Here is a 55,126-nt window from a genome sequence, read left to right as displayed (position 1 = left end):
GCAGCTGCGCCAGCCTGGCGCAGCTGGCCGGTGTCGAGGAGGGGGCGGTGCTGCCGTTCTCCACCGGGGTGATCGGCGAACCCCTGCCGGTGGAGAAGATCGAAGGCGCCTTGCAGGCGGCTTTGGACGATCTGGACGCGGACCACTGGGCCGAGGCGGCCAGCGGCATCATGACCACCGACACCCTGCCCAAGGGCGCCAGCCGCCAGTTCGTGCATGACGGTGTGACGGTCACCGTCACCGGCATCAGCAAGGGTGCCGGGATGATCAAGCCGAACATGGCGACCATGCTCGGTTATATCGCGACCGACGCCAAGGTCAGCCAAGGTGTGCTGCAGGACTTGCTGCGCGATGCGGCGAACAAGTCGTTCAACCGCATCACCATCGATGGTGACACCTCGACCAACGATTGCTGCATGTTGATCGCCACTGGCCAGGCGCCGCTGGAGGAGATTACCCAGGCCAGCGGCGCATTGTTCGCCGCACTCAAACAGGCGGTGTTCGATGTGTGCATGGAGGTGGCCCAGGCCATCGTGCGTGACGGCGAAGGCGCGACCAAGTTCGTCACCGTGCAGGTCAATGGCGGGGCGACTTATCAGGAGTGTCTGGACGTCGGTTATGCCGTGGCCCATTCCCCGCTGATCAAGACCGCGCTGTTCGCCTCCGACCCGAACTGGGGGCGCATCCTCGCCGCAGTCGGCCGTGCCGGTGTGGCGCAGTTGGATGTCAACCTGATCGACGTGTTCCTCGGCGAGGTGTGCATTGCCAGCCATGGTTGCCGTGCGGCCAGCTACACCGAAGAGCAGGGCGCGGCGGTGATGGCCCAAGCGGAAATCACCATTCGCATCGAACTGGGGCGTGGTACTTGCAGCGAGACGATCTGGACCACCGACCTGTCCCACGAGTACGTGAAGATCAACGCCGAATATCGCACTTGAGCGCAGCCTACCGCCGTTTGGGCGCAGGGTAGGCGCGAGCGGCGTCGAGTATTCCCATTGTTCATGGGGGCATGAACAATGGGAATTTGCTATTGAGCGGCGCTGCGTCCTAATGTCCATTGACCCTTCAGCAACCGCATCACGCAAGGAGTGCCCCCATGTCCCTGGTTCTGATCATCGGCAACAAAACCTATTCGTCCTGGTCGCTACGCGCCGCCTTGGCCATGGAACTGGCCGAGGCGCCGTATAGCGAAGTGCTGATCCCACTCGATCGTCCGGACACCCGTGCGCGCATCCTTGTGCATTCGCCGACCGGCAAGGTGCCGCTGCTGCAGACCGAAGAGGGGCCGGTGTGGGACTCCTTGGCGATTGGCGAATACCTCGCCGAAAGCTTCCCCGAGGCCCACCTGTGGCCGCGCGGCGAATATGCCCGCGCGGTGGCGCGCAGTGTCTGTGCCGAGATGCACAGCGGTTTTGCGGCGCTGCGCACGCATCTGCCGATGGATCTCAAGCGCGATCAGGCCTTGGCCGAGATGCCGGCTGATGCCGAAGCCGATATCCGCCGTATCTGTGCGCTCTGGGCCGAGTGCCGTGGCAACTTCGGCGAGGGCGGCCCCTTCCTGTTCGGTCACGCCAGCCTGGCGGATGCTTTCTTCGCGCCTGTCGCGGCTCGGCTGCACAGTTATCGGGTGGCGTTGCCCGAGGTGGCGGCGGCGTATGTGGCCACGGTCTATCAGTGGCCGGCATTCCAGCGCTGGTATCAGGCGGCTCAGGCGGAACAGTTGGAGTGAAACGCATTCATGTAGCCGCCGCGGTGATCCGTGCGACGGATGGCCGTATCCTGATTGCCAAGCGCCCGGACGACAGGCACCAAGGCGGGCTGTGGGAGTTTCCTGGCGGCAAGGTCGAGCCCGGCGAAGCGGTGGAGGCCGCTCTGGCTCGCGAGCTGGAGGAGGAGTTGGGGGTTCGCCCGACTGAGGCGCGGCCATTGATTCAGGTGCATCACGATTACCCGGACAAGCAGGTGTTGCTGGATGTCTGGGAGGTGTCGGCTTTCGCCGGCGAACCCCACGGTGCCGAAGGTCAGCCGCTGGCCTGGGTCGGTTCGCGGCAGTTGGCCGAGTATCAGTTTCCGGCGGCGAACCAGCCGATCATTGCCGCTGCCCGTTTGCCCGACCGCTACCTGATCACGCCAGAGGGGCTGACTCCGCAGGCGTTGTTACTAGGGGTGCGCGCGGCGCTGGCCGCCGGCATTCGGCTGGTCCAACTGCGTGCGCCGGGTATGTTCGATGCCCAGTACCGTGACTTGGCCCTGGATATCCAGGGGCTCTGCGCGGGCAAGGCGCAGCTGATGCTCAAGGGACCGTTGGAGTGGCTGGGGGATTTTCCCGCGGCGGGCTGGCACCTGACCGCCGAGCAGCTGCGCCGATATGCCGGCAAGGGCCGACCATTGGCTCAGGGGCGTTGGTTGGCGGCGTCCTGTCATTCGGCGCAAGAGCTGGCGCTGGCAACACAGATGGGCGTGGATTTTGTCACCCTGTCGCCGCTGCAAGCCACCTCGACCCACCCTGATGCACCGGCGCTGGGTTGGGACCTGGTCGGCGAACTGCTGCGCGGTTTCAATCAGCCGACCTACCTGCTTGGCGGTGTCGGCCCGCAGGATTTAGCGCACGCATGGCAAGCGGGTGCTCAGGGTGTCGCCGGCATTCGCGCATTCTGGCCGGAGCAGGCTGGCTGAGCACGCGGATAGGCTGAGCTGCCCTGATGCGAGCACATTGCGATTAGACGCGTAGACCTGCTGCCCTTAGTCTGCGCGATCACTTTGCTCGTAGGTGGTCCGCTTCATGGCTTCGGTGTTCAACGTTATTCTGCCTATCTTTGCTCTGATCCTGGCCGGCTACTTGTGCCGCCGCACGGGCGTTCTTGGGCCGAGCGCCGCCTCGGAAATCAATCGCCTGGTGGTCTGGCTATGCCTGCCAGCGTTGCTGTTCGAGGCCACAGCCACGGCGGTCTGGACGCAGATCTGGCAGCCGCAGTTCATCCTCGCCTATAGCCTGGGCACCTTGCTGGTGTTCCTGCTGACGCTGTGCTGGCGCCTGCGGCGGGTCGCTAATTTGGCCGATGCCAGCATCCAGGGACTTAGCGCGTCTTACGCCAATACCGGCTATATGGGCATTCCGTTGTGTCTGCTGGTTTTCGGTGACGAGGGGCTGCAGCCAGCGCTGATCGCCAGCCTGATCGTGATCTGTGTGCTGTTTGCCCTGGCGGTGGTGTGTATCGAGGTCGCCCTGCAGGATGAAAAGAGCCTGCGGCGTGCGACGGCCAAGGTGCTGTTGGCATTGATCAAGAATCCGCTGGTCGTTGCGCCGTTGCTTGGCGGTCTGTGGGCGCTGGGCGGCCAAGCGCTGCCAGCGCCGCTGCATCGTTTTATCGACTTGCTGGCCAGTGCCACCGCGCCCTGTGCGCTGATTTCCCTCGGCCTGTTTTTGGCCCACAAGCAGGTTGGGCGCAGCGAGGGTAGCGTCGCCCTGGTGCTGATCAAGCTGATCGCTCACCCATTGATTACCTGGGTACTGGCTTTCCATGTACTGCAATTGCCGCCCCTGTGGGCCGCTGCGGCCTTGCTGCTGAGCGCGCTGCCGACGGGTACTGGGCCTTATATGCTGGCCGAGTTCTATCGCCGCGAGGCGGCAGTGGTCTCCAGCACTATCTTGCTCTCGACCCTTGGTTCGCTGCTCAGTCTGTCGCTGTGCCTGTATTGGCTCGAACTCTGAGACTGAGGGCTGAAGTGAGGGGCGGCCGGTATAGCACCAGGCGGTAGCAACCCAGGCTGATCAGCCAGTCGAACAGCGCGGTCCACAGGTTGTGCGAGAAGAAGTGCGCGCCCTGCAGCATGCGCCCGACCGAGAAGGTAATGCCCAAGATCAGGGCCACGGCGAGCGCTGCCCTGGCCAGACCTGGGCGCCGGTCGCGCAGGACGAAGAACAGCGCGAGCAGCGCGAAACCCGCGCCAGCGTGGCCACCGGGCCAGCAGCGCCCAGGGTGCTCGGTTGCTGCGCGGCTGCTGAGCAGTGGTGTGTAAGTTTCCTCGCCACCAAATTCGCTGAGGCTCCAGGGGCAATGTACGCCGGTCAGGGCTTTCAACGGCGTCACATAGCTGGTCGACAACCCCATCGCCAACACCAGGTAACCCAGCGGGCGGCGCCATGCCCGCCAGCGCCCGACTAGCAGGCTGAGCACGAAACCGACAATGGCCAGTACGCCGATGGCGATCACCACCTGCTTGGCGCGGTCATGCAGGATGTCTTCGAGAAACCAACTATGCCGACCAATAAAGCCCGCCTGTGGATCGTAGGCCCAGTGGGCGATGACGAAGTCCAGCGCAGTTGGATCTGCCAGCAACAACAACAGCATCAGCGCGAGGGGCAGGCCGAAGCCCAGGTGGAAGTTGAACGGCCTGGATGCGGTCGGGAGGAGTTCAAAGCGCATGGTCACGATCCTTGGTCTGGGCCGGAGCGACGGCGAGTCGCTCGGTGCCGGTTGCGCGAGTCTGCTGCCAGCCAAGCAGGTGATGGCTGAAGTCGTAACTGGCGCTCTGGTAGTAGCTGATATTGCGTTTGATCAGCGGGTCGTCGGCCGTGGCACTCGCTTCGTGGCTGAGACCCAGGGCGTCAGCGTGGCGACGCATGCGCTTGCGTGGGCTGAGAATCGCCAGGTCGTGCCCATCGAATAGGCCGAGGTGTTGGTAATTGCCAAGCAGGGCGCGGCCTGGCGCTGCATCCGCGCGCAGTACATTGCGGCCAAAGAAGGTCGAGGTGTAGTCGACATTGAGCAGGCCCAACAAGGTCGGGGCCAGGTCGATCTGGCTGGTCAGGCCTGGATGTTCGCGTGGTTGGACAAAGGCCGGGGCGTAGATGAACAGCGGGATATGGTAGTTAGCCACCGGCAGGTCTTCGGTGCCGGCGCTACCGGCGGTGTGATCGGCAATGAAGACGAACAGGGTGTTGGCAAACCAGGGTTTGTGCCGCGCCTGTTCGAGAAACAGGCCGATGGCATGGTCGGTGTACTTGACGGCGCCTTCGCGGCCATAGCCCGATGGGATATCGATACGTCCGCTCGGGTAGGTGTACGGTCGGTGGTTGGAGGTGGTCATCAGTTGCAGGTAGAACGGCTTGCCGGCGGCATGGTCGGCGTCGGCCAGCTTCAAGGTCTCCGTGTAGAGGTCTTCGTCAGACATGCCCCAGGCATTTTTGAAGTGGATATCGTGCTCATTAACGCTGCTTTGATCGACCACGCGGTAACCATTGCCGCTGAAAAACGCGTTCATGTTGTCGAAATAACCGCGCCCGCCATAGACGAAGGCGCTGTCGTAGCCGAGGGCCTGGAATTGTTGGCCAAGACTGGCGAAACCGCTTTCACGGCCGATGCGTTTGACGATAGAGCGCCCTGGCGTCGGCGGCATCGACAGGCTGATGGCCTCGAGTCCGCGGTCGGTGCGGGTGCCGGTGGCGTAGAAGTTGGGGAAGAACAGGCTCTGCTGGCGTAGTCGGTCGAGGTTGGGGGTCAGACCGCGAGTGTCGCCGAAGCTGCCCAGGTATTTGGCGCTGAGGCTCTCTATGGTCACCAGTACCACGTTGCGCCGCTGTACCAGGCCGGGATTATCGATCAGCCGGCGAATATCCATAGGTTCGCTGCCGATAAAGCGTGCGTTGGGCTCGCTTAGCTCGGCGCGCAACTGCTTAGCGATTTCGTCCTGGTTAAGGCTGGCGTAGAACTGTGGGTAATCCAACTCATTGTTGCGAAAGGCCGCGAAGAATTGGTAGGGGCCATTGCTCGCCAGTTCGCGTTGGTACGGATTGCCGTCTGTGCCGCGGGGGAAGTCCTGGTCGAGCAGCAGGCTGCTGACGCAGGCCGCCAGGACAAACCCTACTACTGCCCATGGCGTATCACGCCAGCTCAGTAGCGGTGCGTTGAGGGCGACGTCTGTGGCGCTGCGCAAGAGCATGGCGGCAACCGCCGCAATGACGGCAAGAGCCGCCAGCAGCGGGTAGATCGGATAAGACTCGAGGATGTTGTTGAGTACCTCGTCGGAGTAAACCAGGTAATCCACGGCGATAAAGTTGAAGCGCACGCCGAACTCGTCCCAGAACAGCCACTCCGCCACGGCGGTAAACAGCATGGCGAACAGGCTGACAGCCACTACGCCATGTAGCAGGCCGCGGTGCCAGCGCTGCTGCCAGGTGCGCCGTGGGCAGAGCAGCAGGTAAAGGGCCAGCGGCAGTGCCGCGTAAAAACCAAAGCCCAGGTCATAGCCCAGACCTGTGGCGTATAAACGGGCGAGTTCGCTCAAGCCGAGATCCGCTTCGCCGAGGTGACTGAGTAGCAAGGCACTGCGGGTCAGGGTAAAAACTGTCAGCCAAGCCAGTAGAATCAGCGTCAGGTAACGCAGTTGAGCAAACTTCAAGGCTGGCATCGTATGATCCGGCAGCGGAAAGATGCCGTGCACTCTGCACATCAGCATGTGAGATCAATGTAGAAACCGCGTGAAAAAAACATCAAATCGTGGCGACACGCTTGAGGATTGAACGGACATGCGCATTCTTGTGGTGGAAGACAACCGGGATATTCTGGCCAATATCCTCGATTACCTGACCCTGAAGGGTTACAGCGTCGACTGCGCGCAGGATGGCCTGAGTGGGTTGCATCTTGCGGCCACCGAGCACTACGACTTGATCGTGTTGGATATCATGCTGCCGGGCATCGATGGTTATCAGTTGTGCAAACGCCTGCGTGAGGATGCCCGGCGTGATACGCCGATCATCATGCTGACCGCGCGCGATGCCCTCGACGACCGCCTGCATGGCTTGAGTGCGGGGGCCGACGATTACCTGCTCAAGCCGTTCGCCCTGTCCGAATTGGTGGCGCGCATCGAAGCGATCCTGCGCCGCAGTCAGGGTAATCGTAAGCGTCAGCTGCAAGTCGGCGAGCTGGTCTATGACCTCGATACCCTGCATGTCAGTCGCGCCGGTCAGCCGTTGAAACTCAACCCGCTAGGCCTGAAACTGCTGGCCGTGTTGATGCAGCGCAGCCCGGCGGTGGTGCGTCGCGAGGCCCTCGAAGAGGCCCTGTGGGGCGACAATTGCCCGGACAGCGACAGCCTGCGCAGCCATATCCATCAGCTGCGCCAAGTGCTCGATAAACCCTTCGCCACACCCTTGCTGCACACTATTCACGGTATCGGTTATCGCCTGGCGGAGTCCGCCAATGGTGTCTAAACAGCCGTTGCTGAGGCGCATCGTGATCGCTTTCGTGCTGATGACGCTGGTGGTCAGTGGCGTATTTTCGTTGAGCATCGTGGCGATTGTGCACTTCGTCGAAGAGCACCTGGTGTCCCAGGAACTTGATCGTGAGCTGAGCATCGTCCTCGATGAGGATATACGGCGTGGCGAGAGGCCACGGCTGGATTCCAGCACACGTTTTTTCGCCTCGCATCTACCGGATTACCAGGTGCCGCCGCAGTTCGCCGAGGCGGGCGACGGGTTTTCCGAGGTGATCGAGGGCGACCAGGCGTTTTATCTGTTCAAACGCAGCAAAAACGATCGGACTTTCATGTTGGTGCAGGAGCAACACGAGTTCGAGGCACGCGAACAGGTGCTGTTCAATGTGGTACTGGCCGGCTTTCTGCTCAGCCTGCTGGTCGCCTGGAGCCTTGGCTGGCTGTTGGCACGACGGGTGATGGCGCCGGTGATCCGCCTGGCCAACCAGGTGCGTCATCGTGATCAGCTGCTCGAGTTGGCCCCGGCCCTGGCGCCGGAATACCCGGACGATGAAGTCGGTCACCTGGCGGCGGCCTTCGACAGTACGCTCGGCCAGTTGCGTCATTCTCTGGAGCGTGAGCGACTGTTCACCAGTGATGTCAGCCATGAGCTGCGTACGCCATTGATGATCATCGCCAGCTCCTGTGAATTGCTTGCAGAGGCACCCAATCAGGATGCGCGCCAGCTTGAACAGGTACAGCGCATCGGTCGCGCGAGCGAGGAAATGCGTGACTTGGTGCAGACCTTTCTGATCCTCGCACGGGCCAGGCCTCAGGAGTCGAGCCAGGGTGGCAGCGCGACCCTGGCCGACGTTGCCGATGAGCAGAGCAAGCGCTGGGCGCCACTGATGCACGAGAAGGGCCTGCAGTTCCAGTTGATCACCCAGGGTCAGGATGAGGCGCAGTACAACCTGACGTTCCTGCGCACGGTGATCTCCAATCTGCTGCGCAATGCCTTGCATTACACCGAGCAGGGCACGGTGCGCTTGATCCTCGAGAACGGCAGCTTTCGCGTGGAGGACAGCGGCGTTGGCATCCCCCTGGATCAGCAAGAACAGATGTTCCAACCTTTTGTGCGCGGCGCTCAGGCGCGTGGCGAAGGCCTGGGTCTGGGCTTGTCCTTGGTCAGGCGGATCTGCACGCACCAGGGCTGGACGGCGCAGGTGCGTGACCTGCCTCCACAGGGCAGTGTGTTCGAGGTTAGCTTGCGCCGCTGATGGCACTGCCGCGCGGCGTGCTGCCGCCGATTCACGTTTTTTTCACACCCTTTTGACGGCTACATGATGCGCTAGTAGTTAATTTGGCAACCGTGGATTCCTCAGAGGAGCAGGTTGTTATGTCTAGCGCTAAACCCGTCGAGTTGGACTTCTCGCGCAAGTACGACCGCGAGCATGCCCGCCAGTACTTGGCAAAGCATCAGGATGGCCTGTCCCGCCGATTGTCCCATTGGCGCGACGAGCAACTGGCCCGACATGCCCTGAAGTTGGCGGGCGAGCCGAATCTGCTGCTCGACTTACCGTGCGGCGCCGGTCGATTTTGGCCGCTATTGGCCGAGCGGCCGAACCGGGTGATTCTCGCGGCTGACAACTCAGCGGACATGCTGGCGATTGCCATGGCCGGGCAATCGGCAGATATCGTGGCAAGGGTAAAGCCCTTTCAGACCTCGGCCTTCGCCATCGATCTAGGTGATAACGCGGTCGACAGTATTTTCTGCATGCGCCTGCTGCATCACATCGCAGACCCCGAACATCGCCTGGCCATGCTGCGCGAGATGCGCCGGGTGACCCGCGACACCCTGATCGTCTCGCTGTGGGTCGACGGCAACTACAAGTCCTGGAAACGTCGGCGCCTGGAGGCTCGACGGGCAGTAAAGGGCGGGGCAACGAATAACCAGAACCGCTTCGTCATCGCCAGGTCGACCATCGAGGCGGAGTTCAAACAGGTCGGTTTCGATATCCTTGGGCACCAGGATTTTCTCCCGGGCTATGCCATGTGGCGGGTCTATGTGCTGCGCAAGGGCAACTGAGATGAGTAGCCTGATTGCGCTAGCCAAGACCGAGCCGCTGTCCAGCACCTTCGAGCGTTGGTGGCAGGCTCGGGGTGAGTGGGTCGAGGCGCCTAATCAGCGCCGTGGCGGTGAAAGTGGCGTGCAGCGGTTACATAGCAAAACAGGGCCGTTATTTTACCTGAAACGCCAGACCGGACACCTGTATCGCTCCTGGCTACACCCCTTGGGCCGGCCCACGGTGTTGCGTGAATTGCATGTGATGCGGGCGCTTGCTGCGCTGGGCATCCGCGTGCCGACGCTGGTCTATGGTGCGGCGCAGCAACAGGCCGGCCAGTGGCGCGCGCTGTTGGTGACCGAGGCGCTGGATGGCTTCGTCAGCCTGGAGCAGTGGTATGCCAGCGCAGCGCAGCAGGACGACACGCAACTCAATCGGTGCATGCTGCAACAACTGGCAGCGATGCTCAGTCGCCTGCACCGGGCCGGCTGGCAGCATGGCTGCCTGTATCCCAAGCACATCTTCATCAAGTCTCACGCTACCGTCGACGGCGGTGGGGTCGAAGTGGCGCTGCTCGACCTGGAGAAAAGTCGTCGCCGGTTGTTCAGTCGCTCGGCTTCGCGGCGCGACATGGGGCAACTTTTTCGCCATCGTGACGGTATGCCGACTGCCGATTGGCACGTGTTGCTCGAGGCCTACAATCGTTCAATGGCTACCGTGGGGGCTGTTTCCCATGAGCTCTGAAGTCGCTGTCACTGTGCTCGATGGCAGTGCACTGAAGGGGCAAACCGGCTGGCGGCGTATCGTGCATGCCTTCGGCTATTCCCGGGCAGGCCTGTTGGCCGCGTTCAGGGGCGAGGCGGCGTTCCGTCAGTTGCTGCTGCTCAATGCCGTGCTGTTACCCCTGGCGTTCTACCTGGATGTTGGCAAGGTCGAGCGTGCGCTGTTGCTCAGCGTATGTTTACTGGCGCTGATCGTCGAGCTGCTCAACTCGGCGATCGAGGCCACGGTGGACCGTATCTCCCTGGAGTTGCACCCCCTGTCGAAACAGGCCAAGGACCTGGGCAGCGCCGCGCAATTGGTTACCATGACCCTGATCGCTCTGGTCTGGGCGGTGATACTGCTGTAACCGCCCTGGCCTTTGACGCCAGGCGAGTGGCTGCGGCCTAATGGCGCTGGTTACCTTTGCCGCTGTCCGCCGAGCCCCGTCATATGCCCGTATCCGCCCGTTCCCCCTCCAACATGCGTCCCAGCACCCTGCATCTGCCCCAAGGCAACTGGCCGACGGTGCTCGACTGCCTGTGTGCGCATTTCCCGGCGATCAGCCGCGAGGTATGGCTGCAGCGCATGGCGCGTGGGCGGGTGCTGGATGCCGAGGGGGCGCCGATCGGCCCGGCGCATGTATATCGAGTTGGTCTGCGCGTGCATTACTTTCGCGAGGTGGTGGCGGAGACGCCGATTCCCTTCGTCGAGACCGTGCTGTATGTCGACGAGCACCTGCTGGTGGCCGACAAGCCGCATTTCCTCCCGGTGATGCCGGCCGGCGAGTATGTCGAGCAGACGTTGCAGGCGCGCCTGGCCAAGCGTTTGGGCAATGCCGATCTGGTGCCGCTGCACCGCATCGATCGGCATACTGCCGGGCTGGTGCTGTTTTCCTGCAACCGCCAGAGTCGCGGCCAGTATCAGGCGTTGTTCCGTGAGCGGCAGATCGACAAGCGCTACGAAGCCCTGGCGCCGGCGCTGCCGGAGTTGGATTTTCCCCTGCAGCGGGCCACGCGACTGGCCGCCGGTGAGCCGTTTTTCCGCATGCAGGAAGTCGCCGGCATGGCGAATACCGAGACCCGCATCGAAGTGGCGCAGCAGTTGGGCGAGCACTGGCTCTACGGGCTCTATCCGGTGACGGGGAAAAAGCACCAGCTGCGGGTGCATATGGCCGCCTTGGGTGCGCCCATCGTCAACGATCCCTTCTACCCCGAGATCAGCGAAGGGCCCGATGCGCCTGACGACTACAGCCGGCCGCTCAAACTGCTGGCCCAGGGGCTGGCCTTCATCGACCCACTGAGCGGCGAGCAACGCCGCTTCGAGAGCCGGCTGAGTCTGCTCTGAGCGAGATGCAGGGCGGATGACGCCTCGTTCATCCACCATCGCGATGGGTGGATGGATAAAGCCTCATCCACTCTGCGAATTGTGGAGTGCTCGATATCACAGGGGGGGCCGGGCGGCGTTCCGTCTGAGCGTCGCGTCAGCCCGCCGAGCGAGCCCAGGTGCACTGCCTGCAGCGAGTGGTACCTTAGGCTGCAGACTGTGCTCATGCACAGATGATCACGCCGGTTGCTTCGGCGCCGCCTGCCAGAGCACTTCATCGATGCGCTGGCGCTTGGCGATCAGGCGAGCGGCGACGAACAGCAGGTCGGAGAGGCGGTTGACATAAGCCAGGCCGATGCCGCGCAACGGCTCCAGCGCATTCAGCTGTTGGCAGCGGCGTTCGGCGCCACGCGCCAGGCTGCGGCAGACGTGCGCCTGAGCGACCAGGCGCGAACCGCCCGGCAGGATGAAGTTCTCCAGCGGGCCGAGCTCTTCGTTCCAGCGATCGATGGCGGCTTCCAGACGTTCCACTTCGACTTGTTGCAGGGCCTGGTACTCGGGCATCGCCAGTTCACCGCCGAGGTCGAACAGGCGGTGCTGGCAGGGCGCGAGCACCGCGCTGACTTCGCTCAAACCCGGCCAGGTGGCCTGGTGTTCGGCGAGGTCGGCCAATAGCAGACCGAGCTGGCTGTTGAGCGTATCCACCTCGCCCATGGCCTCTACCCGCGGGTGATCCTTGGCCACCCGGCGGCCGTCGGCCAGCCCGGTTTCGCCGGCATCGCCGGTGCGTGTGTAAATCTTCGACAGTCGATAACCCATGTTCAATGACCTGTGTGGGGGATGGCGGCAACCAGGGGCAGGCGCAGAGTGAAGCAGGTGCCCTGGTCTGCCTTGGATTGCACTTCCATCTGTCCTTTGTGGTTGTTGGTGATGATGAAGTAGGACACCGACAGGCCCAGTCCGGTGCCTTGGCCGACTTCCTTGGTGGTGAAGAAGGGCTCGAAGATGCGCTTGCGCACCATTTCAGGCATGCCGAGGCCGTTGTCTTCCACCTGGATCTCTGCCCAGGGCGGTGCCAGCCGGGTACGCAAGGTGATCTGTCCGGGCGTGCTGCAGTCTTCGCGCTGGTGTATTGCCTGGGCGGCGTTTTTCAGCAGGTTGAGCAGCACCTGTTCCAGTTCGTTGGTGGTGCCGGGCACCGGACCCAGTGCCGGATCGAACTCGCGGCGAATGAGCAGGCTTTTGAAGTCGAAGCTTTCGGTCAGGTCGAAGTCGTTGCCGGCGATGTCCAGTGCCTGGTCGATCACGGCGGGCAGCTGGCAGGGTGCCAGTTGGCGGTTGCTGCGACGACTGAAACTGAGCATGTGGCTGACGATTTTCGCCGCGCGCATGCCGGCCTTCTGGATGTCATCGAGCAGACGCGGGATTTCCCGAGCCTGCAGGTAGCCGTCGATGTTTTGCAGGCTGATGCCGATGCGCTCGGCCTGCTCGCGGTTCTTTTCCAGCTCCGGCGACAGGCGCCGGCGAATATTCTGCACGTTATGCAGGATGGCGCCGAGCGGGTTGTTGATCTCGTGGGCCATGCCGGCAGCCAGGCCGCCGACCGAGAGCATTTTCTCCGACTGCACCATCATCTCTTCCATGCTCAGGCGCTGGCTGATGTCGTCGACTCGGATCACCACGCCGCGGCCACTGCCGCCCATCAGCGGGTAAAAGGTCAGGGCGTAGTGATGCGGTTCTTCGTCTTTGCTCCAGGTCACGCGCTCGATTTTCTCTACCTTGTGTTGCTCGACGGTGCGTTTGAGCAGCGGCAGAAAGGGTTTCAGCGGAGGGAAGGCGAGGAACACCGGCTGGTTCAGCGCTTCTGCCAGGCGCGTGCCGGAGAGGGCGCTGGCTTCCTGATTCCATTGGGTGACGTAGAGTTGCTCGTCGAGGGCGATCAAGGCCGAGGGCATGGAGTCGATGATGCTGTTGAGGTAATTCTGGAAGCCGGTGAGCTTCTTCTCGATCTTGCTGCGGACCTGCACTTCCAGCTCCAGTTTGCGGTTGGAATGGCGGGTTTCTTCGGCCAGCTTATGCGCCTGATCGAATGCGGCCTGAGCGTCGTCGCGGGCGCGCTCGAGTTCCCGTTCGCGCGCCTCGATGCGCACCAACATGGTGTTGAAGGCGTCGGCCAGGCTGCCGATTTCGTCCTGATTGCCGCGCCTGGCCCGCAGGGAATAGTTCTCCTCGCGGGTGACCTGGCGCGACAGTTCTTCCAGTCGGCGGATCGGCTTGGTCACCAGGCGGCGGATCTGCCGCGCCACGGTAAACCACAGCAGGATGCTGACGAACAGGATTGCCCCGCTGGCGGTCAGGGTGCCGGTATAGAAAGCGCCAGGCAGTTCGCTGGACGCGACTAACAGCAAGTAGCCGTGGCGGGCGCCAAGCTGCGGCAGTTCGACCAGCAGGTTGGTGCGAAATTCGCTGTGACGCCAGCTGTCCAGTTGTTCGACGCGCTGTGGCAAGTCCAGGGACTCTCCACGGTGCAGTTGCGCCAGGCTTTCGCCATTGCTGTCGTAGATCACCGCGGCGCGCAGTGGCGGGTAGTCATCCAGGCGTTGCAGCAGAGCTTGGGCCGCGCTCGCCGAGCGCAGCGCCTCCTGACCTAGGGTGGGACTGGCGATTAGTTGGCCGAGGGTGTGCAAGGCCTGCGGTGCGACGCTCTGCTGGGAAATCCAGTAGGCCGCGCTGATGAACGCCAGGTTGGCCATCAGCAACACGGCGGCCAGCAATACCAGGAGCGCGGCGAGCAGTTTGCGGCCGACGGGCAGATTTTCGAGGCGCTGGCGCAATAGCATGGGCGGGCAAGTCGCAGTGGCGAGGAAGTGTAAGCAGGGTAACGCGCGGCTTAATGGCTGGGCAATCCGTGTGCGTCGAGGTACTGCAACAGACGCTCATGCAGCGCCGCGAGGTGCGGCAAGACCAGGTGCTGGCGCTGCGCCGTGGCACAGGCATGGCCAAGCAGGTAGGCAATTTCGGTGCGTCGGCCCTGGGCGACATCCTGGTGCATCGAGGAGTAGTTCGCCGCGGTAGCCTGGATCACCCGCTGCACGTCGGCATGCAGGTCCAGCGCAGCAGCGGGCTGGCCACAGGTTTGCAGCAGTAGACCGAGCTCCGCGCAGAGCGTGGCGACCTCAGCCCGGTGTTCACTCAGGCCGCCGTTACGGCAAGCGTAGAGCACGGTCAGCGGGTTGATGGCGCAGTTCAGTGCCAGCTTGCGCCATAGCCGGCTGAGAATATCCGGGCTCCACTGGTGGGGGATGCCACTGCGCTCGAGTTCACCCAGCCAGCCCGGTGGGCTGCCGTCGAGCGGGTCACCAAGCCAGGTGTGGCCATGACCGGCGAATACCACACGCCATTCTCCTTCAGGCGCGGCGCGATCGCGAAAGGCACCTTCGGTGCTTGCGGCGAGAATACAGCGCGCATTGGGTACCCGGGCAGCCACGGCATCCTGGCTGCCCAGGCCGTTTTGCAGAAGAATTAGCTCGGCGCCAGGCGCCAGGCGCGGTGCGAGACTGGCAATGGCGCTTTCGGCGTCGTAGGCCTTGCACGCCAGCAGCAGGCGTTGGATAGGCGCCGAGTCGTCGGCGGTCTGCCCCGGCACGGGGTAGTGTCGGACCTGCCCCTGCTCGACCAGGGTCAGGCCGCCAGCGCGCTGATAAGCACCGAGACGAACCGAATCGCGCAGGATCAACTGCACCGGCACGCCGGCACGCGCCAGGCGTGCGGCCCAGAGGCAGCCCAGGCTGCCGGCGCCGAGTACATGCCAGCTCATTGTCGGTGTCGCCTAGGTCGCATGCGGCAGGCGCATGGCGGCGACCCGGCCGCTGGCATAGGACTCCGGCAGCAGTTTAGTCGCATGCGCAATCAGGTCTTCCGGGCCGATAGGCAAGGCTTTGGCGTCGAGGCCGACCAGGCAGATCCCTGCCTTGAGACTGACGAAGCCTTCGCTGGTCTTGAACGCCTTGAGGTTGATCCCTTCGTGCAGGCGCTTGAAGCTGCTCGGCGAGCACTCGTGCAGGTTTCCGAGCAGAGTAATCAGGGCGAAATGGTCGTCGTCCAGACGCACCAGTACGTCCAGCGGGCGCACCAGTTGCTGCAGGCGGCGGGCGACGCCATGCAGCAGCTCGGTGTAGAAACCGTTGCCATGACGCTGGCGCAGTTCGCTGGCCTCCTGCAGGCCGATCAACAGGTAACACAGCGCGCCACCGCGCGACTCGATCTGGCGCAGGCTGTCGAGCAGCTTCTGCCGCAGGTAGCGTGCGTTGCCCAGGCCGGTAAGCGTATCGACCTGGTTGCGCTGTTCCATACTGGCGATGTTTTCCGTCAGCAGGCGGTTTTCCTGCAGCAGGCGGTGCAGGGTGTTGCACAGGCGGTCGGCGGCGTAGACCCGTGGCACCAGTTGTTCATTCATCTGCGCCTTGTTGATGAAATCGTCGACCCCGCGGTCAAAGGCTTCGCTCAGCACGTTTTCGCCTTCCTTGCCGGTCAGCAGCATGACGTAGGTGTAGTGATCGGTCATTTCATCCAGCTGACGAACCCGGCCGGTCAGTTCCAATCCGTCCATTTCCGGCATCAACCAGTCCGCCAGAAGCACGCTGGCCGGTCGCAGTTCGAGCTGCCTGATGGCTTCCGCGGCGCTGTTGGCAAAACGTACATCCTGGTAGCCGGCCTGGCTCAGGGCGCGGCCGATCATGGCGCTGGAGAACTTGGCGTCGTCCACCACCAGAATGCTGAGATGGGGGTTGGGCATGGGCAGGCTCGTAGGGAAAGTCACATGGGCCCGGTACATCGCCGGGCAGTGTTTGTCGCTATGGCTATATAATGGCCGGGTTTTTCAACCATCAACAAGCCACGCGTGCCCCGTCCGTGATCTGGGTCGCGCCGTCTATCAGGAGGAATACCATGCCCTCGTTCGACGTGGTGTCCGAATTGGACAAACACGAAGTTACCAATGCTATCGACAACGCCCTCAAGGAACTTGAGCGCCGTTACGATCTGCGCGGTAAAGGCAGCTTCGAGCTCAAAGACCTGACCGTCAACCTGACCGCCGATGCGGATTTCCAGCTGGAGCAGATGGTCGAGATTCTCAAGCTCTGCCTGATAAAGCGCAAGATCGATGTGCAGTGTATGGAGTTCAAGGACGCCTATCCCTCGGGCAAGAGCGTCAAGCAGGAGATGACCCTGCGCGAAGGCATCGACAAGGAGCTGGCGAAGAAAATCGTTGCCCACATCAAGGACAGCAAACTCAAGGTGCAGGCTGCCATCCAGGGTGAGCAGGTGCGGATTACCGGCAAGAAACGCGATGACCTGCAGGAAGCGATTGCCGCCCTGCGCGCCAAGGACTTCGGGATGCCGTTGCAATTCGACAACTTCCGCGAGTGACGCGACAAGCCTGCCGGGCCTGGGTGGCGTGGCAGCAGTGAGTGTAAAGCGACCGCCATGGCTTGCCATGGCGGTCGCGTTTTAAACGTTAAAAAAGGAGTGTCAAATGGAGATGAATGTCGAGCAACTGGTGAAGGTGTCCGAGGCTTGGCTGCCGGCGGTGCTGCAATACAGCGGCCAGCTGACCCTGGCGGTCATCACGCTGCTGGTCGGTTGGTGGTTCATCAACACGCTGACCCATAAAGTCAGTGGTGTACTGGAACGCCGCAATGTCGACCGCGCCCTGCACAGCTTTATTAGCAGCCTGGCCAGCATGATTCTCAAGGTGCTGTTGCTGGTCAGCGTGGCCTCGATGATCGGCGTGGAAACCACTTCCTTCATCGCGGTGATCGCTGCCGCCGGCCTGGCCATCGGCCTGGCGCTGCAAGGCAGTTTGGCGAATTTCGCCGGTGGCGTGTTGATCATATTCTTCCGGCCGTTCCGCGCCGGCGACTGGATCGAAGGGCAGGGCGTATCGGGCAGCGTCGACAGCATCCATATCTTCCATACCACCCTGAAAACCGCCGATAACAAGGTGGTGATCGTGCCCAATGGCAGCCTGTCGAATGGCAACATCACCAATTATTCACGCGAACCCAAGCGCCGCGCCGACATCAATCTGGGTATCGACTACTCCAGCGACATCAAGAAGGCCCGCGATGTGCTGCTGAAGATTGCCGAAGACCCGCGCATTCATCTCGACCCGGCTCCGGTGGTGTTCGTCACCGGCCTGGGGGACAGCGCGGTCAATTTGTCACTGCGCGTCTGGGTGGCTACGCCGGATTTCTGGCCGGTGACCTTCGGTTTCACCGAGTTGGCCAAGGAACGCTTGACCGAAGCCGGCATCGGTATTCCGTTCCCGCAGCGAGTGGTGCATATGGTTCAGTCCAGCTGAGCCCGCGCAGTTAAAAATCGCACGTTGCACCTATGAAAATGCCGCGTTCCCTTCGACAGGAACGCGGCATTTTTCTGCGCTTGGGCCCGCCCGGATTACCGCGCGTTCTGCGGTTTAGTTCGGGTTGCAGGCCGAGCGATTACTGAAATTACATACGCAGGCCGCCGTCCAGTTCGAGGATACGGCCGGTGTAGTAGTCGTTTTCCAGGATGTAAGCCACCGAGTGGGCGATCTCAGCAGGCTTGCCCATGCGCCGCAGGGGGATGCCCGAGGTCATTTTCTCCAGCGCTTCCGGTTTCATGCTCAGGGTCATCTCGGTCTCGATGAAGCCCGGTGCCACGCCGGCCACACGAATGCCGTAACGGGCCAGTTCCTTGGCCCAGACCACGGTGTCGGCGGCGACGCCGGCCTTGGCCGCGGAGTAGTTGGCCTGGCCCATGTTGCCGGCACGGGAGATGGAGGAAATATTGACGATCGCGCCCTGCTGCTTCAGCTCGATCATCTTCGCCGCCACTTCACGGGTGCAGAGGAAGACGCCGGTCAGGTTGACGTCGATCACCGACTGCCACTGGGCCAGGCTCATCTTGGTCATTTCGCCGTCCTTGACCTTGATGGTCAGGCCGTCACGCAGGATGCCGGCGTTGTTGACCAGGCCATTGATCGCCCCGAAATCTTCGGCGACCTGGGCGACCATGTGCGTTACCTGCTCTTCGTTGGCGACGTTGCACAGGTAGGCGCGTGCTTCTGCGCCGAGGGCCTTGCAGGCGGCTACGGTTTCGTCGAGCTTTTCCTGGTTGAGATCGACCAGTGCCAGTTTCACGCCTTTGCCCGCCAGGTATTCGCCCATGGCGCGGCCCAGACCCTGGCAGCCGCCAGTGATGATGATAACTTTGTCTTTGAGTTGCATCGCGTATCCCCTCAATGTGTGTCGTGTAGCCCCGCTGGCGCGCTGTAACAGCTATTCTAGGGCGCCTGTCCGTTAGTGACGGATTCTTTGCAAGGAGTCATAAGGTGAGCGTGAAAGCCGCTAAGCATGCCCGAGAACTGCTGCTCAAGGAATACCGCGGGGTGCTCTCGACTCATTCGAAGGCCATGCCGGGCTTTCCTTTTGGATCCGTGGTGCCCTACTGCCTGGACGCTCAGGGCTGGCCGCTGATCCTGATCAGCCGTATCGCCCAGCACACCCATAACCTCAAGCAGGACGCCAAGTGCTCGCTGTTTGTTGGAGAGCGTGGCGCCGAGGATGTGCAGGCGGTCGGTCGCCTCACGCTACTCGCCCAAGCACGACAATTGTGTGACCAGGCCGCAGTCGAAGCGGCAGCTCGGCGTTATTACCGCTATTTTCCCGAATCGCAGAATTATCACCACGCCCATGATTTCGATTTCTGGGTGCTGGCGCCGGTGCGCTGGCGCTACATCGGCGGTTTCGGCGCGATTCACTGGCTGGACCACGTGGCGTTGGCCAACCCGTTCGCGGCGGTAGTCGGTGTGGGTGAAAGCGAGCAGGGCATGCTGGAACACATGAACAGTGACCACGCCAGTGCCATCGGCCATTATGTCGCGCTGGCCGGTTTGCCGGCCCATGTGCCGGCCGAACTGGTGGGTATCGACAGTGAGGGGTTCCACCTGCGCATCGGTCAGGGCTTGTATTGGCTGGCCTTTGCCACACCCTGTAACACTCCGACTGAAGTGCGCCAGGCCTTTGTTCAGCTGGCTCGTGCAGAGATCTGGCCGACCGGTGGCGCTGTTTCAGCTTGAATTAAGCGCAATATCCCATACTTCACTCTTACTGGAAGCCGTTCTTCCGCTAAGGAATCATTGATGCGTGTTTTTCTGTTTTTGTTCTTATTGTTCCCGTTCGTCGAACTGGCGCTGCTGATCCAGGTCGGCAGCGCCATTGGCGTGCTGCCGACTTTGTTGCTGGTCATCGGCACGGCGATCCTCGGCAGCATTCTGCTGCGCGTTGCCGGTGTGGCCGCCGCCTGGCGCGCGCGCGAGAAACTGGCGCGCGGCGAGCTGCCCGAGCAGGAAATGCTCGAAGGCCTGCTGATTGCGGTTGGCGGCGGCCTGTTGCTGTTGCCGGGTTTCATCAGCGACATCTTCGGTGTGGTGTGCCTGATCCCCTTCACCCGCCACTTGCTGGTCAATAAAATCCGCCTGCGGGCAGCCGAGCAGGCCATGCGCCAGCGGGCCTTTGCCGATGATCTGGCGGCGCGCTCCGGACAGGCCCGTCCGGGTGCGACCCGGCCGAATGTGCTGGAAGGTGAGTTCAAGCGCCACGACTGATGCCTGTGTGCAAGCCTCGGCGGCACGGCAAGGGTGGGCTGGCCAGTCCCCTTGCGTGGCGTTTTGTGTTCGCCGGGCTGGCGTCAATACGCCGATGCAGAGGTTCCTCGATAGCAAAAAAAATCAGCGCTGACCCTTGAAATCCCCTTGCACGCCCTTATGTAGCGGTCACCGCAAGGTTTTCTGCTGGTTTCGGCAGAACAGACTTCCGCGTTGTACTTAGGTGCAGCGCAACCGGCCCCGCCGGACTTTGCCAACCCGCTGGCGTGAACGCCAGCTGATGTAAACAACCTATTTGGGAGAGATCGACAATGAAGCTTCGTCCTTTGCATGACCGCGTCGTGATCCGTCGCAGCGAAGAAGAAACCAAAACCGCAGGCGGCATCGTGCTGCCGGGTTCCGCTGCCGAGAAGCCGAACCAGGGCGAAATCGTCGCCGTAGGCACCGGCCGCGTGCTGGACAACGGCGAAGTACGCCCGCTGGCCGTGAAGGTTGGTGACAAAGTGGTGTTTGGTCCTTACTCCGGCAGCAACGCCATCAAGGTTGACGGCGAAGAGCTGTTGGTCATGAGCGAGAGCGAAATCCTGGCCGTTGTCGAAGCCTGATTTCCATCTCCACCACAGCGTATTGCGCTCCACCAAAACGAATTTTGAGGAATATCCATCATGGCTGCTAAAGAAGTTAAGTTCGGCGACTCCGCCCGCAAGAAAATGCTCGCCGGTGTAAACGTCCTGGCTGATGCCGTTAAAGCGACCCTCGGGCCAAAAGGCCGTAACGTGATCATCGAGAAGAGCTTCGGCGCTCCGACCATCACCAAGGACGGCGTTTCCGTTGCCAAAGAAATCGAGCTGAAAGATCGCTTCGAAAACATGGGCGCCCAGCTGGTCAAAGACGTGGCTTCGCGTGCCAACGATGACGCTGGCGACGGCACCACCACTGCCACCGTCCTGGCTCAGTCGATCGTCAACGAAGGCCTGAAAGCCGTCGCTGCCGGCATGAACCCGATGGACCTGAAGCGCGGCATCGACAAGGCGACCATCGCCATCGTCAAAGAAATCAAGGCCCTGTCCAAGCCGTGCTCCGACACCAAGGCGATTGCCCAGGTCGGTACCATCTCCGCCAACTCCGACTCCTCCATCGGCGACATCATTGCCGAAGCCATGGGTAAAGTCGGTAAAGAAGGTGTGATCACCGTTGAAGAAGGCACGGGCCTGGAAAACGAACTGTCGGTTGTAGAAGGCATGCAGTTCGACCGTGGCTACCTGTCGCCGTACTTCATCAACAAGCCGGACACCATGGTCGCCGAGCTCGACACTCCGTTGATCCTGTTGGTCGACAAGAAGATCTCCAATATCCGCGAAATGCTGCCAGTACTGGAAGCCGTAGCTAAGGCTGGCCGTCCGCTGCTGATCGTCGCCGAAGACGTTGAAGGCGAAGCCCTGGCGACTCTGGTAGTGAACAACATGCGCGGTATCGTCAAGGTCGCTGCCGTCAAGGCACCGGGCTTCGGCGATCGTCGCAAGGCCATGCTGCAGGACATCGCCATCCTCACCGGCGGTACCGTAATTTCCGAAGAAGTTGGTCTGAGCCTGGAAAGCGCCACCCTGGAGCACCTGGGTAACGCCAAGCGGGTCATCCTCAACAAGGAAAACACCACCATCATCGACGGTGCTGGCGTGCAAACCGACATCCAGGCGCGCGTCGCCCAGATCCGCAAGCAGGTCGAAGACACTTCGTCCGACTACGACAAAGAGAAGCTGCAAGAGCGTCTGGCCAAACTGGCCGGCGGTGTTGCCGTAATCAAGGTCGGCGCTGGTTCCGAAGTCGAAATGAAAGAGAAGAAAGCCCGCGTTGAAGACGCCTTGCACGCCACCCGTGCAGCCGTTGAAGAAGGCGTTGTACCTGGCGGCGGTGTGGCCCTGGTACGTGCCCTGCAGGCTATCAGCGAACTGAAAGGCGAGAATGCCGATCAGGACGTCGGTATCGCTCTGCTGCGTCGCGCTGTCGAAGCGCCGCTGCGTCAGATCGTTGCCAACTCCGGTGACGAGCCGAGCGTTGTGGTCGACAAGGTCAAGCAAGGTACGGGTAACTACGGTTACAACGCCGCGACCGGCGAGTACGGCGACATGATCGAAATGGGCATCCTCGACCCGGCTAAAGTGACCCGTTCGGCGTTGCAGGCAGCCTCTTCGATTGCCAGCCTGATGATCACTACCGAAGCGATGATCGCTGAGATTGTCGACGACAAGCAATCCGGCGGCGGCATGCCGGACATGGGCGGCATGGGTGGTATGGGCGGCATGATGTAAGCCAGCCTGCTCCCCAGCAGTCCTTGAAAAACCCGCGCCTCGGCGCGGGTTTTTTTATTGGGCGCAGATAAAGCCAGGTCATGCTTGTCCTGGCTGAATTGGCGATGGTTTTACGGACCGATGATTTTCAGTGATGTACTGTGGGTAGGCACGGATAGCTGCATGAGCGTTAACGGGCAGCAGACTGATCCGGCGCTACATGGTTTTATGGTGTGGAAATTTCTGCAAGTTTCACTCTTGTGGCCACTTGCCAGGCACTGCCTCGCATGCGGCCATGCAGTCGGGACCGTCCAGGCTTGCTGCATGAATGCGTAGAGATGGTGATGGGTTACCCACGGGTTCTTTGTTACGGATGGTGACTGCCCGGACTCTTGCTCACGTTCGCGAAGGTAGCGGTTTGATTTACAGGCGGATGAAATGACAGCAGCGATGGGCTTCGAACAATGGTGGCAACGGCAGGGTGAATGGGTCGAAGAGCCGAATCATCGACGCGGTGGCCAGAGCGGCGTACAGCGTCTGCGCCAGGACGACGGTCAGATGCTCTATGCCAAGCGCCAGGTGGGGCATATCTATCGCAGTCTGCGTTACCCCTTCGGTCGGCCCACAGTGCTGCGTGAGCGCGATGCCTTGTTGGCCCTGCCGCTAATTGGGGTCAAGGTGCCGAGCCTGCTCTATTGCGACGTGCGGCGCGATGCTGCCGGGCTCTGGCGTGGTTTGCTGGTGTCGGAAGAGCTTAAAGGCTTTCAGGAGATCAATCATTGGTATGCCGGCGGTGGCCGTGAGCGTTTCGGCGTAGCGGTGAATGAGCAATTACTGAAACAAGTGGCCGGTATGCTGGCGCGGTTTCACCGGGCGGGCTGGCAGCATGGTTCTCTCTATCAAAAGCATCTGTTTGTGCGAGTCGAGCAGGTGGGCGAGCGTGTCGAAATTGAAACGGCCTTGTTGGACCTGGAAAAAAGCCGGCGGCGTATCACCAAGTGGCAGGCCGCCCGTCACGACATGCTGCAGCTTCAGCGCCATTCGTCGTGGAGTGCTGGTGATTGGGAGCGATTGGTCTACCTTTACCAGCAAGCGTTTGGCAGCGCTATCAAGGGGTTGCGATTATGAAGTTAGAAGTTGCTAGAGGAGTTTTTCTGATTGCCGCGCTGGGTGTGGCCTCATTGGCCGCAGCCGCCTGGCATGAGCCGGGTCCGGTCATGCTGGGCAACGCCAGTAGCTCGGAGCACTGCCCGCTGCCACGCAAAGCCAGCGCAGCGATGCAACAACTTGCTCCAGATAAGGATTTGCTGCTGTTCATGTTCAGCCTGTCGCAGAGCCTGGCCGGCCATAAATGAGCTAACGGCCTGTCTGACAAACCTGCTGCGCTGCCAATGCCGTGCACTTGCCTCAAGTGCACGGCATTGGCTTTTCTGATGACTTGCCCTGGCTCAGCCCTTCAAACGCTTTGTCGTCATTCCCGGGGCGGCCCACTAGCCTGCTGACCAAAGCCAAGGTTATCTCCCCGGGTCACGCACTCAAGTGCCCTGGGCGCTGCCTGGTCAAGACTCAATTACGGCTGTCGGCGTCGGCGCGGGCTCGGCGTCCGGCTTGGCCAGCAGGCTGTAGACGCAGGGCAGCACGAACAGGGTGAACAGGGTACCCACCGACATGCCGGTGGCGATTACCAGGCCGATATCGAAACGGCTCACCGCGCCGGCGCCGCTGGCGAGGATCAACGGCACCATGCCGAAGACCATGGCGGCGGTGGTCATCAGCACCGGGCGCAGGCGGATCGATGCGGCTTCCTCGACCGCGGCGCGGCGCGACAAGCCTTTCTCGCGGCGCAGCTGATTGGCGAACTCGACGATCAGGATGCCGTGTTTGGTGATCAGGCCAATCAGCGTGACCAGCCCGACCTGGGTGTAGATGTTCATGCTGGACAGGCCGAGGAACAGCGGGATCAAGGCGCCACAGATCGACAGCGGCACGGTCACCAGAATCACCAGCGGATCGCGGAAGCTCTCGAACTGCGCGGCCAGGACCAGGAAGATCAGCGCCAGCGCCAGGCCGAAGGTCTGGTACAACGCGCTGCCTTCCTGCACGAACTGGCGCGAGGCACCGGCATAGTCGAAGGCGTAGCCTTGCGGCGCCTCCTCCTCGGCGATCTGCCGCAGGCTGTCGATGGCTTCGCCCATGCTGACAATCGGCACGCCCTGGATGATCGCCGAGTTGAGCTGCTGGAACTGGTTCAGCTGAGTCGGCCGGGCGCGGTCGCTGACCGTGATCAGGGTCGACAGGGGCAGCATCGCGCCGCTCTTGCTCTTCACGTAATAACTGCCGAGCCAGCCCGGATTGTCGCGGTAGGCACGTTCGACCTGGGCGATCACCTTGTAGCTGCGACCGTCGATGGTGAAACGGTTGATCTCGCCCTCGCCGAGCAGGCTGGCCAGGGTCAAGCCGAGGTCCTGCATCGACACGTCCATCTGCGCGGCTTTCTGGCGGTCGATCTCGACCACCACTTCCGGCTTGTCGAAGGCCAGGTCGACGTCGAGGAAGGCGAACTTGCCCGACTCCAGCGCGCGCTGCTTGATCTTCTCGGTCACCTGCAGCAGCGACTCGTAGTCGTTGGGCGTGTTGATCACGAACTGGAAGGGCAGGCCCTGGCCGGTGCCGGGCAGGGAGGGCAGGTTGAAGCCGAAAATCTGCAGGCCGGGTATCTGCGCCAGGCGCCCCTGTACTTCGGGGAGCAACTCCATCTGGGTGCGTTCGCGATCGCTCCAGGGGGTCAGCAAGAAACCGCCAATGCCCGATTGCACACCATTGAAGCCGTTGATCTGGAACGACGAGTAGTACTCGGGAAACTCCTTGAAGATCGCCACGAACTCATCGGTGTACTTGTTCAGGTACTCGATGTTGGTCGGTTGTGGGGCGTTGGCGATCATGAAGATGATGCCCTGGTCTTCCTCCGGGGCCAGTTCGCTCTTGGTGAAGTTGAGCAGCACGGGGATCAGCGCCATGACGATGAGGGCGAACACCACCACCACCGGCCGCGCCTCCAGGGTGCCGTGCAGGGCACGTTGGTAGCGGCGCTTGAGCTTGTCGAATATCAGGTCGAGGCGGTGCGCCAGCCCGGAGGGGTTCTCGTCGTGGCGCAGCAGCTTGGCGCACATCATCGGCGACAGGGTCAGGGCGACGATGCCGGAGATGATCACGGCGCCGGCCAGGGTCAGGGCGAACTCCTTGAACAATGCACCGGTGAGGCCTTCGAGGAAGCCGATCGGCGCATAGACCGCGGCCAGGGTGATGGTCATCGACACCACCGGCACGGCGATCTCGCGTGCACCTTCGATGGCCGCATCGAACGGCGTCTTGCCCTCTTCGATATGCCGGTGGATGTTTTCCACCACGACGATGGCGTCGTCCACCACCAGACCGATGGCCAGCACCATGGCCAGCAACGTCAACAAGTTGATTGAGTACCCCATCAGCTGCATGAAGAACAGCACGCCGATCATCGACAGCGGGATGGTGATCACCGGGATCAGTACCGAACGTAGCGCCCCGAGGAACAGGAACACCACCACGATAACGATCAGCACCGCCTCGAACAGGGTTTTCACCACCTCGTCGATCGAGGCCTGGATAAACAGCGTAGCGTCGTAGGCGATGGAGACCTTGAGGTTGGGCGGCAGCTGGGCTTCCAGCTCAGGCATGAGCTTGCGCACTTCCCTGATCACGTCCAGCGGATTGGCGCCCGGCGTGCCCTTGACGCCGATATACACCGAAGGAATGCCATCGAACGAACTGACCGAGTCGTAGTTCTCCGCGCCCATCTCCACCCGTGCCACGTCGCGCAGCAGCACCCGGCTGTCACCGACGGTCTTCAGTGGAATGGCGGCGAAGGCGTCGACGGACTTCAGGTCGGTTTCGGCGTTGATGCTGGTGACTACATACTCGCCTTTCACTTCGCCGGCAGCGGCGAGGAAGTTGTAATCGCGCACGGCGTCGTTGACGTCGCTGGCGGTGACGCCATAGGCCGCCAGTTTCACCGGGTCGAGCCACAGGCGCATGGCGAACACCTGATTGCCGAGGATTTCCGCCTCGGCCATGCCGGGCAGGGTGGCCAGCTTGGGCTGGATGACCCGGGACAGGTAGTCGGTGATCTGTGGGTTGGACAACTGCTCGCTGTAGAAACTGATGTACATCAGCGCCGAGGCGTCGGCGGCCTCCTTGGACAGCACCGGGTCTTGGGCATCCTGCGGCAGCTGGTTCTTCACCTCGTTGGCCTTGGCCAGCAGTTCGGTGAACAAACGGTCGCTGTCGGCACCGATGCGCGCGTAGATGGAGACGATCGACACGTTCTGCCGACTGACCGAAGTCATGTAGTCGATGCCGTCGGCGCTGGCCAGGCTCTGTTGCAGCGGCTGGGTGATGTAGCCCTGGATGGTTTCGGCGTTGGCCCCGGGGTAGGCGGTGGTCACCGTGATCAGGGCGTTTTCCAGCTGCGGGTACTGACGGATGGTCAGTTTGCTGAACGCCTGCAGGCCGAGCAGGATGATCAGCAGGCTGACCACGGTTGCCAGCACCGGCCGACGGATGAAGGGATCGGTAAAAGCCATAGGTAAGTTCCTTTACGCCAGCGTCGGCTTACTGTTCAGCGCTGGGCTGGCTGGGCGCATTGGCCGGGGGGGCGGCGAGCGAGACCTGGGCACCGTTATCCAGCTTGAGCTGCCCGGCGGTGACGACCCGCTCACCGGCTTGCAAACCCTTGATAATCACCACATGTCCCGTGCGGCGCTCACCGGTTTCGACGAAGCGACGTTCCACGACGAGTTGGGTTTGCCCTTGCGGATCTTTGCCCTCCTGGCCATCCGGGTCTTTTTGCTCTTCGATCACGTAAACCGAGTTGCCGTAGAGGGTGTAGGTGATGGCGGTTTCCGGCACCACGACGCGCTGGCGCTCACCCGGCAGAAGCACCTCCAGGTTGGCGAACATGCCCGGTAGCAGCTTGTCGTCGGGGTTATCCAGCTGGGCGCGTACCTGGACGTTGCGCGTGGTGTCTTCGACCTTGGGATTGATCGCCGCGATCGTGCCCTCGAATACCTCGCCCGGGTAGGCCGTGACGCTGAAGCGCACACGCTCGCCGACGGCCAGTTGCGGCACGACCTGCTCGGGCAGGAAGAAGTCGAGGTAGAGCCTGGACAGGTCCTGCAGGGTGGCGATGGTGGCGCCGGGCGCCAGGTAGTCGCCGAGGTCCACCTGGCGGATGCCGATGGTGCCGGCGAAGGGGGCGAGGATGCGTTTCTTCGCCAGGGTGGCTTGTAACTGGGCGACGCTGGCGTTGGCTTTTTGCAGCTCGGCGGAGAGCGTGTCGAATGCGCTCTTGGAAATATTCTGCCGGCTGACCAGGCTGCGTCCGCGCTCGAACTCGACACGGGCCAGGCCTCTTTCGGCTTTTGCGGTCGCCAGGATGGCCCGCTCGACATCGCTGTCCATCTGCAGCAGTGGCTGGTCGCGTGCGACCTTTTCGCCGGAGTTGAACAGCACTTTGCGGACGATGCCGCCGACTTCCACGGTCAGGTCGATGCCCTGGAAGGCTTTGAGTGTGCCGATGGCCGGCAAGCGGCTCTGCCACGGACGTTCCACGGCCTGTTCTGCGGCCACGCTGATAGCCGGTTGCGGCTGCGAGAACTGTTGGACCTGCTGGTAAATGGACCAGCCTTTGTAGGCGGCGAGGGCGAGCACCACGAGGGCTACGACGCCCAGCATGATAAGCATGCGGCGGAGCAACATATTCCGGTTCCTTGGCAAGACAAGTGGAGGCCTGGGAATAGGCAAGGAAAGCACCTTAGTACCCCGGCCGAAGCAAGTCAAAGCGTCGCTTTGCGAGAAGTTGCCACGCACTATTTTGCTGCTGAAATGCATGCTCAGCCAGTGGACTTGGGCTTGCGTGCCGGCGCTTTGCCGCAGGTTCGAGGCGATTGCTCAGGCGGGGCTGTACCCTGCGCGCAGAGCGCTGCGCAAGAGTCGCGAGCGACTAAGGAGGGGGGCGCTGGATACGCTGGGAAACTGCCCCCGTCAGCGGGGGCAGTGGCTGGGCGTTACGCGCTCAGGCGGCGGGTGACTTCGCTGAGTTGCCCGGACAGCTCGTTGAGGTTCTGGCTGGCGGCTTCGGTGCGCTGGACATTTTCCTGGTTGGTGGTAGCGATTGAGGTGATTTCGGTGAGGTTGCGCGAAATGTCTTCGGCTACCGAGGTCTGCTCTTCGGCGGCCGTGGCGATCTGCCGATTCATGTCGCGGATCGCTTCCACCGCCTGGGTGATGCGCTGCAGCATGACGCCGGCTTCGGTCACCTGTTCGACGCCTTCGTCACTGCGGCTCTGGCCACTCTCGATGGCGCGCACGGCATTCACCGCGCCGGTCTGCACCGTGTCGATGATCTGGTGAATCTCGGCGGTGGACTCGGCGGTGCGCTGGGCCAGGGTGCGCACTTCATCGGCGACCACGGCGAAGCCACGGCCGGCCTCGCCTGCGCGAGCGGCCTCGATGGCGGCGTTGAGGGCCAGCAGGTTGGTCTGGTCGGCAATTCCGCGGATCACTTCGAGTACCTTGCCGATACGGCCGCTGTCAGTTTCCAGGCGACGGAGCACTTCGGCAGTGTTGGCGATCTCGCCGCGCATCGCGGTGATAGAGCTGATGGTCGACTGCATGACTTGTCCGCCCTGCTGTGCGGAACGGTCGGCGTCGTCCGCCGCGCTCGCGGCTTCGGCGGCGTGACGTGCGACTTCCTGGGCGGTGGCGGACATTTCGTGCATGGCGGTGGCGACCTGGTCGGTGCGCGAGAATTGGTCGCGGGTGCCTTGAGCCATCAGGGTGGCGATGGTGTTCAGGTCGCCGCTGGCGTTGTCCAGGTCGGCGGTGCTGCGCTGCAGGCGGGCGAAGGTGTCGGCAAGAAAATCGCGCAAGGTGTTGGCGGCCACGGCCAGGTGGCCGAGCTCGTCGTGACGGCGGCTATCGACCTGCTGGCCGAAGTTGCCGTGGCTGAGCTGGGTAATGTGCTCGATCAGCTCGCGAATCGGGTTGATCAGGCTGCGGTTGACCAGCCACAGGCTGAACAAACCGACCGCCAGGCTGGACAGCAGCATGACCGCAAAACCAATTTGCAGGGTGCGATCGGCCGCGGCACTGATCGTCGCCGACTGGACCAGGCCTTGTTCGCCGAGTTGTTGTACCAATGTGCTCATCTGCTCGCTGGCCGCCCGGTCGATACCTTTGACCGCTGCATCGCCCACGGTCGGGTCGGCCCCCGCCGCGACAAAGGCGTTATAGCCCTGGTGGTACGCACGACCCATGCTCTGGTGTTCGTTGCGCAGCTGCTCGACCTGGCGATTCAGACCGGCAATCTGTTGGCGGTCGGCGACCTCAAGCAGTTGCCCCAGCACAGCCTGAACCGTGCTTTCCTGCGCCTGGAAGCGTTCCCAGTATTTATCCCGGTCGGCCGGGTTCTTGCCACGCAGCAGGACGTTCTTCCACTCCTGAACCTGGGTTTTGAACTCGACGTTGGCACTGTCCACCAGCCGGGAGGCGTGCAGAGGTCCGTTGATCAGGCCGCGGTAAGCGTCGATGCCATTGGAGAGGAAGCTGAAGCTGGCCAGTGCGACCAACAGAACCAGCAACAGGCTGCTACCCAGGAGGGTAAGAATCTGCGCGCGTAGTGAATTTTTTAACATGCTCTATGCCTCGTCGTAGCGAAGGAAGTCAGAGTCCGGGCCGCCAGGTTATCGAGGCGTTGTGACTTCCATGTGAGGCAAAGCGGCGCGGGGGGTACTGTTAGCCGGGGTTGTCGGCGCTGCGCCGCTATTCTTGAGCGCTAATCGGGCCTGAGTTTAGAGGGGGCGCTACCGCTGCTAGGCCAAACGTAGATGGTTATCCCAAAGGCCCGCCGGCAGTTGCAGCGGCTGAGTCAAAATGCGCTCGCCGCGACAATCGTAGCGGCGACAGCGGCCAATCCCCGCGCTGACCACGAACCCCTCGGCCACCGCGCCGACGCCGGCGCAATCGGCTAGTGCTGCATCCAGGCGCAGTTCGGCACTGTCCAGGTCCCAGATGAATACCCGGTTGCCGCGCGGCGCAGTCAGTGCCAGCAAGCGCAGTTCGCTGTTGATCGCCACGCTGGCGGTGTACTGGTTCATCGCCAGACGCTGCGCCTCGGCCAGGGGGAAGGGCTGGAAGGCTTGGCCGGGGCGTTTGATCGCCAGCAGTGGCGCCGCATCGCCGGCTTCGCCCATGTATTGCTGGCCGCTGACCACCGTGCCGTCGCTGGCAACCGCCAGGTGACGCACGCTGTTCATGCGTTCGGGAAGCTGCTCCTTGCTGAGCAGAGTGCCGTCGCGCTGGAGCAAGACCAGGCTGGACTCCATGGTGTCGAGGTTCATTTCCACTCGGCTGTCGGCTTCGGTGCGGATACCGCCATTAGCGATCACCAGGGTTTCACCATCGGCCAGCCAGAGCAGTTGGTGCGGACCCAGGCCGTAGCTCGACAGCTCATCGCTGCGCTGCAGCCGCTGGCCGTCCAGACGATAGACGCCAAGCACCCCGCGGCCGGGATCGCTGGTGTCGTTCTCGGTGGTGTACAGCCACTCACCGTCTTTGTGGAATACCGCATGGCCGAAGAAGTGCCGTTGTGCCGGAGTGTGCAGGGTTTGCAGCAGGCGGCCGTCGCGGGTATCGATCAGGTAGCTCTGGGTGCTGGGCCTGCGACCGACGAACAGCGCCAGCGGCCGACTGGGGTGTGGCACCACATCGTGACAGCGTTCGCTGACCTGGGTGGCGAATACCTGGCTGCCGTCCAGGCGATAGCCCACTGCATAGTGTTTGCCGGCGGCATCGTTACGCGCCGACAGCAGCAGTGGCTGAGCGCCGTTGTCGCTCAGGGTCCAGCCAGCATAGGCACCGGCGGCCGCTGCGGTGGCGGCCAGGGTCGCGCCAGTCAGGCCGAGAAAGGCTCTGCGTTTCATCAGGGGCTTCTCCTAGTCGCCATCGTGGGAGTTGAAACCCATCTGGATGCCGAGGGCTTTCGCCAGCTCGGTTTCATGCAGGCGGTGCAAGGCATTGAGGCTGTCGTACAGCGCGTTCAGCTCGCTGCGACCGGCCGGGTCGGCGAGCAGCTCGCCGAGTGGACGTTGCAGGGCGGCAAGGCGTTGGCGGGTATCGCTGTAGGCGGTGTCGATGCGTTGTTGCAGGGCTACCTGATCACTGCTCAGCAGGGCTTGCACGCCGTCCTGCTCAGCACCACGCCAGATGCGTTCGGCGCTGGCCAGGCCGGCCGCCAGGTTGGCCAGGCTGGCCTTGCTGCGCCACGCCTCTGCCTGATACGGCTGCGGCTGGCCTTTGCTCTGTCGACCGAGTGGGGTGCCAAGTTTCTTTTTCAGACCGTCGAGGGCGTTGACCTGGGTGCGCAGCAACTCGGCGACGGCTTCGGCAGGCTCGGCGTAGCGCTCGTTGGGGAAAGCTTGCAGCTGCGCGGCCATCCCGTCCTTGGCTTGCCAGCGATCGAGTACGTCGGTTGCCAGGGCTTGCTGGTGCTGACCGATGGCGACTAACAGTGGGCAGTAACGGGCCTTCTGCTCGGCATTGCCGAGGTCGATGGCCGCGTCGTACACCAGGTATTCGTAAGCGGTCAGACCTTGTACCACCACGCTGGATTTATCCAGGTCGGCGGGCGTCAGCTCTGGTTTGTTCTTGAGCAGTGCTTCGACCTGGCGCGCCACCAGATTCTTCTTGTCCGGCCAGAACTGTACCTGCCAGGCCCGGTTGCCCTCGGCCAGCGGGCCGATCAGCAGCGGCTGCAGGCTGGCCCAGGCGCTTTGCGCGGTGAGGAAGGCCTGGCGTGCATCGCTGAGGTTTTGCTGGTCGGCGCAGAAGGCCTGGCCGCTGCTGGCCAGCTGTCGGTTGGCCTCGGTCCAGGTGCTGTAGGCCGGCAGCAGTACGCCGTTGGTCAGGGCGCTGCTGACGCTCTGCTGCGGATCAGTGGGTGAGCAGGCGGCGAGTGTCAGGCTCAGCAAGGCGAGGGTGAGGGGGGAACGGATCATGCACAGCTCCTTAGTGAGTGTTTACACATTAACTGCGCTTGGCCCGGCTGCGTTGAAATCAGCCTGGCCATCGCTCGCTACTTTGGTAAACACGCTCTCTATAGCGAATTCAAGAAAGCCAGCAACGCGGCACGCTGCTGGGCTGAAAAAGTCAGTACTTTCTGTTTGGCCGCTTCGGCTTCGCCGCCGTGCCAGGCAATCGCCTCCAGCAGGTTGCGCGCCCGGCCGTCGTGGAGAAACTGAGTATGGCCGCTGACCCTTTCGGTGAGGCCTATGCCCCATAGCGGCGGAGTGCGCCATTCTTGACCAGTGGCGAGAAACTCGTTGCGGTTATCCGCCAGTCCTTCCCCCATGTCGTGGAGCAGCAGGTCGGTATAGGGACGAATCAGCTGGTTGGCCAGCTCCGGCTCGGCGGCATCGCTGGCGGTGGTGAATTGTGGGCTGTGGCAGCGCTGGCAACCAGCCTGGTGGAACAGGCTCTTGCCCGCGAGTACCGCCGGCGCATCGACATCGCGCCGCGCCGGCACGCCCAGGTTGCGGCTGTAGAACAGCACGCTGGCGAGAATGCTGTCGGTGACTTCGGGCGTGCCACCGTGGGCAGCGTTGCGGCAGTCGTTTTGCTTGCTGCTGCAGTTGTCCTGGGTGGTCAGCGAGCTGGTCAGGCCCATGTCGTTGGCGAAGGCCTCGGCGTTTTGCTGATTCAGGCTGGGTTGCCCGGCTTTCCAGCCGAAACGGCCCAGCACCGTGCGCCGCTGCGCCCGATCCCAGACTCGGTTGGCGCGTCCGGAGATGCCGTCGCCATTGCTGTCGTTCGGGTCGGCATTGGCCAGGATTGCCGCTTCGGGGATGGCTTCGAGCAGTCCCAGGCCGATCATCGGCGGGGCGATGCGGGCGGAGAACCGGGTGTCCGCATGCAGCGGGCCATAACCGAGCTGACTGATGTCCAGTTGCGGATGGCGCAACTCAACCGCGCTGCCATCGGCCAAGTACAGGTTGTGCAGGCTGTAGCTGACCCGCACTTTGCCCTCGGGGGCGACGCCGGGATTAGCCATGTCTTGCAGTTGGCCGCCGTAGGTTGGTTCGGCAAGCACGCCCAGGCGCTTGATGATGTCGGCGTGCTCGTTTCCCGCGGGTAGCGATAGGCGCACCAGCATGGAGGCGGCGCTAATGGCATCCGGCGCGGGCGGGTGGCCGCGGCCGTCCTTGATGTGGCAGTTCTGGCAGGCGTTGGTGTTGAACAGCGGGCCCAGGCCGTCGCGCGCGGTGGTGGTGGCCGGGGAAGTCACCCAGGGATTGCGGAAAAAGCTGTTGCCGACGCTGAAGTCCAGGCGGCGTGAGGGTGGCAGATTGGCCGAGGGCAGGGAGAAGGCATTGTGGTCGTGCTTGAACACGGTGGCAGTGCCGGCCGACAGCGCTTCCCCTGGCTCGGCCTGGGTGAAACGGGGTGACTGATCACAGCCTGCCAGGCCGAGGAGAAGGCCCAGTAGCAGGTGAGGGAGCGGGGCACGCATCGACGGGAGTCCACGGCAGGAAAGTCAGGCGGGCAAGCTTAGCAGGCTGGCTGAATTTAAATAAGACGGATTTGCGTTAGCGTTGGTGGTGAAAAGTCGCAGGCAGAACAACCTGGGTGATCGTGCGATCGCCCAGGTTGTCAGGCGAACTTAGAAGCTGTGGTCGGCGGTGTCCGGGTTGAGATCGCCGAGGCCCAGCTTGCCAGCGACCTGTTCGATCGCGTCGGTCTGTTTGACCAGGGCGGTGATGGCATCGCGCACGATCTGCTGGCCTGCGGTGTTGTCAGCCGCGATCAGTTGGTCAAAATGCTGGTCGTTGTTAGCGCTGTCGACCAGGGCCTGCAACTTGGCTTCAGTCGCTGCGAGGTCGGCCTTGAGCGTGCTGTCGGCCTGGACGTCGACCTTGGCCACCAGCGCGGACAAGCTCGGGCCGGTCAGGGTCGTGCCGTCGGCCTTGAGGTATTCGCCCAGGTAAACGTTACGAATGCCTTTGCCATCGTAGAAATGCGAGTTGTGGGTGTTGTCGCTGAAGCAGTCTTGCTCGTCTTCGGTGGAGTTGGCTTCCAGGGCGACCTTCATGCGCTCACCCGCCAGCTCGCCAAGGGACAGGCTACCCATGCCGAAGAGCATCTTGCGCAGACCGTTCTCGGCCGGTTCGGCTTGCAGGCTGGCGCGGTAGTTGTCCGCCACACCGGCCTGCCATTGGCCGACCATCTCGTCGAGGTCGCTGACCAGTAGATCGCTGGCAGCCTTGATGAAGGCGCGACGGCGTTCGTTGTTGCCGCCAGTGGCACCGTCGCCGACCACGAAGTCTGTGGCTGGACGCGCGCCGGCACCCGGGTTGCTGCCATTCAGATCCTGGCCCCAGAGCATGAATTCGATAGCGTGGTAGCCGGTGGCGACGTTAGCTTCGGAGCCACCCAGCTCATTCAGGCTGGCGAGCAGCTGCGGCGTGATCGTCGTCACGTCGAGCATGTCTTCGCCAACCTGGAGTTGCGTGTTGGCGATGATATTGGCAGTGGCGCCAGGATTGCCCAGGGCCGACTGGTAGTCGGCTGCCACGTAATCGATCAAGCCTTCGTCCAACGGCCAGGCATTGAGCTGGCCTTCCCAGTCGTCGACCACGGCATTGCCAAAGCGAAAGACTTCCGACTGCATGTAGGGCACCCGCGCAGCCAGCCAGGCTGCGCGGGCGGCTTGCAGGGTGGCGTCAGTCGGGTTGGCGAGCAGCGCGTCGATCGCGCTCTGCAGCGCCTTGCCGGTGCTGGCGGCGTCGCTGAATACAGCCAGAGCCAGGTCGGCATAGTGGACGACCACAGCGCTGGCAGCGGCTTCGTCGATGTGGTTGGTCGCGGCTACCGGGGCGCTGGCGACAGGTGCTGGGGTTTGGCTGACAGGTGCCTTGTCTTCGCCGCAGCCAGCGAGGGAAATAGCGATGGCCAGCAAGCTGGCGGAAGCCAGGGGCATACGAATCATGGTGAAATCCTTTGCATGGAGATGAGAGCTATACGCAGATGCGTACGCAAAGCTGCAACATAATGCGAAAGATTTGCATTTTGCGCAAAGGGTTACTGCGATTAAATCGCATAAACTCGTGCGGCGGATCTCCGTCTCAGCAGGCCGATGCCGCTAGAATGCCAGCATCCCCTCGCAGTCATGGCCCGCCGTTATGGAGCAAGCCGCATGAGTCTAACCAGTGTTGCCGTCCTCGTGATTCTGATTCTGATCGCCGCCTATGCGGTGATTCTCTACAACGCCCTGGTGCGCTTGAAGCATGGGCTGAGCAAGGCCTGGGCGAATATCGATGTGTTGCTCAAGCAGCGCCACGAAGAGTTGCCCAAGCTGGTGGAGACCTGCAAGCAGTACATGCAGTACGAGGGGCGTACCCTGGAGCGGGTGATTGCCGCGCGCAACGCCGTCGCCAGTGCCCGCGAGCAGCATGATCTGGGTGCCCTGGGCAAGGCCGAGAGCGGCTTGCGGGTTGGGCTTGGGCAGCTGTTTGCGCTGGCCGAGAACTACCCGGAACTGAAGGCCAATGACAATTTTCAGCATCTGCAGCTGCGCATCAGCGGCCTGGAGAACGGCATCGCCGATCGCCGCGAGCTGTACAACGAGGCGGTCAACCTGAACAACGTGCGCATTGAGCAATTTCCCGACGTATTGATCGCCCGGGCCTTCGCCTTCAAGGCGGGCGAGTTGCTGGAGTTCAGCGATGCGGAGAAGGCCGACGTCGATCTCAAATCGCTGTTCAGTTAGGCCGTGGCGTTCGAAGGGCTGTTGCTCAGCCTGCTGTTCAGCGGCGGCGCGACTCTCGCTGGCGCCTGGTGGAGCCTGAAACGCTGGTCCCAGGCGCGCCAGCTACTCGATACCCCGACCTCGAAGATCCGCTCGGCGGCCCAGGGCTATGCCGAGTTCTATGGCGTGCTGGCCGCGCTGGCCGATGCGCCGGTGCGTGCGCCGCTGACCGGAAAGCCCTGTCTGTGGTGGCGCTTCAAGATCGAGGAATACCAGTCCAGCGGCAAGAATCGCAGTTGGCGGGTGGCCGAGAGCGGTAGCAGTGAAGCCTGGCTGCGCTTGAGCGATGGCACCGGCGACTGCCTGATCGATCCGCGCGGCGCCGAGGTTCGCCCGGCGATCCGCGAAGTCTGGCAAGGCAACCTGCGCCACCCGCTGGGGCCGGCGAAAAGCAGGTTGCTCAGTTGGTTGGGCAGCGGCAAGCGCTATCGCTACAGCGAGGAGCGGTTGCAGGTCGGCCAGCCGCTGTATGCCATTGGCGATTTTCGCAGCAGTGGTGGCGGTCGTCAGGCCCGCGACCTTGAAGTAGCACAGAGCGCGGTGATCCGTCAGTGGAAGGGCGATTTCAGCGGCCTGTTGCAGCGTTTCGACAGTGACCGCAACGGCCGGCTGGATGAGCAGGAGTGGAATCGCGTGCGCCTGGCCGCGCAACTGGAAGCTGAGGACCGACATCGCCAGGAGAGTTCGCAGCCGGCGCAGCACCATCTGGGCAAGCCTGCCGAGTCGCGGCCGTTCATTCTGGCCAATGCCGGCGAAGATGAACTGGCGCGGCATTTCCATTGGCAGGCGGCCGGCGGCGCCGCGCTCTGCTTGGTCGGCGCGTTGGCGACGGCCTGGTTGCTCGGAGTGAGGGTGCTGTAGGACGGTTAGGCGGAGATTGCTATCAGAGCCCGCCACGCCTGAAGTGGGGCGCCGCCCGTCCGCCGCTATGTACGGTTGTCGGCAGGCTACGGGCTGTTACAGCGTGGCTGGGTTGATGGCGGCTTGGTTGAGGCGCCGGGCCTGCTTGAGGAAGAGTACTAGTTCGCGGGCCGGCAGCGGCTTGCTGTAGAGGTAGCCCTGACCTTCATGGCAGCCCTGGGCGATGATGTAGGCTTCTTGCTCGATGGTTTCCACTCCCTCGGCGATCACCTGCATGCCCAGGCTCTTACCCAGCTGGATGATGGCACGCACGATGGTGGCGTCGTCGTCGTCGTCGAGCAGATCCTGGACGAAGCTCTTGTCGATCTTGATCTTGTCCAGCGGCAGGCTCTTCAGGTAGCTCAGCGAGGAGTAGCCGGTGCCGAAGTCGTCAATCGCGATCAGTGCGCCGGAGCGGCGCAGGCTGAGCAGGTGCTGGGCGGCGGTGCTGATGTCTTCCATCAGGCCGGTTTCGGTGACTTCCAGTTCCAGGCTGCGCGGCGGCAGGCGATAGACCTGCATCAGGTTGTTGACCACTCGCGGCAATTCGGCGTGATGCAACTGCACGGTGGACAGGTTGATCGCCATGCGCAGCTCGCTGAAGCCCTGATCGTGCCATTCGCGCAGTTGTCGGCAGCCTTGGTCGAGAACCCACTCGCCGATCGCGATGATGCTGCCATTCTGCTCGGCCAGCGGGATGAACAAATCCGGCGGCACCAGGCCATGCTGCGGGTGTTGCCAGCGCAGCAGCGCCTCGACCCCGACTATCCGGTGATCGCGGTAGTCCACTTGCGGTTGATAGACCAGGAACAGTTGGTTGAGGGCCAGGGCCTCGCGCAGATCCTTCTCCAGCTCGCGGCGGCGGCGCATCTCGCTGTCGACGCTGGCGATATAGAACTGGTAGCGGTTGCGTGAGCGGCTCTTGGCCAGGGTCATGGTCTGTTCGGCTTTCTGTAGCAGCTTCTCGGTGCAGTCACCGTCTTCCGGGAACAGGGTGATACCGATAGTGGCGCGCAGGCGCACTTCCTGCTGGTCGAGAATAAAGGGTTGTTCGAGGTCATCCAGCACGCTTTGCGCCAGTTCGGCGGCCTCATAGGGCTGCTCGATGTTGGCTTGAACCAGGGCGAACTGGTCACCTCCCAGGCGGGCCAGGGCGCCGAGGCGACCACCGTGGCTGCGCAGGCGATCGGACAGGGCCAACAGCAACTGGTCGCCGGTCTGGTAGCTGAACTGCTCGTTGATACCCTTGAAGTCGTCCAGGCCGACGCAGAGCACGGCGACCCGGCGTTGCAAACGGCCGGCATCACCGAGAATCTGGTCGAGTTGCTGTTGCAGTTGTTGGCGGTTCGGCAGGCCGGTGAGGAAGTCGTACTGAGCCATGCGTAGCAGGCTATTTTCCGCTTCGCGGCGCAGGTGCGTGTTGCGTTCTATGGAGGAGAGCAATTGGTTGGCGGTGTTGATCCACAGGCCCAGTTCGTTTTTCTCGTTGCCTTTGAGCATCGGCAGCTTGTGTGCGCTGGGCCGATCCGGATTGATCTGACTGAGGTGCTCGATGATTTTCGACAGCGGTTTGGTCAGCAGCCAGTGGTAGACCAGGAACAGCACCAGGCCCATGGCCAGGGCGCGGAGCGCACCGACGATGAAGATGATCACCGAGTTGCTGACGAAGCTCTCGCCGTAGTGTGCGGTATCGAGGGTGATGCTGAGGTCGCCGTAATACTCGCTGTAGGGGCCGCGGCCCACCAGCTTGGTGGTGAAACTCTGTTCCTGGCCGAGAATCGGGTCGGTCAGCCAGCGGGTGGGCAATTGCGCCAGATCACGGGATTTTTCCGCAAGCATCGGCTCGTTGGGATGGCCGATGGCAGCCACCCGCACCGATTCGTGCTGGAACAGGCCTTCGATGACCTGCATACCCATTTCGCGATCCAGGCTGTAAACCGCCTGGGTCGAGGGGTCGCGAAACATGCCGAGAATGCGCTGGGCATCGTTGGTCACTGCCTGGCGGGTCTTGTAAACATCGAAGGCAATTTGCGCGCAGCTCAATACCACCCCAACGGCAAGCGCCGAAAGCAGTACTACACGTAGCAGCTTCAGAGACAGGCTGTTCTTGAGTTCCAGCTTCAAATGGCGGTTCCTTGTTCGATGCCAGAGGCGTCAGACCGCTGTGAGTATTAGCAACCTCGCGGTTGACGTCAAAGGGCCATTACATCAATACGCAACAATCTACCGGGTGAGCCGCGCTGGCACGGCTGCCGCAGGGCGTTGGCAGCCTCTCTAGTATGTCGGTGCGAAGGGCTGAGTACTTGAGCGCTATCTGCTGATTTATTTCACTGACCACTGACCACTGACCACTGCGTCGCGGCCTGCTCCACGAGTCGTCGTCCGGCATGCTCAGCATGTCGAGTCCGGCATTGATCCTACCCTGTTTTCAGGTATAGCGGCGAGGTGCGGGTGGTGCTCCCCGCATCGGGGTTGGCTGGGGCTGTGGCGCGGCTGTGCGGCGCGCCCTGGAAAGTAAAAAGCCCGGCTGATCAGCCGGGCTTTTTCATTACCTGCGCTGGCCCTGAGGCTCGCGCAATGGCAGGTCTCAGGCTGCGTAGTTGTTCGCTACGAAGTCCCAGTTGACCAGGTTCCAGAACGCTTCGACGTACTTCGGCCGCACGTTGCGGTAGTCGATGTAGTAGGCGTGTTCCCAGACGTCGCAGGTCAGCAGCGGAGTGTCGCCGCTGGTCAGCGGGTTGCCGGCACCGATGGTGCTGGCCAGGGCCAGGGAACCGTCGGCTTTCTTCACCAGCCAGCCCCAGCCGGAACCGAAGGTGCCGATGGATACTTTGCTGAACTCTTCCTTGAACTTGTCGAAGGAACCGAAGGCCGCGTTGATCGCGTCGGCCAGGGCGCCAGTCGGTTGACCGCCGCCGTTGGGCTTCATGCAGTTCCAGTAGAACGTGTGGTTCCAGACTTGAGCGGCGTTGTTGAAGATGCCGCCGGAAGAGGTCTTGACGATCTCTTCCAGGGTTTTGCCTTCGAACTCGGTGCCAGGCACCAGGTTGTTCAGGTTCACGACATAGGTGTTGTGGTGCTTGTCGTGGTGGAATTCCAGGGTTTCCTGGGAAATATGCGGCTGCAGAGCGTCATGTGCGTACGGCAGTGGCGGCAATTCGAAAGCCATGGTTGATCTCCTAATCAGGTCAGGTGCGGTGTTCGCGAAGCCGATCACGGGCGGCCATATCTGCGGCGGGAGTTATCTCTTTGCGCCGCGAGTCCAGAAGCATAGCACTGGGTCCGCGGCTTAAACACACGGGAACTGTGTGGGAAACCAACTTGAAGCAGCTACCCCGGGCATGTCGGGCAAGTGGCTCAGGCGGCGGGAGCGGCCAGCAACTGCCAGGCGATAGTGAACATCATCAAGGCCACGGCCAGATCGATCAGGCGCCAGGTTAGCGGTCGTGCCAATTGTGGGGCCAGCCAGGCGGCGCCGAGCGCGAGGCTGAGGAACCAGACCAGCGAGGCACTGGCAGCGCCCATGGCATAGGCTCCGGGCACACTCTGCTGGGCGCCGAGCGAGCCGATCAACAGCACGGTATCGAGGTACACATGGGGGTTGAGCAGGGTCACCGCCAGGGCGGCGAGTAATACGGTGCGTAGCGAGCGCGGGGCGGCTGCCCTTTGTTCCAGGCCCTGCGGCCGGCAAGCACGCAGCAGGGCCTGGGCGCCATACCAGAGCAGGAAGGCCGCGCCGCCCCAGCGGGCGACACCCAGTAGCAGCGGGATCTGCGCCAGCAGCGCAGCCAGGCCGAACACCCCGGCGGTCACCAGCAGGGCATCGCAGGTCACGCAGAGCAAGGCCACGGGTAGGTGATGTTCGCGGCGCAGGCTTTGCGCGAGAACGAAGGCGTTCTGTGCGCCGAGGGCGATGATCAGCCCGGCGGCGACCAGCAAACCATTGATATAGCTCTGCCACATGATCGTCACTCCGACTGTTTGGCCAGTTGTTGCAGCACCGCCATGGCGCGTTGGCCATCGACTTGGGCGACGAACAAGTGGTCGTGGTGGTAGCCGGCGATCACGTTGCAGCTGATGCCATGGGCGGCCAGCGCGGTGGCCACCGCGGCGGTGAGGCCGACTGCGGCGAGCGCCGAGTGCACTTCGAGGGTGATCCAGGCGGCGATATAGTCGAAATCCAGGCCCAGCCGCTCGGCCTGCTGGCGCGGCAGGATCAGGCTCAGACCCTCGCGCTCGCGGAAACTGCCGAGTGGTTGCAGGTCGGCCGGTGGCGTGGCATCGGCCAGACAGCAGAACACGTAGTCGCCGTCGTTCAGGATTGGGCTCATGCTGCGTAGCAGGGTGGGGAGCGAGGTCTCGCCGGCCATGATGATGTCCTTGTTGCAGGGTGGGGAGGTAGCCAGTCTGTTGCGCATGGCTGTATAAGAGAAACAAATTATGCTGATCTATCATTAGGAAAATTGATTTGTTCGACTACAAGTTGTTGGCCGCTCTGGCGGCGGTGGTGGAGCAGGCCGGTTTCGAGCGCGCCGCCCAGCTGCTGGGCTTGTCGCAATCGGCGGTGTCGCAGCGGATCAAACTGCTCGAAGCGCGGATTGGCCAGCCGGTGCTAGTGCGTGCCACGCCGCCGACGCCCACCGAAATCGGCCGGCGCCTGCTCAACCATGTGCAGCAGGTGCGTCTGCTTGAGCGCGATGTGCAGGATCAGGTGCCGGCGCTAGACGAAGGCGGGGTACCCGAGCGCCTGCGCATCGCCTTGAACGCCGACAGTCTGGCGACCTGGTGGGCTGCTGCCGTGGGCGAGTTTTGCGCCGAGCACCGGCTGTTGCTGGAGTTGCTGGTGGAAGATCAGGACGTCGGCCTGAAGCGCATGCGCGCCGGTGATGTAGCGGCTTGCGTATGTGCCACGGACCGGCCGGTGGCAGGGGCGCGTAGCCAGGCCCTTGGCGCCATGCGTTACCGTGCGTTGGCCAGTCCGGGATTCATTGCCCGGCATTTCCCCCAGGGCGTCACCCCGGCGGCGCTGACCCGGGTGCCGGGCATCGTGTTTGGTCCGGATGACCTGTTGCAGCATCGCTACCTGGCTGAACTTGGCGTCGAGGGTGGCTTTTTGCATCACCTGTGCCCGTCGTCCGAGGGCTTTATTCGCATGACCCAGAGTGGCCTTGGTTGGGGCCTGATGCCGGAACAGCAGGTGTTGAATGAGCTGGCCCGTGGCGAGTTGGTCGAGCTGATCGCCGATCGGCCGGTCGATGTGCCGCTGTACTGGCATCACTGGCGCAACGGCGGTGAGCTGCTCAATCGCCTGACCGATCATTTGCGCAAGGCGGCCGGCGAGTGTCTGGTACCCGCGGGTCAATCCGTTGGCTAGGCCGCGCCGGGCGACGATCCGCTTCAGCCCAGCTTGCCCGGTTTGCCTAGCGGTGGGCTGAAGTACGGGGCCGAGCGTCGCTCAACGCCTTGTTGCGCCGGTTTCGTCGCTTGGCCAAGCGCCAGCGCAATCCGAGATCGCCCGTCTGGATCGCAGCGCATTCACGCTTTATTGGGCTACGAGAGCTGTGTGGCTGGCGCCTTTTCATCCACCCTCGTTGTTGATGGATAGGTAAAGCGTCAGCCATCCTAGGTTGCGTTCGCGGCCACAGCGACAGTGTCAGGACAGCAGAATCTTGCCCGACCCCGGCAGCTGTTCCACGCAGCGTGCGCCGAGTAGTTGCGAGGGCGTGAAATAGCCGCCGGGGCCGCTGTAGGCGAGCAGGTGACGCACCGCCAGCAGCACGCCATGCACGGTCACCTCATAGCCATTGGTTGTTTCCAGGCGGGCGGTTCTCATTTCGCCAGCGGCGTTGCGTGCCTCGCCCCACAGCCAGGTGCGCTGCTGTTCGCGGGTGGCCTGGTCGGGACCCGATACGCGCTTGTCGACCAGGCGCTTGAGCCAGTGCTGGACGGCATTCAGGCCGAGCAGCGGGCGCAGCGGGTCGAGCAGGCGCATGCCGATGGCCAGGGCCGGCGGGGTAGACAGGTAGACCTCGATGTTGTCGATGCCGGTCGAGTAATAGGCAGTCGCCACGTCGCCCCAGGGAATGCTGACTGCGGATTTCACGCCGCGGCCGAAGTTGATCTGGCGGCGTCTATAGCCCAGCGGTACATCGGTGATGATGCCTGCGCGGCGCACCTTGCCGCCGAACGTGAAGCCTTCCACCAGGGTCCTGGCGGTGCCCGGTGACAGGCCGCTATCGCTGTCGAATCCCAGTGCCAGATGACTGGCATCGGGCAGCGCCTGGTGCAGGCAGGCGGCCAGGCAATCGCTGGGGATGACGTCGAAGCCAACGCCGGGGCAGACCACCAGTCCGGCCTCCCGGGCTTGCCGGTCACGGCCGTGAGCCGCTTCGAACACGCCGATCTCGCCGGTGATATCGACATAATGGGTCGCGCTGGCCAGGCAGGCATCGAGCATCGGTGCGCTGGTGGCGGAAAAAGGCCCGGCGCAGTGGGCGACCAGCACCACGTCGGCCAGTGCCTCGCGAGCGCGCTCGGGCTGGCCAATGTCGAATATCCGGCATTCCAGGCCCAGCAGGCTGCCCAGGGCATGCACCGCCGCCGGGTTGCGTCCGGCCAGAATCGGCGTCAGGCCCTGGCGCTGCGCTTCGGCGGCCAGCAGGTGGCCGGTGTAACCGTTGGCGCCGTAGATCATCCAGTTGCTCGTGGTCATGCCTGACTCCTGTGGGGGGATGCGCTGCATAACAGCGTAGTAGCTATATGCCGGCTGGCGTCTATCCAGAGGGCCGCCGCCTGGTTCGCCCGGTCGCTGTTCTGGCGAGTTGCGACACGGCGAGCCAGCGTCGGCACTGCTAGAGTGCGCAGACGGTCAAGTACGGCATGGAGTGGCGATGAAGATTCTGGTTACCGGTGCAAGTGGCTTTATCGGCGGACGCTTCGCCCGCTTTGCCTTGGAGCAGGGCTTGAGCGTGCGGGTCAATGGTCGCCGCGCAGAGGGAGTGGAGCACTTGGTCAAGCGCGGCGCCGAGTTCATCCAGGGCGACTTGTCCGACCCCGAACTGGTGCAGCGGCTCTGTCATGACGTCGAGGCGGTGGTGCACTGCGCCGGCGCCGTGGGCTTCTGGGGCAACTATCAGCAGTTCCATCAGGCCAATGTGGTGGTTACCGAGAACGTGGTCGAAGGCTGCTTGAAACAGCATGTGCGGCGGCTGGTGCACCTGTCCTCGCCGTCGATCTATTTCGATGGCCAGTCGCACGTGGCGATCCAGGAAGAGCAGGTGCCCAAGCATTTCTTCGATCATTACGGCAAGACCAAGTACCTGGCCGAACAGCAGGTGTTCGGCGCCCAGGAATTCGGTCTCGAGGTGCTGGCCTTGCGTCCGCGCTCGGTCACGGGGGCCGGCGATACCAGTCTCTTTCCCCGGCTGATCAATATGCAGCGCAAGGGACGCCTGTCGATTGTCGGCAACGGCCTGAACCGGGTCGACTTCACCAGCATGCAGAACCTCAATGACGCCTTGTTCAGCTGCTTGCTGGCCGCCGCGCCGGCGCTGGGCAAGGCCTACAACATCAGCAATGGCGCACCGGTGCCGCTGTGGGACGCGGTCAACTATGTGTTGCGCCAGCTCGAGCTGCCGCCGGTGACCCGGCATCTGCCCTACGCCCTGGCTTATGGCGCCGCGACGCTCAACGAAGGGCTGTGCACGCTGCTGCCTGGCCGCCCCGAACCCACCCTGTTTCGTCTGGGGGTGGCGCTGATGGCCAAGGATTTTTCTCTGGATATCAGCCGTGCGCGCGAATACTTGGACTATGCGCCGCAGGTCAGCCTGTGGACGGCGCTGGATGAGTTCTGCCTGTGGTGGAAGGCTCAGCATCCCGGCTGAAGGCTCTCAACCCAGGCTCAAGGCGCTCAGGCGTAGACCCGCTGGCCGCGATACATGCGCAGCGAACCGCTCGCCGGCTTGGCCTGCGGATCTTGATCCAGCAGGGGATGGCCTGCCTGCAGGCGGGGCGTAGGGCTATCACTGGCGGGGTTGAATGGCTGGTCGCTGTACTGGGCGAGGAGCTGGCCGAGCTGGCGGGTCTCTTCGCTGGTCGACGTCAGGCAGGCGCTGAGCATCGTGCTGATCGCGTCCGGCTGGCTCATACGGATATCCACCGCCAGTTCCTCGCGTAGCCTGCGGCGCAAGCTCTTCATGCAATCCAACACTGCTCTGTTCAGTTCCATATGCCTTAGCCCTGTTCTTGGAGTGGGCTGGGTGTCACTCATCCTGAAGGACACGAAGCTCGTTCTGTCGGTAGAAACCGTTCAGGTCGCCGCGCTCCAGCGCCATTAATCCTGATCCCAGGCACTGTGAGGGCGGAGCTGACAAATTAATGCAAAGCGCATACCAGTCCACATAATGCGGAACTGTGCGCCCTGCAGGCGGTCTGTTTGCCAGTACCGCGCTCTGCGTCGGTGCGGGTCGCACTGGCTTGGCGCGCCGGTGAAGCGTCGCGCACTAACCGGTATACTGGCCGGAATTTCGTGTCTTCAGCGTTTTCTAAAGGTTTACTCATGCGTAACGATGCCCACGACGAACTCGATCATGTGCCCAGTCTGACCACCGATCAGAGTGATCGTGATTATTTGGATACGGGTCACCAGGAGCCCGACGCGCGGACGCCATCCCGCGCCGCGGCGGATGCGCCCAAAGCAGCCAAAGCAGGCAAAGCCCCGAAAGCTCCCAAGGCAGGCAGCACTGGCGCGCTGTGGGCCTTGGTCGGCGCCCTGTCTATCGCCTTCTGTGGGCTGGGCTGGTGGAGTTTTCAACAGATCAGCCTGATGGAGCAGCAGTTGGTGGCCACCCAGGAAAGCTTCGCGCGTATCAGCGAGGAGGCTACCGGGCGTATCCAGGATATCAGCGGCAAGGTAGTGGCTACCGAATCCACGGTCACCAGCGGCAGTGAATCGCTCAAGCTGCAAGTCAAACAGCTGGAAACTAAACTGCTCGAACTGAGCAAGCAGCAGCAGGGCGTGGCCGGTCAGCAGAGCGGACAGGACAAGCGCATCGAGCAGTTGGCAGCCGAGCTGAAGACTCAGCAAGGCGCGACTGGCAACTTCGATGGCAGCCTGAAGAGCCTGAGCAATGAGCAGGTCGCGCTGAAAAAAGCCCAGGCGGCATTGCAAGCCGAGCAGGCATCCTTGAAAACCGCGCAAACCGGGTCGGCCAAGCTCGACGGGCAACTGCAAAACTTGAATGACGAGATTGCGGCGCTGAAAAGGGCTGGCAATTCGAATCAGGCCATCGGCCGCCTGGAGCAGGATCTGCTGGTGTTGCGCAGCGAACTGGACAATCGTCCGGCGGCGAAAAGCAACACGGCCGAGTTCGATGCCTTCCGTGCGCAGATGACCCGCAATATCAGCACCCTGCAAGGCCAGATCCAGAACCTGCAGCAGCAAATCGACGCGCGCTGACCGGCGCGCTCAATGCAGCCAATATAAGTGTCCCGGCCATGCTCGCCTGTCGGTTCGGGCGTTCAGGGTGCCTGGCGTATGCGCCGGCGGAATGCGCCCGGGGGTTCGCCGCAGAGCTGCTTGAACAGCTTGGCAAAGGTCGCCCGATCGGCAAAACCGACCTGTTCGGCAACCTGCTCCAGCGAGCGTGCGGGCTGGCGCAGGGCGTTTTGTGCGGCGCTGATGCGCAGGCGCTGTAGGTAGTCGTTGGGTGTCAGCCCGGTACTGGTCTTGAAGCGGCGCAACAAGGTGCGCGGCGAGCAATTGGCCTGCTCGGCCAGGCGCTTGAGGTCGATTGGCTCGGCGTGATGCTGCTGCATCCAGTGCAGCAGCGGGGCCAGAGGGCTGTCAGTGGCGCTGCTTGCCGGCAGCAGCGGGGCAAACCTCGACTGGCGTCCGCGTTGGGTGTCGAATACCAGCGCGTTGGCGACTTGCTGCGCGAGCCACGCCCCGGCATGCCGGGTAATCAGGTACAGGCACAAATCCAGTCCGGCGTGGGCGCCGCCTGAGCTGTGCAGGTTGCCGTCGTGGCAGAGCAGTTCATCGATCTCCAAACGTACCTGCGGGAAGCGCTGGCGGAACTGGCTGGCCAATGCCCAATGGGTGGTGGCCCGACGGCCATCAAGCAGGCCGGCGGCGCCGAGCAGGAAGGCGCTGCTGCACAGGCTGGCGATTGCTTGGCTGCTCGGGCGTTGCGCGAGCCAGGGCAGCAAGGCGGCATTGGCGCCAAGACTCAGGTCGATGGCGCTGCCGGTGGCCGGCAGCATCAGCAACTCGGCCTGTTCGGCCAGCGCCAGGCCGCCGTCGACCTGGATACGCGCGAAGTCGAGGTCAACCGGCTGGGCATCCAGGCTGAAGCGCTGCAGCTTGAACAGAGGCTTGTCGGCCAGGCGGTTGGCCAGGGCAAAAGCATCGCAGGCCATGCTCAGGCTGGAGCAGACGGTTTGCGGGCAGACGTAGAGTGCGATGGTGAACATGGCGAGTGAGTCATTGCTGGTTTGTGGCGATTATTGACACAAAGTTGGTGTGTGCGCCAATCGCCAGCTAGCCCTTTGCCGGCAATACTAAGAGCTTGTGAAAAACGCTCGCCTACCACGGCCGCCTCCAAACGCCCGCTGCGGCGTTGCGCTACGTGAACGCCTGGAGACGGCCTCGCGACGGCGCTCGATATTTTCACAACCGCTGAGACACTCTCACCTCTGGAGTCGTGCCCATGAATCACCCCAACGCCGAACTCATCAGCCATTTCTACCAGGCCTTCCAGCAGCGTGACGCCGAGGCGATGGCGGCGTGCTATGCCGAGGATGTACGCTTCAGCGATCCGGTGTTCGAGGATTTGCGTGGCCGCGAAGCGGCGGACATGTGGCGCATGTTGACGGCGCGGGCGCAGAATTTTTCGCTGACCTTCGACCATGTCCAGGCGGACGAGCGGCAGGGCAGTGCGCAGTGGGTGGCGACCTACCTGTTCAGCCAGACCGGCAATACGGTGGTCAACCGCATCGATGCCCACTTCGTCTTTCGCGACGGCAAGATCGCTGAGCACCGCGACCATTTCGACCTGTGGCGTTGGGCGCGCCAGTCCTTGGGTATGAAAGGGCTGCTGCTGGGTTGGGCGCCGCCGGTGCAGAACGCCATTCACCGTCAGGCGGCCAAGGGCTTGGCGCAGTTCAGGGCCTCTCGATAACCCTTGATTCATGGCTTTTAGCTGCAATAGCGAACGTAATGGTAGGCTTTCTGGTCTGAACCTTCAGCGACGTCAGGCGCAAGTTGTAAACCTGGACTATTCGTTGAATAACAGACCGTAGCTGAACGCGGCCCAACCGAGTGCAGTGGTTCTCCAGCTGCCAGACACAAGCCAGAGCGCCAGGAAGCCTGATCATGAATGTAATATTGCTGTCCGCAAGCAAAGCCAAGGCTTGGGGCGCGCATGCCGTCACCTCTAGCGGGGTGATTCTGGCGTTGCTGGCCTTGTTGGCTGTACTCGATGGTCGGCCGCAGGTCTGCCTGCTCTGGTTGGGATTGGCATTGCTGGTCGATGGCCTGGACGGCACCCTGGCCCGCAAATTCGACGTCAAGGTGGTGTTGCCGCACTTCGATGGATCGACCCTGGACCTGGTGATCGACTACCTCACCTATGCATTCATCCCGGCGATCTTCGTGTACCGCTTCATCCCCCTACCCGAATACACCCTGCTGCTCTCGGTCGGAGTGATCCTGCTGTCGTCGTTGTTCTGCTTCTGCAACCTCAACATGAAGAGCAAGGACAACTACTTTGTCGGCTTCCCGGCGGCCTGGAACGTGGTGATTGTCTACCTCTACCTGTTGGACTTCGACCCCTGGCTAAGCCTCGCCACCATCGTGCTGTTGTCGGGCCTGACCCTGACCAAGATGAAGTTTCTCCACCCGTTTCGGGTCAAGCAGTTCATGCCACTGAATATCGGCGTGACCTTGGTGTGGATGTCGGCCTGTGCCTTGCTGATTGTGCAGTACCCACTCAACCAGACCTGGCTGCTGGCGGTCTGGGGACTGGCCTCGGTCTATTTCGTCGGTATCTGCCTGTGGCGTACGGCTCGTGAATGGTTCGCCTGACTCGGTTCGCGGGCGGTGCCTGCGATGACTGAGGCCGCCGGCAAAACCTGGTTCGTCTATCTGGTGCGGGCGCAGAATGGCGCGTTGTATTGCGGTATCAGCGACAACCCGCAGCGGCGTTTCGCCCAGCACCAGAGTGGCAAAGGCGCGCGCTTCTTCTATTCCAGTCCGGCGCTGGCGTTGGTCTATATCGAAGCCTGCGCGGGCAAAGGCGATGCGTTGCGCCGGGAGCGGGCGATCAAACGCCTGGGCAAACCGGCCAAGGAAGTGCTGGTAGCCGCTGGCAGTCTTATCGCCGTGGTTGATGGCGCGCTATCAACCTGAGCGGGTAGGCCGCAGTGGTGTGCACGGGTAAGCTGGCGGTTTCCTGAATAGTTGCGGAGCCTGTCATGCACGAGTTGATCCTGCACCATTACCCAACCTCGCCGTTTGCCGAAAAGGCGCGCCTGATGCTGGGCTTCAAGCAACTGTCCTGGCGCTCGGTGTTGATCCCGGCAATGATGCCAAAACCGGATCTGATCGCCTTGACGGGCAGTTATCGCAAGACCCCGGTGTTGCAGGTCGGTGCCGACATCTATTGCGATACCGCGCTTATCGCCCGGCGTCTGGAGGCGGAAAAAGCCACGCCGCCGTTGTTTCCCGAAGGCCAGGAATTCAATGTCACCAGCTTCGCCCAGTGGGCCGACTCGCTGGTGTTCCAGCATGCGGTGAGCCTAGTGTTCCAGCCTGAATCCATCGCTGTACGCTTCGGCACCCTGCCGCCGGAATTCCTCAAGACCTTTATCGCCGACCGTACCGCGCTGTTCAGTGGCGGCAATGCCAGCCGCGTGCCGCTAGAGCAGGCCAAGCATCAATGGCCGGTGCTGATGAGCCGTTTGCAGCAGCAACTCGAGCGCGAGCAGGGCGATTTTCTGTTTGGCGAGCCGTCGCTGGCCGACTTCGCCATGGCCCATTCGCTGTGGTTCCTGCGCGGCACCCCGGTGACTGCGCCGCTGGTTGACGAGTATCCGGCAGTGGCGGCCTGGCTTGGCCGGGTGTTGGGTTTCGGTCACGGTGCGCACAGCGAGATGAGCGGTGAAGAAGCCGTGGCGATCGCGCGCGAGGCCACCCCGGCAGAGCTCCCCAATGAGGCATTTACTGACCCGAATGGTTTCACGCTCGGCCAGCAGGTGACCATTGCGGCTATCGATTACGGCGTCGATCCGGTCGAGGGCGAGTTGTTGTTCAGCGGTAGCGAAGAGCTGATCCTGCGTCGCGAGGATCCGCGCGCCGGGGTTGTGCATGTGCACTTCCCGCGCATGGGCTTCCGGATCGAGGCGCGCTGAGGCGCGCTTGCCCCGGCCTACGGCTTGCGACAGCTGTCGCAGGCTTGGATGGCCGCCTGGCGCAGGCGCGGTAACTGCACGGCGAGCAGCTGAAAATGCGCCAGGCGTTCGTAGCACAGCACCAGCTCGCCGCCGGTGCGGCTGTACCAGGCGTCTGGCGCACCACAACTGGCCAGGCGCAGCACCAGATCACGGGGCAGGTGGTAAGTATCGCTGGCGCGGGCGGCGATGGCCTCCACTTCGCCAGAGCTGCGGATCTGTTCGAGCAGGCGCTGACTCTCTTCCGGGCGCAGGCTCGGCGGCTCGTAGATCACCTGGATGCGATGGCCAAGCGACTCGCCGGGGCGGCGGCCGTGTTGTTGCTCGACCCAGGCCAGCGCCTTGCGCACCTGGGCATATTCCTGGTCGCAGTAGAGCGCGCGTTCCATTGGCAGACCGGTCAGCTTGGGCACCCATTCCAGCCGATCCGGATCGCTGCCGTAGATCAGGCAGGCCAGATTGTAGAAGCGCTGGGCATCGAGACCATGGCTGGCCCAGGCGTACACTTCCTCATGCTCCGGTTTCGCCCGTTGCCACTCCAGCCGCCAGTAATCGGCGATGTCCAGCAATTTGGCGTAGAAGTCGGCGTCGCGCTGACGCCCGTTGGCGAGGAACAGGCTGATGAAGCCGAGTTGATCGGCGGCATCCTCCTCGCGGCCGAGCACCGGAAGATTCAGTTCGGCGATCAGCAGATGGCCCATTTCGTGCGCTAGGGTGAACGCGGTATTCACGGCGACGAAACGTGCGCTGTCGCTGCGCAGCGCTTCCGGTGGCGGTTCTTCAGTGGCCATGCTCACGACGCCGGCCAGTAGTCCCAGGCATAGCGTGGCGCACACAACCAAGCGGCGACACTGGGCCGCAGGGTCTGGTTGGTTGCAGGACGGTTTCATCCCCGACTCCTCAGCGCAGACGGTGGAACCTTTATATCTGACTCTAGCAGCCTGTCGGGCTGGGATTGAGTGCACAAGAGCGGCTTCAGCCGCGCAGCGCTTGACTGCTTCTGTGACGGCTAATGCGTAGCGCTGCCGCTGCTCCCGGGCGAGCAGAGGGAAGTGGCTCTAGTCCGCGCCCTGCAGATCGTCCACCGTGAAGGGCGCTGGGCGATCCGGCCACTCGAGGTGCAGGCGTTCGAATTCGCGGGCCAGCAGGCTGGCCAGCAACCAGTCGCGCAGCCAGCGATGCTCGGCCGGCAGCACATACCAGGGGGCCTGTTCGCTGTGGCTGGCCGTCAGCAGTTCGCTCCAGTGTTGCTGGCGCACCTCGTAGCCACGGTAGGCCAGCAGATCACTGGCGCGCAGTTTCCAGCGCTTGTCCGGGCGCTGCACGCGTTGCAGCAGGCGCGCTTTCTGCTCGTCACGGGAGATCTGCAGGTAGCACTTGAGCGGATGCAGGCGCTGCGCCGGCAGACCCGCTTCCAGGGCCAGCACGCGCTGCAGGCGGGCGGGTAACTCGGCGGCGGCGATCAGGCCGTCGAAGAGGTCGCTGGCCAGGCCTTCGTAGTAACTGCGGTTGAACACCCCGAGCAGTCCGGGGGCGGGCAGCCGCCGCCGATAGCGCCAGAGGAAATCATGCCGTCGCTCGCCGGCATCCGGTTGCTTGAAACTGTGCAGGCGCAGGCCTTGCGGGTCGATGCTGTTGAGCACGCGCCTGATGACGCCGTCTTTGCCGGCGCAGTCCGGGCCTTGCAGCACTAGCAGCAGGGCGTCCTGGCCGTTGGCCTGGAGCCGGCGCTGCTGATCGTTGAGCCAGGCGCGCAGTTCGGCCAGGGCCGATTGCGCGGTCTTTTTCTCCAGGCCAAAATCGCGCGCCGGATCCTTGGCAAAGGGTGCCGCCGGATCGAGCAGGCAATCGTCGAGAACACTGTCGGGCAGGCGTGACATGGCGCAGTGCCTCGAATGTCATGAAACTATCGAACGCAACCTCAGCGCGAACGCCTACAGATGGTCGCAATAGGCGCTCAGTCTTTCAGTCCTTGCGCCGCTTGAGCTGGTCGGTCAGTTGGGTTGGCAAGTTGCGCAGGATCAGGGTGCCCTGGCTCTCGTCGTATTCGACTTTAGAGCCGAGCAGGTGAGCTTCGAAGCTGATCGACAGGCCTTCGGCGCGACCGGTGAAACGCTGGAACTGGCTGAGCGTGCGCTTGTCCGCCGGGATCTCCGGCGACAGGCCGTAGTCCTTGTTACGGATATGCTCGTAGAACGCCCGCGGGCGTTCTTCGTCGATCAGCCCGGAGAGCTCCTGCAGGCCCATGGGCTCGCCGATCTTGGCCTGGCTGCTGGCGTAGTCGACCAGGGTCTTGGTTTTTTCCCGTGCCGCTTCTTCTGGCAGATCCTCGCTTTCGACGAAGTCGCTGAAGGCTTTCAGCAGGGTGCGGGTTTCGCCCGGCCCGTCGACACCTTCCTGGCAGCCGATGAAGTCGCGGAAGTACTCCGACACCTTCTTGCCGTTCTTGCCCTTGATAAAGGAAATGTACTGCTTGGAATGGGCGTTGTTCTGCCACTCGGAAATGTTGATCCGCGCCGCCAGGTGCAACTGGCTGAGGTCCAGGTGCTTGGCAGCGGTCACGTCCAGCGCATCGTTGACTGCTACGCCGTCGCTGTGATGCAGCAGGGCGATCACCAGGTAGTCGGTCATGCCTTGCTGGTAGTGGGCGAACAGCACATGGCCGCCGGTGGACAGGTTGGACTCCTCCATCAGCTTCTGCAGGTGCTCGACCGCCTGGCGGCTGAACGCGGCGAAGTCCTGGCCAGCGTCGAGGTAATGCTTCAGCCAGCCACTGAACGGGTAGGCGCCGGATTCGGCGTGAAACAAGCCCCAGGCCTTGCCCTGCTTGGCGTTGTAGCTCTGATTGAGGTCGGCGAGCATGTTCTCGATGGCCTGCGAGGCACCCAGTTCGCTGTCGCGGGCGTGCAGCACGGCGGGAGTGCCATCGGGTTTCTTGTCGATCAGGTGGACGATGCAGTGGCGGATCGGCATGGACGGTCTCTCTGGAATCTTCAGCGGTGAACGGGGGCGCTGACAGCTGGCGATGACCGGCTTCGCTGCCCTGGGAATGCTGCGCAGTTTACCCGAGTGTCTCGGCCTCGGTCGCCCGCCGCTGCTGCAAGGTCTGCAATCGTTCGATCACGTAGCGCAGGTGCACATGCAGCTCGTACAGTTCGTTGGAGTAAGACAGCGGTACCTCGACCTTGGCCAGTTCGTCCTGCAGCTGTTCCAGGCGTTCGATCTCGCTGCCCAGGCGTTCCGGCAGGGTGCCGGCGTCCAGTTGCCGGTCAATCTCACGCAGGTGTTTGTACCAGCGGTAGATGCGTGCGCGGATGCGCCAGCGATACAACGGGCCGACCGCCTTGAGCAGCGGTACCAGCACCACGATCAGCGGGATCAGCAGGATGATGTAGCGGTCGGCCAGGGACGCGATGCGAAACGGCAGGTAGCGCTGCAGCAGCGGTAGACCGCTCTTGTAGTAGTGCTCGGCGTCGCTGGACAGCTCGAAGGTGCGTGGCACGGCGCTGGGAAAGGCGCCGGCCTGATCCAGCAGGCTGCCGTCCTTCATCACCTCGCGGCTGGCTTCGAGGAACAGTGCCACCAGACCCGGGTGGAAGTTTTGGTTGGTCACCAGAGTGGCCACCGGGGACAGGGTGACGGTGGTCTGCGGTGGACTGTTCAGCGCCAGGTTGAGCAGACCCTCCTCGATAATCACGCGCTTGAAGAACGGCAGGCGGGCTTCATAGGCGGCGGCGCGGCGGAAGTTGGCCAGGCGTAACGCCGGATTGGCCGCCAGCAGCTGCACTCGGGTGTTCTCCGCCGGACCGACGAAAAAGGCGGCGTCCAGCTCGCCGGAATTTAGGGCGGCGGCGGCCTTGTTAGCGCCCAGGCTCTGCCAGGTGGCGGGGTACTGCTGCGGGTCGATGGCATTGGCGGCGAGGACTGCTTCGCTGGCCGCATGGGTACCGCTACCGACGTTGCCCAGGGCCAGGCGCAGCGGCAGTAGATCGGCGATGCGCTCGAGCGCAATGTCCTTGCGGTAGAACAACCACAGCGGTTCCTGATACACCGCGCCCAGGCTTTGCAGGCGGGCGCGGTCGGCGGCCTCGAGCTGGCGTTCCAGGCCGCTCTGCACCAGGGCGATCTGCACTGCGGGTGAATCGGCTAACAGTCGCTCGAGGTTGTTCCGCGAACCGGCGCTGGGTACCAGGGTCAGCTCGAAGCCTTCCCTGGCCAGTTGCGTCTTGAGCTTCTCGGCAAATAACCGGTAATTGCCACCCTCCGCGCCGGTGGCCATGCTGGCGTGCATCGGCGGCGGCGGGGCAACGAAATAGAACACCGCGCCGACCAGCGCCGCGACCACTGGGACTATCCACAGATTGGCCAGCAACATGATCTTCAGGTCTTTGAGTACGCGATGCATGGGGCTTCCTTTCGGCGGGTTCGCCCCAAGGATAGAAGCATCCAGGGCCTCAGGTCACCTTTGCCGCCTGCATGGGCGGGTTGCGCAGGTAATCGAGTGCGGCCAGTACGGCCAATAGCCCCAGGGCATACCAGGCATCCACGCCGAGCATCGACAGCACCAGGGCGCAGAGCAGCGCGCTGAAACCGGCGAGCCAGC

The 55,126-nt window shown here is 62.7% G+C and carries 53 protein-coding genes (2 of these 53 only partly in view); 27 read left to right on the top strand and 26 right to left on the bottom strand.

All coding sequences use genetic code 11. The features are described from left to right. From argJ to VCJ09_RS19180, 4 genes are all read left to right on the top strand, one after another. A protein-coding gene (gene argJ, locus VCJ09_RS19195) for a bifunctional glutamate N-acetyltransferase/amino-acid acetyltransferase ArgJ (RefSeq protein WP_324731669.1) crosses the window boundary here: on the top strand, nucleotides 1-938 show its 3' portion. It extends 280 nt beyond the left edge of the window; 938 of the gene's 1,218 nt are visible here — the last part of the coding sequence; the start codon falls outside the window, past its left edge; its stop codon occupies nucleotides 936-938. Between the two features lie 158 nt (nucleotides 939-1,096). Continuing rightward, nucleotides 1,097-1,729 carry a glutathione S-transferase family protein gene (locus VCJ09_RS19190; RefSeq protein ID WP_324731668.1) on the top strand — a complete coding sequence of 211 codons (633 nt, stop codon included), beginning with the start codon at nucleotides 1,097-1,099 and terminating at the stop codon, nucleotides 1,727-1,729. Further along, a complete protein-coding gene (locus VCJ09_RS19185) occupies nucleotides 1,726-2,676 on the top strand; it encodes a Nudix family hydrolase (RefSeq protein ID WP_324731667.1) in 951 nt (316 codons plus the stop codon). Before VCJ09_RS19190 ends, VCJ09_RS19185 begins: the two co-directional genes overlap by 4 nt. 106 nt (nucleotides 2,677-2,782) lie before the next feature. After that, nucleotides 2,783-3,712 (top strand): AEC family transporter, encoded by a 930-nt coding sequence (locus tag VCJ09_RS19180; protein WP_324731666.1) that lies wholly within the window; start codon nucleotides 2,783-2,785, stop codon nucleotides 3,710-3,712. On the opposite strand, the gene VCJ09_RS19175 is transcribed toward VCJ09_RS19180, so the two are convergent. Both VCJ09_RS19175 and VCJ09_RS19170 read right to left on the bottom strand, forming a co-directional pair. After that, on the bottom strand, nucleotides 3,675-4,427 hold the full coding sequence (locus VCJ09_RS19175; RefSeq protein ID WP_324731665.1) for a phosphatase PAP2 family protein: 753 nt from the start codon (nucleotides 4,425-4,427) through the stop codon (nucleotides 3,675-3,677). The two genes, VCJ09_RS19180 and VCJ09_RS19175, sit on opposite strands and share 38 nt — an antisense overlap. Beyond that, the gene (locus tag VCJ09_RS19170) at nucleotides 4,417-6,411 is read right to left on the bottom strand and encodes an LTA synthase family protein (RefSeq protein WP_324731664.1); all 1,995 of its coding nucleotides are present in this window, start codon (nucleotides 6,409-6,411) and stop codon (nucleotides 4,417-4,419) included. Before VCJ09_RS19170 ends, VCJ09_RS19175 begins: the two co-directional genes overlap by 11 nt. 118 nt (nucleotides 6,412-6,529) lie before the next feature. Here VCJ09_RS19170 and VCJ09_RS19165 point away from each other — a divergent pair, with 118 nt between their 5' ends. From VCJ09_RS19165 to VCJ09_RS19140, 6 genes are all read left to right on the top strand, one after another. Next, a complete protein-coding gene (locus VCJ09_RS19165) occupies nucleotides 6,530-7,213 on the top strand; it encodes a response regulator transcription factor (RefSeq protein ID WP_324731663.1) in 684 nt (227 codons plus the stop codon). After that, nucleotides 7,203-8,471 carry a sensor histidine kinase gene (locus VCJ09_RS19160; RefSeq protein WP_324731662.1) on the top strand — a complete coding sequence of 423 codons (1,269 nt, stop codon included), beginning with the start codon at nucleotides 7,203-7,205 and terminating at the stop codon, nucleotides 8,469-8,471. Before VCJ09_RS19165 ends, VCJ09_RS19160 begins: the two co-directional genes overlap by 11 nt. Before the next feature lie 119 nt (nucleotides 8,472-8,590). Beyond that, nucleotides 8,591-9,280, top strand: coding sequence for a class I SAM-dependent methyltransferase (locus VCJ09_RS19155; protein WP_324731661.1), 690 nt, complete (start codon nucleotides 8,591-8,593; stop codon nucleotides 9,278-9,280). Between the two features lies 1 nt (nucleotide 9,281). Then, nucleotides 9,282-10,001 (top strand): lipopolysaccharide kinase InaA family protein, encoded by a 720-nt coding sequence (locus VCJ09_RS19150; RefSeq protein WP_324731660.1) that lies wholly within the window; start codon nucleotides 9,282-9,284, stop codon nucleotides 9,999-10,001. After that, nucleotides 9,991-10,386: a diacylglycerol kinase gene (locus VCJ09_RS19145; RefSeq protein WP_324731659.1), complete on the top strand. Its 396-nt coding sequence runs from the start codon at nucleotides 9,991-9,993 to the stop codon at nucleotides 10,384-10,386. The genes VCJ09_RS19150 and VCJ09_RS19145 overlap by 11 nt, the downstream gene beginning before the upstream one ends. Nucleotides 10,387-10,469: 83 nt before the next feature. Then, entirely contained in the window at nucleotides 10,470-11,363 is an 894-nt protein-coding gene (locus tag VCJ09_RS19140; protein ID WP_324731658.1) for a pseudouridine synthase, read from the top strand. Between the two features lie 216 nt (nucleotides 11,364-11,579). On the opposite strand, the gene VCJ09_RS19135 is transcribed toward VCJ09_RS19140, so the two are convergent. Genes VCJ09_RS19135 through VCJ09_RS19120 form a run of 4 tightly spaced genes read right to left on the bottom strand, consistent with a single transcriptional unit; the run spans nucleotide 11,580 to nucleotide 16,137 of the window. Continuing rightward, nucleotides 11,580-12,161 carry a cob(I)yrinic acid a,c-diamide adenosyltransferase gene (locus tag VCJ09_RS19135; protein ID WP_324731657.1) on the bottom strand — a complete coding sequence of 194 codons (582 nt, stop codon included), beginning with the start codon at nucleotides 12,159-12,161 and terminating at the stop codon, nucleotides 11,580-11,582. Between the two features lie 2 nt (nucleotides 12,162-12,163). Further along, nucleotides 12,164-14,182 carry an ATP-binding protein gene (locus VCJ09_RS19130; RefSeq protein WP_324731656.1) on the bottom strand — a complete coding sequence of 673 codons (2,019 nt, stop codon included), beginning with the start codon at nucleotides 14,180-14,182 and terminating at the stop codon, nucleotides 12,164-12,166. A 50-nt stretch (nucleotides 14,183-14,232) separates the two neighbouring features. Beyond that, nucleotides 14,233-15,159, bottom strand: coding sequence for a putative 2-dehydropantoate 2-reductase (locus VCJ09_RS19125; protein WP_324731655.1), 927 nt, complete (start codon nucleotides 15,157-15,159; stop codon nucleotides 14,233-14,235). 12 nt (nucleotides 15,160-15,171) lie between these two features. Then, a complete protein-coding gene (locus VCJ09_RS19120; RefSeq protein WP_324731654.1) occupies nucleotides 15,172-16,137 on the bottom strand; it encodes a GGDEF domain-containing response regulator in 966 nt (321 codons plus the stop codon). A 152-nt stretch (nucleotides 16,138-16,289) separates the two neighbouring features. On the opposite strand from VCJ09_RS19120, the gene VCJ09_RS19115 reads away from it, so the two are divergent. Both VCJ09_RS19115 and VCJ09_RS19110 read left to right on the top strand, forming a co-directional pair. Continuing rightward, nucleotides 16,290-16,769 carry a YajQ family cyclic di-GMP-binding protein gene (locus VCJ09_RS19115; RefSeq protein ID WP_324731653.1) on the top strand — a complete coding sequence of 160 codons (480 nt, stop codon included), beginning with the start codon at nucleotides 16,290-16,292 and terminating at the stop codon, nucleotides 16,767-16,769. A gap of 106 nt (nucleotides 16,770-16,875) precedes the next feature. Further along, nucleotides 16,876-17,703: a mechanosensitive ion channel family protein gene (locus tag VCJ09_RS19110; RefSeq protein ID WP_324731652.1), complete on the top strand. Its 828-nt coding sequence runs from the start codon at nucleotides 16,876-16,878 to the stop codon at nucleotides 17,701-17,703. Nucleotides 17,704-17,851: 148 nt separating this feature from the next. Here the strand turns inward: VCJ09_RS19110 and VCJ09_RS19105 are convergent, their stop codons facing one another. Further along, nucleotides 17,852-18,610 carry an SDR family oxidoreductase gene (locus VCJ09_RS19105; RefSeq protein WP_324731651.1) on the bottom strand — a complete coding sequence of 253 codons (759 nt, stop codon included), beginning with the start codon at nucleotides 18,608-18,610 and terminating at the stop codon, nucleotides 17,852-17,854. Between the two features lie 104 nt (nucleotides 18,611-18,714). Here VCJ09_RS19105 and VCJ09_RS19100 point away from each other — a divergent pair, with 104 nt between their 5' ends. The 6 genes from VCJ09_RS19100 (at nucleotide 18,715) to VCJ09_RS19075 (ending at nucleotide 23,632) form a co-directional block, all read left to right on the top strand. Beyond that, the gene (locus VCJ09_RS19100) at nucleotides 18,715-19,461 is read left to right on the top strand and encodes a HugZ family pyridoxamine 5'-phosphate oxidase (RefSeq protein WP_324731650.1); all 747 of its coding nucleotides are present in this window, start codon (nucleotides 18,715-18,717) and stop codon (nucleotides 19,459-19,461) included. 63 nt (nucleotides 19,462-19,524) lie between these two features. Continuing rightward, a complete protein-coding gene (locus VCJ09_RS19095; protein WP_324731649.1) occupies nucleotides 19,525-19,989 on the top strand; it encodes an FxsA family protein in 465 nt (154 codons plus the stop codon). 311 nt (nucleotides 19,990-20,300) lie between these two features. Further along, entirely contained in the window at nucleotides 20,301-20,594 is a 294-nt protein-coding gene (locus tag VCJ09_RS19090) for a co-chaperone GroES (protein ID WP_079203065.1), read from the top strand. Nucleotides 20,595-20,654: 60 nt separating this feature from the next. Next, nucleotides 20,655-22,298, top strand: a complete 1,644-nt coding sequence (groL, locus tag VCJ09_RS19085) for a chaperonin GroEL (protein ID WP_324731648.1) — start codon at nucleotides 20,655-20,657, stop codon at nucleotides 22,296-22,298. Between the two features lie 417 nt (nucleotides 22,299-22,715). Continuing rightward, the gene (locus VCJ09_RS19080; protein WP_324731647.1) at nucleotides 22,716-23,405 is read left to right on the top strand and encodes a lipopolysaccharide kinase InaA family protein; all 690 of its coding nucleotides are present in this window, start codon (nucleotides 22,716-22,718) and stop codon (nucleotides 23,403-23,405) included. Then, a complete protein-coding gene (locus tag VCJ09_RS19075; RefSeq protein ID WP_324731646.1) occupies nucleotides 23,402-23,632 on the top strand; it encodes a hypothetical protein in 231 nt (76 codons plus the stop codon). Before VCJ09_RS19080 ends, VCJ09_RS19075 begins: the two co-directional genes overlap by 4 nt. Nucleotides 23,633-23,836: 204 nt before the next feature. On the opposite strand, the gene VCJ09_RS19070 is transcribed toward VCJ09_RS19075, so the two are convergent. From VCJ09_RS19070 to VCJ09_RS19040, 7 genes are all read right to left on the bottom strand, one after another. Next, complete coding sequence (locus VCJ09_RS19070; RefSeq protein ID WP_324731645.1) at nucleotides 23,837-26,896, bottom strand: multidrug efflux RND transporter permease subunit; 3,060 nt, start codon at nucleotides 26,894-26,896, stop codon at nucleotides 23,837-23,839. A gap of 28 nt (nucleotides 26,897-26,924) precedes the next feature. Further along, complete coding sequence (locus VCJ09_RS19065; protein ID WP_324731644.1) at nucleotides 26,925-28,070, bottom strand: efflux RND transporter periplasmic adaptor subunit; 1,146 nt, start codon at nucleotides 28,068-28,070, stop codon at nucleotides 26,925-26,927. A gap of 308 nt (nucleotides 28,071-28,378) precedes the next feature. Next, nucleotides 28,379-30,007, bottom strand: a complete 1,629-nt coding sequence (locus tag VCJ09_RS19060) for a methyl-accepting chemotaxis protein (protein ID WP_324731643.1) — start codon at nucleotides 30,005-30,007, stop codon at nucleotides 28,379-28,381. 177 nt (nucleotides 30,008-30,184) lie between these two features. After that, complete coding sequence (locus VCJ09_RS19055) at nucleotides 30,185-31,294, bottom strand: DUF1513 domain-containing protein (protein ID WP_324731642.1); 1,110 nt, start codon at nucleotides 31,292-31,294, stop codon at nucleotides 30,185-30,187. A gap of 12 nt (nucleotides 31,295-31,306) precedes the next feature. Then, nucleotides 31,307-32,368 (bottom strand): imelysin family protein, encoded by a 1,062-nt coding sequence (locus VCJ09_RS19050; protein WP_324731641.1) that lies wholly within the window; start codon nucleotides 32,366-32,368, stop codon nucleotides 31,307-31,309. A gap of 98 nt (nucleotides 32,369-32,466) precedes the next feature. Then, nucleotides 32,467-33,879, bottom strand: coding sequence for a di-heme oxidoreductase family protein (locus tag VCJ09_RS19045; RefSeq protein WP_324731640.1), 1,413 nt, complete (start codon nucleotides 33,877-33,879; stop codon nucleotides 32,467-32,469). Between the two features lie 150 nt (nucleotides 33,880-34,029). Continuing rightward, nucleotides 34,030-35,355 carry an imelysin family protein gene (locus VCJ09_RS19040; RefSeq protein WP_324731639.1) on the bottom strand — a complete coding sequence of 442 codons (1,326 nt, stop codon included), beginning with the start codon at nucleotides 35,353-35,355 and terminating at the stop codon, nucleotides 34,030-34,032. A gap of 207 nt (nucleotides 35,356-35,562) precedes the next feature. Here VCJ09_RS19040 and VCJ09_RS19035 point away from each other — a divergent pair, with 207 nt between their 5' ends. Together VCJ09_RS19035 and VCJ09_RS19030 are read left to right on the top strand one after the other, a co-directional pair. After that, complete coding sequence (locus VCJ09_RS19035) at nucleotides 35,563-36,135, top strand: LemA family protein (protein ID WP_324731638.1); 573 nt, start codon at nucleotides 35,563-35,565, stop codon at nucleotides 36,133-36,135. Between the two features lie 3 nt (nucleotides 36,136-36,138). Beyond that, nucleotides 36,139-37,035, top strand: coding sequence for a GIDE domain-containing protein (locus VCJ09_RS19030; protein WP_324731637.1), 897 nt, complete (start codon nucleotides 36,139-36,141; stop codon nucleotides 37,033-37,035). Nucleotides 37,036-37,131: 96 nt separating this feature from the next. Here the strand turns inward: VCJ09_RS19030 and VCJ09_RS19025 are convergent, their stop codons facing one another. The 4 genes from VCJ09_RS19025 to VCJ09_RS19010 form a co-directional block, all read right to left on the bottom strand. Next, nucleotides 37,132-39,198, bottom strand: a complete 2,067-nt coding sequence (locus VCJ09_RS19025; protein WP_324731636.1) for a putative bifunctional diguanylate cyclase/phosphodiesterase — start codon at nucleotides 39,196-39,198, stop codon at nucleotides 37,132-37,134. A gap of 463 nt (nucleotides 39,199-39,661) precedes the next feature. Further along, entirely contained in the window at nucleotides 39,662-40,243 is a 582-nt protein-coding gene (locus tag VCJ09_RS19020; protein ID WP_079203054.1) for a superoxide dismutase, read from the bottom strand. Between the two features lie 188 nt (nucleotides 40,244-40,431). Beyond that, the gene (locus VCJ09_RS19015) at nucleotides 40,432-41,037 is read right to left on the bottom strand and encodes a LysE/ArgO family amino acid transporter (RefSeq protein WP_324731635.1); all 606 of its coding nucleotides are present in this window, start codon (nucleotides 41,035-41,037) and stop codon (nucleotides 40,432-40,434) included. Nucleotides 41,038-41,042: 5 nt separating this feature from the next. Continuing rightward, nucleotides 41,043-41,444, bottom strand: a complete 402-nt coding sequence (locus VCJ09_RS19010) for an ACT domain-containing protein (RefSeq protein WP_324731634.1) — start codon at nucleotides 41,442-41,444, stop codon at nucleotides 41,043-41,045. Between the two features lie 98 nt (nucleotides 41,445-41,542). Here VCJ09_RS19010 and VCJ09_RS19005 point away from each other — a divergent pair, with 98 nt between their 5' ends. Then, nucleotides 41,543-42,448 carry a LysR family transcriptional regulator ArgP gene (locus VCJ09_RS19005; protein ID WP_407692984.1) on the top strand — a complete coding sequence of 302 codons (906 nt, stop codon included), beginning with the start codon at nucleotides 41,543-41,545 and terminating at the stop codon, nucleotides 42,446-42,448. A 279-nt stretch (nucleotides 42,449-42,727) separates the two neighbouring features. On the opposite strand, the gene VCJ09_RS19000 is transcribed toward VCJ09_RS19005, so the two are convergent. Then, nucleotides 42,728-43,786, bottom strand: a complete 1,059-nt coding sequence (locus VCJ09_RS19000; protein WP_324731633.1) for a saccharopine dehydrogenase family protein — start codon at nucleotides 43,784-43,786, stop codon at nucleotides 42,728-42,730. A 178-nt stretch (nucleotides 43,787-43,964) separates the two neighbouring features. On the opposite strand from VCJ09_RS19000, the gene VCJ09_RS18995 reads away from it, so the two are divergent. Continuing rightward, on the top strand, nucleotides 43,965-44,957 hold the full coding sequence (locus VCJ09_RS18995; protein ID WP_324731632.1) for an NAD-dependent epimerase/dehydratase family protein: 993 nt from the start codon (nucleotides 43,965-43,967) through the stop codon (nucleotides 44,955-44,957). Between the two features lie 26 nt (nucleotides 44,958-44,983). Here VCJ09_RS18995 and VCJ09_RS18990 read toward each other — a convergent pair whose 3' ends face one another. After that, nucleotides 44,984-45,301 (bottom strand): hypothetical protein, encoded by a 318-nt coding sequence (locus VCJ09_RS18990; RefSeq protein ID WP_324731631.1) that lies wholly within the window; start codon nucleotides 45,299-45,301, stop codon nucleotides 44,984-44,986. Between the two features lie 330 nt (nucleotides 45,302-45,631). Here VCJ09_RS18990 and VCJ09_RS18985 point away from each other — a divergent pair, with 330 nt between their 5' ends. Further along, nucleotides 45,632-46,531: an ATPase gene (locus VCJ09_RS18985; RefSeq protein WP_324731630.1), complete on the top strand. Its 900-nt coding sequence runs from the start codon at nucleotides 45,632-45,634 to the stop codon at nucleotides 46,529-46,531. Nucleotides 46,532-46,593: 62 nt separating this feature from the next. On the opposite strand, the gene VCJ09_RS18980 is transcribed toward VCJ09_RS18985, so the two are convergent. Then, nucleotides 46,594-47,547 (bottom strand): GlxA family transcriptional regulator, encoded by a 954-nt coding sequence (locus VCJ09_RS18980; RefSeq protein WP_324731629.1) that lies wholly within the window; start codon nucleotides 47,545-47,547, stop codon nucleotides 46,594-46,596. 236 nt (nucleotides 47,548-47,783) lie between these two features. Here VCJ09_RS18980 and VCJ09_RS18975 point away from each other — a divergent pair, with 236 nt between their 5' ends. From VCJ09_RS18975 to VCJ09_RS18960, 4 genes are all read left to right on the top strand, one after another. Further along, nucleotides 47,784-48,254: a nuclear transport factor 2 family protein gene (locus tag VCJ09_RS18975; RefSeq protein ID WP_324731628.1), complete on the top strand. Its 471-nt coding sequence runs from the start codon at nucleotides 47,784-47,786 to the stop codon at nucleotides 48,252-48,254. 194 nt (nucleotides 48,255-48,448) lie between these two features. Then, nucleotides 48,449-49,159 carry a phosphatidylcholine synthase gene (gene pcsA, locus VCJ09_RS18970; RefSeq protein ID WP_324731627.1) on the top strand — a complete coding sequence of 237 codons (711 nt, stop codon included), beginning with the start codon at nucleotides 48,449-48,451 and terminating at the stop codon, nucleotides 49,157-49,159. Nucleotides 49,160-49,183: 24 nt separating this feature from the next. After that, entirely contained in the window at nucleotides 49,184-49,483 is a 300-nt protein-coding gene (locus tag VCJ09_RS18965; protein ID WP_324731626.1) for a GIY-YIG nuclease family protein, read from the top strand. A gap of 65 nt (nucleotides 49,484-49,548) precedes the next feature. Then, on the top strand, nucleotides 49,549-50,484 hold the full coding sequence (locus tag VCJ09_RS18960) for a glutathione S-transferase family protein (RefSeq protein WP_324731625.1): 936 nt from the start codon (nucleotides 49,549-49,551) through the stop codon (nucleotides 50,482-50,484). A gap of 17 nt (nucleotides 50,485-50,501) precedes the next feature. On the opposite strand, the gene VCJ09_RS18955 is transcribed toward VCJ09_RS18960, so the two are convergent. From VCJ09_RS18955 to yjeH, 5 genes are all read right to left on the bottom strand, one after another. Next, a complete protein-coding gene (locus VCJ09_RS18955) occupies nucleotides 50,502-51,314 on the bottom strand; it encodes a DUF4344 domain-containing metallopeptidase (RefSeq protein WP_407692983.1) in 813 nt (270 codons plus the stop codon). A 267-nt stretch (nucleotides 51,315-51,581) separates the two neighbouring features. Then, entirely contained in the window at nucleotides 51,582-52,403 is an 822-nt protein-coding gene (locus VCJ09_RS18950) for a polyphosphate kinase 2 family protein (RefSeq protein WP_324731623.1), read from the bottom strand. 85 nt (nucleotides 52,404-52,488) lie between these two features. Further along, nucleotides 52,489-53,496 carry a nucleoid-associated protein YejK gene (yejK, locus tag VCJ09_RS18945; RefSeq protein WP_324731622.1) on the bottom strand — a complete coding sequence of 336 codons (1,008 nt, stop codon included), beginning with the start codon at nucleotides 53,494-53,496 and terminating at the stop codon, nucleotides 52,489-52,491. An 88-nt stretch (nucleotides 53,497-53,584) separates the two neighbouring features. Continuing rightward, nucleotides 53,585-54,928: a TAXI family TRAP transporter solute-binding subunit gene (locus VCJ09_RS18940; RefSeq protein WP_324731621.1), complete on the bottom strand. Its 1,344-nt coding sequence runs from the start codon at nucleotides 54,926-54,928 to the stop codon at nucleotides 53,585-53,587. Nucleotides 54,929-54,977: 49 nt separating this feature from the next. Further along, nucleotides 54,978-55,126, bottom strand: the 3' end of a protein-coding gene (gene yjeH, locus VCJ09_RS18935; protein WP_324731620.1) for an L-methionine/branched-chain amino acid transporter. Its footprint extends 1,114 nt past the window's final position; only the last 149 of its 1,263 coding nucleotides appear in the window; its start codon lies off the right edge, out of view — the gene reads right to left on this strand; its stop codon occupies nucleotides 54,978-54,980.

It is taken from the genome of Pseudomonas paeninsulae (assembly GCF_035621475.1).
Classification (GTDB): domain Bacteria; phylum Pseudomonadota; class Gammaproteobacteria; order Pseudomonadales; family Pseudomonadaceae; genus Aquipseudomonas; species Aquipseudomonas paeninsulae.
Note: the sequence above shows the minus strand (reverse complement) of the source record. Positions and strands in the feature narration are given on the sequence as shown.

Bases quoted from the DNA above. Each gene is read 5' to 3' on its own strand.
- VCJ09_RS19175 (WP_324731665.1), bottom strand. From the start codon at position 4,427: ATGCGCTTTGAACTCCTCCCGACCGCATCCAGGCCGTTCAACTTCCAC.
- VCJ09_RS18995 (WP_324731632.1), top strand. From the start codon at position 43,965: ATGAAGATTCTGGTTACCGGTGCAAGTGGCTTTATCGGCGGACGCTTC.
- pcsA (WP_324731627.1), top strand. From the start codon at position 48,449: ATGAATGTAATATTGCTGTCCGCAAGCAAAGCCAAGGCTTGGGGCGCG.
- VCJ09_RS18980 (WP_324731629.1), bottom strand. From the start codon at position 47,547: ATGTTCACCATCGCACTCTACGTCTGCCCGCAAACCGTCTGCTCCAGC.
- VCJ09_RS19160 (WP_324731662.1), top strand. From the start codon at position 7,203: ATGGTGTCTAAACAGCCGTTGCTGAGGCGCATCGTGATCGCTTTCGTG.
- VCJ09_RS18940 (WP_324731621.1), bottom strand. From the start codon at position 54,928: ATGCATCGCGTACTCAAAGACCTGAAGATCATGTTGCTGGCCAATCTG.
- VCJ09_RS19000 (WP_324731633.1), bottom strand. From the start codon at position 43,786: ATGACCACGAGCAACTGGATGATCTACGGCGCCAACGGTTACACCGGC.
- VCJ09_RS19075 (WP_324731646.1), top strand. From the start codon at position 23,402: ATGAAGTTAGAAGTTGCTAGAGGAGTTTTTCTGATTGCCGCGCTGGGT.
- VCJ09_RS19090 (WP_079203065.1), top strand. From the start codon at position 20,301: ATGAAGCTTCGTCCTTTGCATGACCGCGTCGTGATCCGTCGCAGCGAA.
- VCJ09_RS19145 (WP_324731659.1), top strand. From the start codon at position 9,991: ATGAGCTCTGAAGTCGCTGTCACTGTGCTCGATGGCAGTGCACTGAAG.
- VCJ09_RS18965 (WP_324731626.1), top strand. From the start codon at position 49,184: ATGACTGAGGCCGCCGGCAAAACCTGGTTCGTCTATCTGGTGCGGGCG.
- VCJ09_RS19130 (WP_324731656.1), bottom strand. From the start codon at position 14,182: ATGCTATTGCGCCAGCGCCTCGAAAATCTGCCCGTCGGCCGCAAACTG.
- VCJ09_RS19105 (WP_324731651.1), bottom strand. From the start codon at position 18,610: ATGCAACTCAAAGACAAAGTTATCATCATCACTGGCGGCTGCCAGGGT.
- groL (WP_324731648.1), top strand. From the start codon at position 20,655: ATGGCTGCTAAAGAAGTTAAGTTCGGCGACTCCGCCCGCAAGAAAATG.
- VCJ09_RS18950 (WP_324731623.1), bottom strand. From the start codon at position 52,403: ATGTCACGCCTGCCCGACAGTGTTCTCGACGATTGCCTGCTCGATCCG.
- VCJ09_RS19065 (WP_324731644.1), bottom strand. From the start codon at position 28,070: ATGTTGCTCCGCCGCATGCTTATCATGCTGGGCGTCGTAGCCCTCGTG.
- VCJ09_RS19060 (WP_324731643.1), bottom strand. From the start codon at position 30,007: ATGTTAAAAAATTCACTACGCGCGCAGATTCTTACCCTCCTGGGTAGC.
- VCJ09_RS19070 (WP_324731645.1), bottom strand. From the start codon at position 26,896: ATGGCTTTTACCGATCCCTTCATCCGTCGGCCGGTGCTGGCAACCGTG.
- VCJ09_RS19010 (WP_324731634.1), bottom strand. From the start codon at position 41,444: ATGGCCGGCGAGACCTCGCTCCCCACCCTGCTACGCAGCATGAGCCCA.
- VCJ09_RS19020 (WP_079203054.1), bottom strand. From the start codon at position 40,243: ATGGCTTTCGAATTGCCGCCACTGCCGTACGCACATGACGCTCTGCAG.
- VCJ09_RS19115 (WP_324731653.1), top strand. From the start codon at position 16,290: ATGCCCTCGTTCGACGTGGTGTCCGAATTGGACAAACACGAAGTTACC.
- VCJ09_RS19155 (WP_324731661.1), top strand. From the start codon at position 8,591: ATGTCTAGCGCTAAACCCGTCGAGTTGGACTTCTCGCGCAAGTACGAC.
- VCJ09_RS19040 (WP_324731639.1), bottom strand. From the start codon at position 35,355: ATGATTCGTATGCCCCTGGCTTCCGCCAGCTTGCTGGCCATCGCTATT.
- VCJ09_RS19055 (WP_324731642.1), bottom strand. From the start codon at position 31,294: ATGAAACGCAGAGCCTTTCTCGGCCTGACTGGCGCGACCCTGGCCGCC.
- VCJ09_RS19150 (WP_324731660.1), top strand. From the start codon at position 9,282: ATGAGTAGCCTGATTGCGCTAGCCAAGACCGAGCCGCTGTCCAGCACC.
- VCJ09_RS19110 (WP_324731652.1), top strand. From the start codon at position 16,876: ATGGAGATGAATGTCGAGCAACTGGTGAAGGTGTCCGAGGCTTGGCTG.
- VCJ09_RS19120 (WP_324731654.1), bottom strand. From the start codon at position 16,137: ATGCCCAACCCCCATCTCAGCATTCTGGTGGTGGACGACGCCAAGTTC.
- VCJ09_RS18975 (WP_324731628.1), top strand. From the start codon at position 47,784: ATGAATCACCCCAACGCCGAACTCATCAGCCATTTCTACCAGGCCTTC.
- VCJ09_RS19080 (WP_324731647.1), top strand. From the start codon at position 22,716: ATGACAGCAGCGATGGGCTTCGAACAATGGTGGCAACGGCAGGGTGAA.
- VCJ09_RS18960 (WP_324731625.1), top strand. From the start codon at position 49,549: ATGCACGAGTTGATCCTGCACCATTACCCAACCTCGCCGTTTGCCGAA.
- VCJ09_RS19035 (WP_324731638.1), top strand. From the start codon at position 35,563: ATGAGTCTAACCAGTGTTGCCGTCCTCGTGATTCTGATTCTGATCGCC.
- VCJ09_RS19095 (WP_324731649.1), top strand. From the start codon at position 19,525: ATGCGTGTTTTTCTGTTTTTGTTCTTATTGTTCCCGTTCGTCGAACTG.
- VCJ09_RS19140 (WP_324731658.1), top strand. From the start codon at position 10,470: ATGCCCGTATCCGCCCGTTCCCCCTCCAACATGCGTCCCAGCACCCTG.
- VCJ09_RS19050 (WP_324731641.1), bottom strand. From the start codon at position 32,368: ATGATCCGTTCCCCCCTCACCCTCGCCTTGCTGAGCCTGACACTCGCC.
- VCJ09_RS19045 (WP_324731640.1), bottom strand. From the start codon at position 33,879: ATGCGTGCCCCGCTCCCTCACCTGCTACTGGGCCTTCTCCTCGGCCTG.
- VCJ09_RS18990 (WP_324731631.1), bottom strand. From the start codon at position 45,301: ATGGAACTGAACAGAGCAGTGTTGGATTGCATGAAGAGCTTGCGCCGC.
- VCJ09_RS19015 (WP_324731635.1), bottom strand. From the start codon at position 41,037: ATGTGGCAGAGCTATATCAATGGTTTGCTGGTCGCCGCCGGGCTGATC.
- VCJ09_RS19165 (WP_324731663.1), top strand. From the start codon at position 6,530: ATGCGCATTCTTGTGGTGGAAGACAACCGGGATATTCTGGCCAATATC.
- VCJ09_RS19170 (WP_324731664.1), bottom strand. From the start codon at position 6,411: ATGCCAGCCTTGAAGTTTGCTCAACTGCGTTACCTGACGCTGATTCTA.
- VCJ09_RS19180 (WP_324731666.1), top strand. From the start codon at position 2,783: ATGGCTTCGGTGTTCAACGTTATTCTGCCTATCTTTGCTCTGATCCTG.
- VCJ09_RS18955 (WP_407692983.1), bottom strand. From the start codon at position 51,314: ATGGCCACTGAAGAACCGCCACCGGAAGCGCTGCGCAGCGACAGCGCA.
- VCJ09_RS18985 (WP_324731630.1), top strand. From the start codon at position 45,632: ATGCGTAACGATGCCCACGACGAACTCGATCATGTGCCCAGTCTGACC.
- VCJ09_RS19135 (WP_324731657.1), bottom strand. From the start codon at position 12,161: ATGGGTTATCGACTGTCGAAGATTTACACACGCACCGGCGATGCCGGC.
- yejK (WP_324731622.1), bottom strand. From the start codon at position 53,496: ATGCCGATCCGCCACTGCATCGTCCACCTGATCGACAAGAAACCCGAT.
- VCJ09_RS19125 (WP_324731655.1), bottom strand. From the start codon at position 15,159: ATGAGCTGGCATGTACTCGGCGCCGGCAGCCTGGGCTGCCTCTGGGCC.
- VCJ09_RS19190 (WP_324731668.1), top strand. From the start codon at position 1,097: ATGTCCCTGGTTCTGATCATCGGCAACAAAACCTATTCGTCCTGGTCG.